This window comes from Arthrobacter sp. CAU 1506, assembly GCF_005047635.1.
GTDB lineage: Bacteria > Actinomycetota > Actinomycetes > Actinomycetales > Micrococcaceae > Crystallibacter.
In genome coordinates, this window is sequence record NZ_SUKC01000008.1 from 1 (window position 1) to 55,714 (window position 55,714).

Annotated in this window: 49 protein-coding genes, 1 pseudogene and 4 riboswitches (1 of these 54 cut by a window edge); of the genes and pseudogenes, 28 read left to right on the top strand and 22 right to left on the bottom strand. The window is 67.5% G+C overall.

What is annotated here, in order from left to right:
- Positions 1-207: 207 nt before the first annotated feature.
- The gene (locus tag E4J89_RS10395; RefSeq protein ID WP_136786077.1) at positions 208-1,599 is read left to right on the top strand and encodes an aminotransferase class V-fold PLP-dependent enzyme; all 1,392 of its coding nucleotides are present in this window, start codon (positions 208-210) and stop codon (positions 1,597-1,599) included.
- 275 nt (positions 1,600-1,874) lie between these two features.
- The gene (locus E4J89_RS10400; RefSeq protein ID WP_136786078.1) at positions 1,875-2,681 is read left to right on the top strand and encodes a carbon-nitrogen hydrolase family protein; all 807 of its coding nucleotides are present in this window, start codon (positions 1,875-1,877) and stop codon (positions 2,679-2,681) included.
- Between the two features lie 287 nt (positions 2,682-2,968).
- On the opposite strand, the gene E4J89_RS10405 is transcribed toward E4J89_RS10400, so the two are convergent.
- From E4J89_RS10405 to E4J89_RS19555, 3 genes are all read right to left on the bottom strand, one after another.
- Positions 2,969-3,466 carry a CoA-binding protein gene (locus E4J89_RS10405; RefSeq protein WP_136786079.1) on the bottom strand — a complete coding sequence of 166 codons (498 nt, stop codon included), beginning with the start codon at positions 3,464-3,466 and terminating at the stop codon, positions 2,969-2,971.
- Positions 3,463-4,920 carry an O-acetylhomoserine aminocarboxypropyltransferase/cysteine synthase family protein gene (locus E4J89_RS10410; protein ID WP_136786080.1) on the bottom strand — a complete coding sequence of 486 codons (1,458 nt, stop codon included), beginning with the start codon at positions 4,918-4,920 and terminating at the stop codon, positions 3,463-3,465. The genes E4J89_RS10405 and E4J89_RS10410 overlap by 4 nt, the downstream gene beginning before the upstream one ends.
- Positions 4,921-5,018: 98 nt before the next feature.
- A riboswitch (SAM riboswitch) is annotated at positions 5,019-5,111 on the bottom strand.
- 121 nt (positions 5,112-5,232) lie between these two features.
- Complete coding sequence (locus tag E4J89_RS19555; RefSeq protein WP_205754465.1) at positions 5,233-5,481, bottom strand: hypothetical protein; 249 nt, start codon at positions 5,479-5,481, stop codon at positions 5,233-5,235.
- Between the two features lie 95 nt (positions 5,482-5,576).
- On the opposite strand from E4J89_RS19555, the gene malQ reads away from it, so the two are divergent.
- Positions 5,577-7,862, top strand: coding sequence for a 4-alpha-glucanotransferase (gene malQ, locus E4J89_RS19730; RefSeq protein ID WP_240691843.1), 2,286 nt, complete (start codon positions 5,577-5,579; stop codon positions 7,860-7,862).
- A 167-nt stretch (positions 7,863-8,029) separates the two neighbouring features.
- Here malQ and E4J89_RS10425 read toward each other — a convergent pair whose 3' ends face one another.
- The gene (locus E4J89_RS10425; protein ID WP_136786081.1) at positions 8,030-9,019 is read right to left on the bottom strand and encodes a helix-turn-helix domain-containing protein; all 990 of its coding nucleotides are present in this window, start codon (positions 9,017-9,019) and stop codon (positions 8,030-8,032) included.
- Between the two features lie 242 nt (positions 9,020-9,261).
- On the opposite strand from E4J89_RS10425, the gene E4J89_RS10430 reads away from it, so the two are divergent.
- Together E4J89_RS10430 and E4J89_RS10435 are read left to right on the top strand one after the other, a co-directional pair.
- On the top strand, positions 9,262-9,684 hold the full coding sequence (locus E4J89_RS10430; RefSeq protein ID WP_136786082.1) for a hypothetical protein: 423 nt from the start codon (positions 9,262-9,264) through the stop codon (positions 9,682-9,684).
- Positions 9,685-10,198: 514 nt separating this feature from the next.
- Positions 10,199-10,585 carry a hypothetical protein gene (locus tag E4J89_RS10435; protein WP_136786083.1) on the top strand — a complete coding sequence of 129 codons (387 nt, stop codon included), beginning with the start codon at positions 10,199-10,201 and terminating at the stop codon, positions 10,583-10,585.
- A 289-nt stretch (positions 10,586-10,874) separates the two neighbouring features.
- On the opposite strand, the gene E4J89_RS10440 is transcribed toward E4J89_RS10435, so the two are convergent.
- The 4 genes from E4J89_RS10440 to E4J89_RS10455 form a co-directional block, all read right to left on the bottom strand.
- Positions 10,875-13,061: an acetate--CoA ligase gene (locus E4J89_RS10440; protein WP_240691844.1), complete on the bottom strand. Its 2,187-nt coding sequence runs from the start codon at positions 13,059-13,061 to the stop codon at positions 10,875-10,877.
- A complete protein-coding gene (locus E4J89_RS10445; protein WP_240691845.1) occupies positions 13,037-13,972 on the bottom strand; it encodes an ABC transporter permease in 936 nt (311 codons plus the stop codon). Before E4J89_RS10445 ends, E4J89_RS10440 begins: the two co-directional genes overlap by 25 nt.
- On the bottom strand, positions 13,972-15,015 hold the full coding sequence (locus tag E4J89_RS10450) for an aliphatic sulfonate ABC transporter substrate-binding protein (protein WP_136786084.1): 1,044 nt from the start codon (positions 15,013-15,015) through the stop codon (positions 13,972-13,974). The genes E4J89_RS10445 and E4J89_RS10450 overlap by 1 nt, the downstream gene beginning before the upstream one ends.
- Before the next feature lie 102 nt (positions 15,016-15,117).
- Positions 15,118-15,954: an ABC transporter ATP-binding protein gene (locus E4J89_RS10455; RefSeq protein WP_136786085.1), complete on the bottom strand. Its 837-nt coding sequence runs from the start codon at positions 15,952-15,954 to the stop codon at positions 15,118-15,120.
- 325 nt (positions 15,955-16,279) lie between these two features.
- Between E4J89_RS10455 and E4J89_RS10460 the strand changes: the two genes are divergently transcribed.
- Positions 16,280-16,648: a VOC family protein gene (locus tag E4J89_RS10460; RefSeq protein WP_136786086.1), complete on the top strand. Its 369-nt coding sequence runs from the start codon at positions 16,280-16,282 to the stop codon at positions 16,646-16,648.
- A 181-nt stretch (positions 16,649-16,829) separates the two neighbouring features.
- On the opposite strand, the gene E4J89_RS10465 is transcribed toward E4J89_RS10460, so the two are convergent.
- Complete coding sequence (locus E4J89_RS10465) at positions 16,830-17,372, bottom strand: helix-turn-helix domain-containing protein (RefSeq protein ID WP_136786087.1); 543 nt, start codon at positions 17,370-17,372, stop codon at positions 16,830-16,832.
- A gap of 119 nt (positions 17,373-17,491) precedes the next feature.
- Here E4J89_RS10465 and E4J89_RS10470 point away from each other — a divergent pair, with 119 nt between their 5' ends.
- Together E4J89_RS10470 and E4J89_RS10475 are read left to right on the top strand one after the other, a co-directional pair.
- Positions 17,492-18,808 (top strand): alpha/beta fold hydrolase, encoded by a 1,317-nt coding sequence (locus E4J89_RS10470; protein ID WP_205754466.1) that lies wholly within the window; start codon positions 17,492-17,494, stop codon positions 18,806-18,808.
- Positions 18,809-19,106: 298 nt separating this feature from the next.
- Entirely contained in the window at positions 19,107-19,523 is a 417-nt protein-coding gene (locus tag E4J89_RS10475) for a CoA-binding protein (protein ID WP_136786088.1), read from the top strand.
- A gap of 63 nt (positions 19,524-19,586) precedes the next feature.
- On the opposite strand, the gene E4J89_RS10480 is transcribed toward E4J89_RS10475, so the two are convergent.
- On the bottom strand, positions 19,587-20,393 hold the full coding sequence (locus E4J89_RS10480; protein WP_136786089.1) for a zinc-binding dehydrogenase: 807 nt from the start codon (positions 20,391-20,393) through the stop codon (positions 19,587-19,589).
- Between the two features lie 207 nt (positions 20,394-20,600).
- Positions 20,601-20,715, top strand: a riboswitch (SAM riboswitch).
- Between the two features lie 76 nt (positions 20,716-20,791).
- On the opposite strand from E4J89_RS10480, the gene E4J89_RS10485 reads away from it, so the two are divergent.
- The 7 genes from E4J89_RS10485 (at position 20,792) to E4J89_RS10515 (ending at position 29,669) form a co-directional block, all read left to right on the top strand.
- Entirely contained in the window at positions 20,792-22,030 is a 1,239-nt protein-coding gene (locus E4J89_RS10485) for an acyl-CoA dehydrogenase family protein (protein WP_136786090.1), read from the top strand.
- Positions 22,031-22,190: 160 nt separating this feature from the next.
- Entirely contained in the window at positions 22,191-23,489 is a 1,299-nt protein-coding gene (locus tag E4J89_RS10490; protein WP_136786091.1) for an acyl-CoA dehydrogenase family protein, read from the top strand.
- 14 nt (positions 23,490-23,503) lie between these two features.
- Positions 23,504-24,985 (top strand): APC family permease, encoded by a 1,482-nt coding sequence (locus tag E4J89_RS10495; protein ID WP_136786092.1) that lies wholly within the window; start codon positions 23,504-23,506, stop codon positions 24,983-24,985.
- Positions 24,986-25,075: 90 nt separating this feature from the next.
- Positions 25,076-25,167, top strand: a riboswitch (SAM riboswitch).
- An 87-nt stretch (positions 25,168-25,254) separates the two neighbouring features.
- Positions 25,255-26,670 carry an LLM class flavin-dependent oxidoreductase gene (locus E4J89_RS10500; RefSeq protein WP_136786093.1) on the top strand — a complete coding sequence of 472 codons (1,416 nt, stop codon included), beginning with the start codon at positions 25,255-25,257 and terminating at the stop codon, positions 26,668-26,670.
- A 76-nt stretch (positions 26,671-26,746) separates the two neighbouring features.
- A riboswitch (SAM riboswitch) is annotated at positions 26,747-26,839 on the top strand.
- 113 nt (positions 26,840-26,952) lie between these two features.
- Complete coding sequence (locus E4J89_RS10505) at positions 26,953-28,032, top strand: ATP-binding cassette domain-containing protein (RefSeq protein ID WP_136786094.1); 1,080 nt, start codon at positions 26,953-26,955, stop codon at positions 28,030-28,032.
- Positions 28,029-28,721 carry a methionine ABC transporter permease gene (locus E4J89_RS10510; RefSeq protein ID WP_136786095.1) on the top strand — a complete coding sequence of 231 codons (693 nt, stop codon included), beginning with the start codon at positions 28,029-28,031 and terminating at the stop codon, positions 28,719-28,721. Before E4J89_RS10505 ends, E4J89_RS10510 begins: the two co-directional genes overlap by 4 nt.
- Before the next feature lie 24 nt (positions 28,722-28,745).
- Positions 28,746-29,669 (top strand): MetQ/NlpA family ABC transporter substrate-binding protein, encoded by a 924-nt coding sequence (locus E4J89_RS10515; RefSeq protein WP_136786096.1) that lies wholly within the window; start codon positions 28,746-28,748, stop codon positions 29,667-29,669.
- 114 nt (positions 29,670-29,783) lie between these two features.
- On the opposite strand, the gene E4J89_RS10520 is transcribed toward E4J89_RS10515, so the two are convergent.
- Positions 29,784-30,623, bottom strand: a complete 840-nt coding sequence (locus E4J89_RS10520) for a DUF1206 domain-containing protein (protein ID WP_136786097.1) — start codon at positions 30,621-30,623, stop codon at positions 29,784-29,786.
- A 348-nt stretch (positions 30,624-30,971) separates the two neighbouring features.
- Here E4J89_RS10520 and E4J89_RS10525 point away from each other — a divergent pair, with 348 nt between their 5' ends.
- The 4 genes from E4J89_RS10525 (at position 30,972) to E4J89_RS10540 (ending at position 32,988) form a co-directional block, all read left to right on the top strand.
- Positions 30,972-31,376 (top strand): MmcQ/YjbR family DNA-binding protein, encoded by a 405-nt coding sequence (locus tag E4J89_RS10525; RefSeq protein WP_136786098.1) that lies wholly within the window; start codon positions 30,972-30,974, stop codon positions 31,374-31,376.
- 3 nt (positions 31,377-31,379) lie between these two features.
- Positions 31,380-31,922, top strand: a complete 543-nt coding sequence (locus tag E4J89_RS10530) for a DUF1990 domain-containing protein (RefSeq protein ID WP_136786099.1) — start codon at positions 31,380-31,382, stop codon at positions 31,920-31,922.
- A 167-nt stretch (positions 31,923-32,089) separates the two neighbouring features.
- On the top strand, positions 32,090-32,410 hold the full coding sequence (locus E4J89_RS10535) for a putative quinol monooxygenase (RefSeq protein ID WP_136786100.1): 321 nt from the start codon (positions 32,090-32,092) through the stop codon (positions 32,408-32,410).
- 92 nt (positions 32,411-32,502) lie between these two features.
- The gene (locus tag E4J89_RS10540) at positions 32,503-32,988 is read left to right on the top strand and encodes a hypothetical protein (protein ID WP_136786101.1); all 486 of its coding nucleotides are present in this window, start codon (positions 32,503-32,505) and stop codon (positions 32,986-32,988) included.
- Here E4J89_RS10540 and E4J89_RS10545 read toward each other — a convergent pair.
- The gene (locus E4J89_RS10545; protein WP_136786226.1) at positions 32,930-33,922 is read right to left on the bottom strand and encodes a LacI family DNA-binding transcriptional regulator; all 993 of its coding nucleotides are present in this window, start codon (positions 33,920-33,922) and stop codon (positions 32,930-32,932) included. The genes E4J89_RS10540 and E4J89_RS10545 overlap by 59 nt on opposite strands.
- A gap of 210 nt (positions 33,923-34,132) precedes the next feature.
- On the opposite strand from E4J89_RS10545, the gene E4J89_RS10550 reads away from it, so the two are divergent.
- The 3 genes from E4J89_RS10550 to E4J89_RS10560 are packed head-to-tail and all read left to right on the top strand — an operon-like array spanning position 34,133 to position 37,607.
- Complete coding sequence (locus tag E4J89_RS10550) at positions 34,133-35,233, top strand: nucleoside hydrolase (protein WP_136786102.1); 1,101 nt, start codon at positions 34,133-34,135, stop codon at positions 35,231-35,233.
- Positions 35,230-36,654, top strand: a complete 1,425-nt coding sequence (locus E4J89_RS10555) for an MFS transporter (RefSeq protein ID WP_136786103.1) — start codon at positions 35,230-35,232, stop codon at positions 36,652-36,654. Before E4J89_RS10550 ends, E4J89_RS10555 begins: the two co-directional genes overlap by 4 nt.
- Positions 36,651-37,607: a ribokinase gene (locus E4J89_RS10560; protein WP_136786104.1), complete on the top strand. Its 957-nt coding sequence runs from the start codon at positions 36,651-36,653 to the stop codon at positions 37,605-37,607. The genes E4J89_RS10555 and E4J89_RS10560 overlap by 4 nt, the downstream gene beginning before the upstream one ends.
- Before the next feature lie 282 nt (positions 37,608-37,889).
- On the opposite strand, the gene E4J89_RS10565 is transcribed toward E4J89_RS10560, so the two are convergent.
- The 3 genes and pseudogenes from E4J89_RS10565 to E4J89_RS10575 all read right to left on the bottom strand — a co-directional run.
- Positions 37,890-39,971, bottom strand: a complete 2,082-nt coding sequence (locus E4J89_RS10565) for a xanthine dehydrogenase family protein molybdopterin-binding subunit (protein WP_136786105.1) — start codon at positions 39,969-39,971, stop codon at positions 37,890-37,892.
- Complete coding sequence (locus E4J89_RS10570; protein WP_136786106.1) at positions 39,968-41,092, bottom strand: xanthine dehydrogenase family protein subunit M; 1,125 nt, start codon at positions 41,090-41,092, stop codon at positions 39,968-39,970. Before E4J89_RS10570 ends, E4J89_RS10565 begins: the two co-directional genes overlap by 4 nt.
- 155 nt (positions 41,093-41,247) lie before the next feature.
- Positions 41,248-41,817 (bottom strand): annotated as a pseudogene (locus E4J89_RS10575) (2Fe-2S iron-sulfur cluster-binding protein); the annotation flags it as partial.
- Between the two features lie 510 nt (positions 41,818-42,327).
- Here E4J89_RS10575 and E4J89_RS10580 point away from each other — a divergent pair.
- Together E4J89_RS10580 and E4J89_RS10585 are read left to right on the top strand one after the other, a co-directional pair.
- Positions 42,328-42,639 (top strand): hypothetical protein, encoded by a 312-nt coding sequence (locus E4J89_RS10580; RefSeq protein WP_136786108.1) that lies wholly within the window; start codon positions 42,328-42,330, stop codon positions 42,637-42,639.
- A 14-nt stretch (positions 42,640-42,653) separates the two neighbouring features.
- Positions 42,654-43,004, top strand: coding sequence for a hypothetical protein (locus tag E4J89_RS10585; RefSeq protein WP_136786109.1), 351 nt, complete (start codon positions 42,654-42,656; stop codon positions 43,002-43,004).
- 92 nt (positions 43,005-43,096) lie between these two features.
- Here the strand turns inward: E4J89_RS10585 and purL are convergent, their stop codons facing one another.
- From purL to purS, 3 genes are read right to left on the bottom strand one after another with little or no spacing between them, the layout of a single operon-like run.
- A complete protein-coding gene (purL, locus tag E4J89_RS10590; protein WP_240691846.1) occupies positions 43,097-45,541 on the bottom strand; it encodes a phosphoribosylformylglycinamidine synthase subunit PurL in 2,445 nt (814 codons plus the stop codon).
- Entirely contained in the window at positions 45,541-46,314 is a 774-nt protein-coding gene (gene purQ, locus E4J89_RS10595; protein WP_136786110.1) for a phosphoribosylformylglycinamidine synthase subunit PurQ, read from the bottom strand. Before purQ ends, purL begins: the two co-directional genes overlap by 1 nt.
- Complete coding sequence (gene purS, locus E4J89_RS10600; protein WP_136786111.1) at positions 46,314-46,586, bottom strand: phosphoribosylformylglycinamidine synthase subunit PurS; 273 nt, start codon at positions 46,584-46,586, stop codon at positions 46,314-46,316. The genes purQ and purS overlap by 1 nt, the downstream gene beginning before the upstream one ends.
- A gap of 223 nt (positions 46,587-46,809) precedes the next feature.
- On the opposite strand from purS, the gene E4J89_RS19385 reads away from it, so the two are divergent.
- Positions 46,810-46,977 carry a hypothetical protein gene (locus E4J89_RS19385; RefSeq protein WP_169303978.1) on the top strand — a complete coding sequence of 56 codons (168 nt, stop codon included), beginning with the start codon at positions 46,810-46,812 and terminating at the stop codon, positions 46,975-46,977.
- A 146-nt stretch (positions 46,978-47,123) separates the two neighbouring features.
- On the opposite strand, the gene E4J89_RS10605 is transcribed toward E4J89_RS19385, so the two are convergent.
- A complete protein-coding gene (locus E4J89_RS10605) occupies positions 47,124-47,639 on the bottom strand; it encodes a DUF3237 domain-containing protein (protein ID WP_136786112.1) in 516 nt (171 codons plus the stop codon).
- Positions 47,640-47,775: 136 nt separating this feature from the next.
- Between E4J89_RS10605 and E4J89_RS10610 the strand changes: the two genes are divergently transcribed.
- A complete protein-coding gene (locus E4J89_RS10610) occupies positions 47,776-49,077 on the top strand; it encodes an MFS transporter (RefSeq protein WP_136786113.1) in 1,302 nt (433 codons plus the stop codon).
- A 34-nt stretch (positions 49,078-49,111) separates the two neighbouring features.
- The gene (locus E4J89_RS10615; RefSeq protein ID WP_136786114.1) at positions 49,112-50,023 is read left to right on the top strand and encodes a LysR substrate-binding domain-containing protein; all 912 of its coding nucleotides are present in this window, start codon (positions 49,112-49,114) and stop codon (positions 50,021-50,023) included.
- On the opposite strand, the gene E4J89_RS10620 is transcribed toward E4J89_RS10615, so the two are convergent.
- Complete coding sequence (locus E4J89_RS10620) at positions 50,024-50,599, bottom strand: SSI family serine proteinase inhibitor (protein ID WP_136786115.1); 576 nt, start codon at positions 50,597-50,599, stop codon at positions 50,024-50,026.
- Between the two features lie 51 nt (positions 50,600-50,650).
- A complete protein-coding gene (locus E4J89_RS10625; protein WP_240691847.1) occupies positions 50,651-51,637 on the bottom strand; it encodes a 3-methyladenine DNA glycosylase in 987 nt (328 codons plus the stop codon).
- 334 nt (positions 51,638-51,971) lie between these two features.
- On the opposite strand from E4J89_RS10625, the gene E4J89_RS10630 reads away from it, so the two are divergent.
- Positions 51,972-55,139 (top strand): S8 family serine peptidase, encoded by a 3,168-nt coding sequence (locus E4J89_RS10630; protein ID WP_136786116.1) that lies wholly within the window; start codon positions 51,972-51,974, stop codon positions 55,137-55,139.
- A gap of 104 nt (positions 55,140-55,243) precedes the next feature.
- Here the strand turns inward: E4J89_RS10630 and E4J89_RS10635 are convergent, their stop codons facing one another.
- Positions 55,244-55,714, bottom strand: the 3' portion of a protein-coding gene (locus E4J89_RS10635; RefSeq protein WP_136786228.1) for a MarR family transcriptional regulator. 33 nt of this gene lie beyond the right edge of the window; 471 of the gene's 504 nt are visible here — the last part of the coding sequence; the start codon falls outside the window, past its right edge; the stop codon is at positions 55,244-55,246.

Sequence of the window (55,714 nt, forward strand, 5' to 3'; positions counted from 1 at the left end):
GGAAGCTAAGGCCCACAGCGCCGATGGTACTGCACTCGGGAGGGTGTGGGAGAGTAGGTCACCGCCGGACATTCTTTACACAGGGAAGGCCCCGCCAACGACGGCGGGGCCTTCCCCCGTTAACACCACCCAACCGCCACGCATTAATTCCACCAAACCACCGCCTGCCCTGTCCCAACCAAGACCCGCGGGCGTAGCATGCACGACATGTGGGACGACGAACTGCTGCGCCGCACGGCCGAGCTTGCTGCCGACTATCTGCGGTCACTGCCCGACCGCCCGGTGAAAACGGGAATGGACGTCACCGGCTTGCGCCGGGAGCTGGTGGGCGAACTGCCGCAGCACGGCGAGGACCCGCGGAAGGTTATCGAGCACCTGGCGGATGTCGGCGGGAGGGCTGCCGTGGCGATGGCCGGCCCGCGCTACTTCGGTTTCGTGATCGGCGGTGCCCAGCCGGCCGCCCTTGCCGCGGACTGGTTGACCTCCACCTGGGACCAGAACGCCGGACTGTATGTGGCCGGCCCGGCCGCCTCGGTGGTGGAGGAGGCCGTGGGTGAGTGGCTGCTGGATTTGTTCGGCCTGCCTCCGGACTGCGGCTACGGACTGGTCACCGGCTGCCAGATGGCCCACTTCACCTGTCTGGCTGCGGCCCGGACGGCTGTCCTGGAACGTGCCGGATGGGACGTCGTCAGCGACGGGCTCTTCGGCGCACCGGAGATCGCCGTCGTTCTCGGAGAAGAAGCCCACAGCACGGTGCTGTCCGCGCTGCAGTACTTGGGGCTGGGGCGCCGCCGCATTCATCTGGTGGACACGGACGAGCAGGGCCGGATCACGCTGGAGTCCCTGGATGCCGTGCTGGAACGGATACCTGAAAGTATGCCGTTGATCGTGAACCTGCAGGCCGGCAACGTGAACACCGGTTCCTTCGATCCCTTCGCCTCGGCGGTGGAACGCGTACGACGGCGGGAGGGCGCCTGGGTGCACGTGGACGGCGCCTTTGGTCTGTGGGCTGCCGCCAACCCCGGGCTCCGGCACCTGTTGGACGGCGTGGAACTGGCGGATTCCTGGGCCACTGACGCGCACAAGTGGCTCAACGTCCCGTACGACTCCGGCATCGCTATCGTCCGCGACTCCGATGTCCATCAGCGCACCATGTCTCCGCCGCACGCGGCCTACCTGGAGTACGGGCAGGAGCGTGACGAGGTGGCCTGGGTGCCGGAGTTCTCCCGGCGCGCCCGCGGGTTCCCGGCCTACGCAGCACTGCGGACGCTGGGCCGGGCGGGCGTCTCTGACCTGGTGGGGCGCTGCTGCACGCTCGCCGCGCGAATGGCCGGACAACTGGCCGGAGCCGCCGGTGTCCAAATCCTCAACGACGTGGTGCTGAACCAGGTACTCGTCCGGTTCACGCCGGAAGACGGCTCCGACCCGGACGAGTTCACCCGTGAAGTAGTCCACCGGGTACAGGAAGACGGGACCCTCTGGCTGTCCGGCACTACATGGCATGGGATGGCAGCGATGCGGATCAGCGTCTGCAACTGGTCCACCACCGAAGAGGACGCCGACCGAAGCGTGGAGGCCATCCTGCGCTGCGCCCGGTGACGCGGACCGGTAAGCGGACCGGTAAGAACGGCCCAGCGCCGTCGTCGCCGCACTCGACCCGACCCGCCGACGTCGTGCCCGAGGGAACCCCTCAGGTGGCCGCTGCACCTGACCCGACCCACCACGGTCGTACCGAGCGCAACCCTGAGATTGCCGCTGCACCCGACCAAGCCCACCGTCGTCGTACCCTGAATGCAACGTTCCCACCTGCGCCGACGGAGTTCACCTTAGGTAGGCTGGAAGGAAACACGCCGCCAGCAAGACGGGAGCGCATCATGAAGATCAGCGTCGGACAGCTCAACCCCAGCGGGGACATGACGGAGAACCTCGCCACGGTGCGCTCGCTTGCGGAAGAGGGCAAAGCCGACGGCGCGGAACTCATCATCTTGCCCGAAGAGTCGATGTTCACCGTGCGGCACGTGCAGGGCGATCTGGCCGCTGCCGTGGACGCCAACTGGACCACGTTCGTGCAGCAGCTGTCCTTTATCGCCGCCGAGGTCGGGATCGCGATCATCGCCGGCGGCTATGAATCCAGCGGCGAGGAGCGGCCCTACAACACGCTGGTGATTGTCGACTCCTCCGGCAAGATCGTGGACACCTACCGCAAGCTACACCTCTATGACGCCTTCTCCTACCAGGAGTCCAAGCGGATCAAGCCTGGCGACGGCGGCCTGAAGATCGTGCAGTTGGGGGAGCTGAACATCGGGGTGCTCACCTGCTACGACCTGCGCTTCCCCGAACTGGCGCGAGCGTTGGCCTCGCAGGGGGCGGACCTACTGAGCGTGCCGGCCGCCTGGTTCAAGGGCGACCACAAGATCGAGCATTGGGAAACTCTGCTGCGTGCCCGCGCCATCGAGAACACCTGCTGGGTGGCTGCGGCCGGAACCTCGAGCACCAACACCGTGGGACATTCGGCGATCCTGGACCCGATGGGGATCCCGGTGGCCTACCTGGACGACGAACCGCGCGGCGTAGTCACCGTAGATGTGACCCGGCGCCGGATCGACGAAGTACGCGAGTTCCTGCCGGTGCTCAAGAACCGCCGGCTCGCCAGCACGGTGGAGATCGTCCCGGCGCACTGACTGTTGCGCGGGCCGCGGAACCTGCCGAAAAAGATTTTCAGCGGAGCCGTAACTTTTCCATAGCCCGCGGCGATTACATATATGAGGAAGCCGCGCCACAGCTTTACCCCCCCCAACAAGTTGTGGCGCGGCTTCTGATTTCCACCTGAATTCCAGCGCCGGTGTCCTTGGTCCGCCCCTAATGCGGCGCAAGGGATGAACAGGCAGTGCCCGGCCCTCCGAAGAGGACCGGGCACTATCGATTTCAGCGGACGCTGGCTGGGATGCGAGGCCCTGCCGAGTCCCTTCTAGGCGGTCAGCTGGCGCTTCGAGGAGATCACGCCGGTGTCGAAACCGGCCAGATGCAGGCCGCCGTGGAAGCGGGCGTGCTCAATCTTCACGCAGCGGTCCATCACCACGTTCAGGCCGGCGGCCTCGGCCTTGGCCGCAACCTCCTCGTGCCAGGAGCCCAGCTGCAGCCAGATGGTCTTGGCGCCGACGGCCAGTGTCTCGTCCAGAACCGTGGGCAGGTCGTCGTGCTTGCGGAACACGTCCACCAGGTCCGGGACCTCGGGCAGGTCGGCCAGCGACTTGTACACCGGCTGGCCGAGGATCTCCTTTGCCACCGGGTTCACAAAGTAGACCTTGTACGGCGAGCTGGACAGCAGGTATGTGGCCACGAAGTAGCTGGCCCGGCTGGGTTTGTCCGAGGCACCGACAATGGCGATCGACTTGGTGTTGCGCAGGATGTTCAGTCGTTCCGGGGCTGACGGTCCCACCCAGCTGCGTTCTGCTGTCGCGGTCATTTGGCGGCTCCTGTCTCAACGGTTTCGCCGGCACCGGGGCGGGCCGACGGAAGGGCGCACGCGGCGCCGTCGTACTCCGGGGCAGCGAACGCGGAGGCGTCGAACTCACCGGTCTCCGCGCTGGTCTCCGCGCTGGCGCTCGCTTGGTCGACCACCGGGCTTGCGGTCGCTTCGGTGGCGAGAGCCAGGGCTTGGTCCAGGTCCCAGAGGATATCGTCCACGTCCTCCAGGCCCACGGAGATGCGGATCAGGTCCTCGGGCACCCCGGCGGCCACCAGCTGGTCGGCGGTGAGCTGCTGGTGCGTAGTCGATCCCGGGTGCAGCACCAGGGTACGGGCGTCGCCGATGTTGGCCAAGTGGCTGGCCAGCTGCAGCGACTCGATGAACTTCTGACCGGCCACGCGGCCGCCCTTGACGCCGAAACTGAAGACGGAACCCACGCCCTTGGGCAGGTACTTCTGGCCGCGCTCATAGTGCGGGTGTGCAGGCAGGCCGGCGTAGCTGACCCACGAGACCCGCTCGTCGGCTTCCAGCCACTCGGCCACCTTGCGGGCGTTGGCCAGGTGCTCGTCCATCCGCTGTGCCAGCGTTTCCACGCCCTGCAGCAACTGGAACGCGGACTGCGCGGACAGCGACGGCCCGATGTCGCGCAGCTGCTCGGAGCGGAGCTTGGTCAGGAAGCCGTACTCGCCGAAGTTGCCCCACCAGGACACGTTGCCGTAGCTGGCCACCGGTTCGGTCATCTGCGGGAACTTGCCGTTGCCCCAGTTGAAGCGGCCGGATTCGACGACTACGCCGCCCAGCGTGGTGCCGTGCCCGCCGAGGAACTTGGTGGCGGAGTGGATCACAATGTCCGCGCCGTACTCGATCGGCCGGATCAGGTAGGGCGTGCTCAAGGTGGCGTCCACCACCAGGGGGATGCCGGCGTCGTGCGCCACCGCGGCCAAACCCGCCAGGTCGGCGATGTCGCCGGAGGGGTTCGCCACGATCTCGGTGTAGACGGCCTTGGTGTTCTCGCCGATGGCCGCGGCGAAGTCTGCCGGGTCGGTGGAGTCGACGAACGTGGTCTCCACGCCGAACCGGCGCAGCGTCACGTCCAACTGAGTGATGGTGCCGCCGTAGAGCTTGGACGAGGCCACGATGTGGTCGCCCGCGCCGGCCAACGCCGCGAAGGTGATGAACTCGGCAGCCATGCCCGAGGACGTGGCCACCGCGCCAATGCCGCCCTCGAGCGAGGCAATGCGCTCCTCGAACGCGGCCACGGTCGGGTTGCCGATGCGCGAGTAGATGTTGCCGTACTTCTGCAGCGCGAAGAGGTTCGCGGCGTCGTCGGTGTCCTTGAACACGAACGACGTGCTCTGGTAGATCGGTACCGCCCGCGCGCCGTGCTCGGCGTCGGGCGTGCCGCCGGCGTGCAGGGCACGGGTGCGGAAACCGAATGTGCGTTCAGCCATCAGGCAGCTCCTTCAAACTTAGGTTCCCGAGGCAATGACGGTCCTGGCGGCGCGGTCCAATACGGCAGCGCCATCCGGATCAAAGATTGCTTGCGCTCTCTCCATCGCTTCTGGCGGTAGCACCTTTCCGGGAGGCCGGATGGTTGCTGCGGTGTCAAAGAGCCAGATCTCTCAACCGCTCGGGATGGTCCCGACCATTCTCGCAACTTCGGCCGCCGCCGCCAAAATTATTGAGCCGCGTTGCGTACAGCCTTGAAATCCCAGTACGACGGCGGTGCTCGTCCTGGGCGCCCCGCGTCAGGTGCTGCTCGGCTAGGGCGTCCGGTGGTCGACCAAGCGCGCGCCAGCGAGCGCGTGGAGACCGTTGAGCCCCAGACGTCCGGTGGTCGACCAAGCGGGCCCCAGCCACCCGGTGGTCGACCAAGCGAGCCCCAGCGAGCGCGTTCCGGTGGTCGACCAAGCGGGCCCCAGCCACCCGGTGGTCGACCAAGCGAGCCCCAGCGAGCGCGTGGAGACCCAAGTGCCATCTGCTGCCCAGCCGTCGATCCGGTGGTCGACCAAGCGAGTTCCAGCGAGCGCGTGGAGACCTCGTGCCAGCTGCTGCCCAACCGCCCACCCGGGGTGCACGCATCCCACGCCACCCGTAGATTGGGTCCATGGCTGAGCTCACGGCGCTGCAGCGCCTCGCACAGGAACACGGCGTCGGCATTACCTTCCGCGGCTGGGACGGCGCAGAGAAAGCGGTCAGCCCGGAAACCCTGGTTGCTGTCCTGACCGCGCTGGATGTCCCCTGCAAGACCGACGACGATGTCACCGTCTCTCTCCGGGCCGCAGAACTCGCGCCGTTGCAGCGAACTTTGCCGCCCGCCGTCGTCGTCCGCCAAGGTGACGCCATTGAGGTCCCAGTCAATGTGAGCCCGGGGGCTCGGCCTCGGGTGCGGATCCTGTTGGAGGACGGGTCGCGGCGCGACGTCGAGGTGGTGGTCGGCGGGCCGCACGAGGCGGCGGGCGTTCCGCGGGACCGGCTGGCCGCGCTGATACCGGCCGACCTCCCGCTGGGTTGGCACAGGCTCGAGGTGACCGAGGCCGGGACCGGAACCGAGGCCGGGACCGGAACCGAAGCCGGTACGGAGGCCGGGACCGGAACCCGAGCCCGCACCGACTCCGGAACCGCGACCGAACCCGGAACCGCCCAGTCCGCGGCGACGTCCGGCAGCCAGGCGGAGTGTGCGCTGGTGGTTACCCCGCAACGGCTGAGCACCGCCGACCGGCTTGACCGCAGCTGGGGCCTGATGGCGCAGCTGTATTCCGTCCGCTCCCGGTCGTCCTGGGGCATTGGTGATCTTGACGACCTGGCCGTGTTGGCCGAAACGGCTGCCGCCAAAGGCGCGGGCTTCGTTCTGATCAACCCGCTGCACGCGGCGCAGCCCAAGCCGCCGGTGGAGCCCTCGCCCTACCTGCCGACAACGCGTCGCTTCGTCAATCCGATTTACCTGCGGGTCGAGGACGTGCCGGAAGCTCGGGATATCCCGCTGGACAACACTTTCCACAGGGCGAACCTGGACGCCGGCATCCTGGACCGCGATTCGGTGTTTGCGGCCAAACTGCAGGCTCTGGAAGCGGTCTTCGCGGTACCCCGGTCCGCGGAACGGCAGCAGCAGTTCGAGGCCTTCGTGGCGCACGAAGGCGAGGGGCTGGAGCGCTTTGCCCTGTGGTGTGCCCTCGCCGAAGCCCTTCCGCCCGGCGCTGTCGAATGGTCTGATCCGGAGTTCATCGAGTCGCAGCGCAGCGCGCTGAAGGACCGGATCGAGTTCCACCAGTGGCTGCAATGGCTGTGCGACCAGCAGCTTGAGGCCGCCCAGCGCCGCGCCCTCGACGCGGGCATGAACATCGGGATCGTGCATGACCTCGCGGTGGGCGTGCACCCGGCCGGGGCCGATGCCTGGGTTTTGCAGGAGGTGCTGGCCGCCGGCATCTCGGTGGGCGCGCCGCCGGACATGTTCAACCAGCAGGGCCAGAACTGGTCGCAGCCTCCGTGGCATCCCGGTCGCCTCGCCGAGTCCGGCTACGCCGCCTACCGGGACATGCTGCGGACCATCCTGCGACATGCCGGCGGCATCCGCGTGGACCACATCCTCGGGCTGTTCCGGCTGTGGTGGATCCCCGTCGGCGGCACCCCCGGAGAAGGCGCCTATGTCTACTACGACCATGAAGCCCTGATCGGCATCCTCGCCCTCGAAGCCGAGCGGGCGGGCGTTGTGGTGATCGGCGAGGACCTCGGGGTCTTCGAGCCGGGGGTGCAGGACTACCTGGCGGAGCGCGGCGTCCTCGGCACCTCCATCTTGTGGTTTGAGTACGACGGCGCGAGCCCCCGCCCGCCGGAGAGTTACCGCCGCTCCTGCCTCACCAGCGTCACTACCCACGACCTGCCGCCCACCGCCGGCTACCTTGCCGGCGAGCACGTGGACCTGCGCGAGTCGCTGGGCCTGCTCAACCGGCCAGTGGAGGAGGAACGGGCCTTGGACAGGGTGGCCCAGGAGTCCGTGCTGGCCCTGGTGCGCTCGCGGGTTCCGGCTGCTGCACAGCACGACGACGGCGCGGGCACCTCCGGTGGGGCAGGCACCACGGACGACGCCGACGCATTCGGCGACGCGGACACCTCGGGCGGCGGCGGCTCTTCGGGCGGCGCGGGTGCCTCCGGCGAGCAGCGCACCATCGAGGCGCTGCACGCGTTCATCGCGCAGACCCCCTCGGTGTTGCTGGGGGTTGCCCTGACCGACGTGGTGGGGGAGCGGCGGACCCAGAACCAGCCGGGCACCGCGGACGAGTACCCCAACTGGCGGATCCCGCTGGCCGGCCCGGACGGGGAAGCAGTCCTGCTCGAGGATCTGGCCGGCAACGAAAGGTTGGACTCGCTGGTCCGCGCGCTGCGGGACGGCTAGACGTTCGCCCCAACCACGCGCGGACCCGGGGTTCGGTTCCGTTGCCGGAACCCGGGGTTTCCTGTTCCGCCCCGCCGGACCCGGGCAAGCCCAGCGGTGCCGCGCTTATTGCTACGCCGTGGCCCGCTGCTCCCGAAGCTCCGCGGTCCCAGAGCCGGCGTGCGTCTTTACAGCCGCGCCAGGAGAGCCTCGCCGGTTTCGGCCCGCCGGTAGAACACCTCGCGGCCGGAGCGCATCGTGGCAGCCAGGCCGCTCTCGGACATCACCTTCAGATGCTCGTTGACCGTCCCGGCGGCGAGGTCCAAGCAGCGGGCGAGCTGCGTCGTCGTCATTGGTACGTCGAGTTGCGCAAGGATTTGCGCCCGGGTCTTGCCGAGTAGCCGAGCCACCGGGCTGTGCGTGGCCTCTCGGCTGGCCTCCCATAGCCGGCCGACCCCGCGCGGTGCATAGGTCAGCGTGGGCACGAACGGCCTGACGTTGAGCACCAACGTGTTGGGCCAGACGAACGCGTTGGGCACCAGCAGCAGTCCGCCGCCGGGTTCGGGCATGTCGTCGGCCTCGCAGCCGCGCATGATCTCCAGGCCGGTGGGCGTGGGGCGCACGCTGGGGTGCAGTGACTTGAACACCTCAAGGATGCCGTCGCGGGCGAGCTGCGCCAAGCGGCTGTCGATGTCGGCCAGCAACAGGGAGCGCAGACGTGGCCACACGGGTTCGATGGCGGTGCTCCAGTACCATTCGAGGGCGGCGGTGATGCGCGGGATTCCGGTTTCGATGTCCTCCGCGAGCCGCTGCAGTTCCTCACGGGCATAGTCGGCAGGGTTCTGGCTCAGTAGGTGGGTGACGTCGCGCTGCCACACCTCCGGAGGTACATCGGCGACGGCGGCAAGGCCCTCAGCGAACGTGCCTTGGTACTTCGGGGTAGGCGTGATGGAGTCTGCCAGGAAGCCCTTCGGCGGAACCAGCGCGGTGAGTAGGCGAAGGTGATCGCGGGCGTGCGGATCGGGCGATTCGGCGATGCGCCGTTTGGTGACCTCGATCCATGGACGGTGGATGGGCGTGCCGACCTGGAGCGCGCGCAGGCTGGCGACTGTTTCGCCCAGCGGCGCCGCCTCGAACCGGACCTTCGTCAGGTCCTCGCTGCTGAGCGTGATGTGCATGGGAACAGCGTAAGGTCGCCGGGTGCGCCGGTCGAGGATTCGGGGTGGACCGAATCGTGGCCGTGTTGGCGGCACTTTCACCGCTGTCCACGCTAGGGGCGCTCGGGCTTTCGCTGACCCGATGGGCCTACCGTCTAGCGCTTCGAGTTAGCGCTACGGAATCCGTGACTGTCCTGAATTATTCCCGATTCGGGTTCCGCCGAATCGTGGCCCTTTCCCGAGACTTCGCGGAATCTGAACCTATGACTACTACAACTCGTACCCCGCACCGCAGCGTTGACGCCGATCACCGTGCAGCTGTCGCTGATGACCGCGCATACCGCTCCGAGTCCCTAGCCGGAGCGTCATTCAGCCCGGCCCCGGTAAACGAATCTTCGGCCTTCGCCGGTGTCCCGCCGGTCCTGGTAAGCGCACGCCCGGCCACTGCCAGCGTCTCGCCGGTCCCCGTTGGCATGCGCGCGCCCCTGTCGCCGGAACAGGCGCCTGCCAATGCCGGGGGCGTCAACGGGAATTGGCCCGCAGCCGCCTCAACCTTCGATCGTCTAGCGGCAGCGGCGCGTTGGCTCCGTTCGTCCTGGCACGCCGGGGCCGTGAAAGACGCCCTGATCGAGGAACACAGGGACAAAGTCCGGACGCAGATCCACCTCTTCGGCGGCCGCTACTAACTACTGGGTGCAGATATCCACAATTCAGCGCCAACAGTGGTGACGGGTGCAGGGCGCAGGCATCCTCGGTGTCATGCAGACTCCAGAAATGATCGCCGACTATGTGGCGCATAAAGGAGGTACGGCCTCCGTCAAGGATCTGCGGAGGGCAGGCATCGGACCAGACGCGCTCAAGGCGGCTATCTCCTCCGGTACCGTAACGTCCCTTCAGCGGGGGCTGGTAGGCACAGCCGATGCGGATCCAAATCTCCGCATCGCAATGACAGCGGGAGGGCTCATTACATGTGTCTCGGCGGCTCGAGAACTCGGGCTTTGGACCATGCAGGCCCCTAACCAACTGCATCTGTGGACGGCTCACGGCCGGCAGCTTGACGCCGTCAAGCACCGGGGCCCTCTGGTGACCACAGGCAGGTGGGGTTACGTCGGGATTTTGGATTGTGTGCTGCACGCCATCCGTTGCCGTCCACGACTGGAAGCCCTGGTCATCGCCGAGTCGGCCGTACGCTTCGGACGAGTGTCGAAAGCACAGCTTGTGGAGCACCTGCCGGGAACACGAAATAGCTTGCGGCGGCAGGTTGTCCACAGCGTAGGACATGACTCAGACTCGCCCCTGGAGGTCATTGCCCGGGCCCTCTTCCGCGCTGCCGGACTCCACGTGGAAACCCAGGTGCAGATCCGGGGAGTCGGACGCGTGGACATGGTTGTGGAAGGCCGCCTCATTATTGAGCTGGATGGATTCGACTTCCACTGGGATCGGGCAACGTTCCTCAAGGACCGGAGGCGGAACAACGCCGGCATGCTGAGCGGACTGCCCACGTTGAGATACGTTTACGAAGACTTGGTTTTCACGCCGGAACGCGTTGTCGCTGAGGTTCAGACCATGTTGCGTCGGTCGGCCTGAGCAGGGTTCAAATGGTTCGCTCCCATGTATAGGAGTAACTGCCCACGTTTTAAAACGTTTACACAGCTTTGACTAGGGGAAACGCTTTGAGCCTCCGCTAAGACATGGGAGCGAATGGAGGGTGGCTGGCGGCGAGGGCCGGGGGCGCGGGCGCAAGCGGGCCGGCCAGAACGTCGAAGTTTTGGCCGGCCGCGATGGAGCGGATGGTGGCTGGAGCCGGGGCGGGGGCGCGGGCGCAAGCGGGGCCTGCCGCTCGGTACTCCGGCTCCCCAGGCCCCGGAACCCGGCGTTAGCGTGCCTGGCAGATGGCCTGGATCTCCGCGATGCACGGCTCGTTCTGCAGCGATGTGGTGTCGCCCAGCGTCGTCCCCTCGAACAACTGGGTGAGCAGCCGACGCATGATCTTGCCGGACCGGGTCTTGGGAACGTCGGGCACAAAGACCACGTCGCGCGGCTTGGCGATCGGGCCGATCTGCGTGGCCACGTGGTCGCGCAAAGCCTTGATGGCGGCGGCCTGCTCAGGGGTGGGGGCCCCTGCGGCCTCACCAGCGGCCCCGCCGGCCCCATCAGCCGCCCCGCCGGCCCCACCAGCCGCCCCGCCGGCCCCACCAGCGCCCCCGCCGGCTTCTCCAGCCCCGTAAACCCTCACCGAACTCCCGATCAGCGACTTGTCCAGCGGCACCACAAAGGCGGTCGCCGCGTGGCCGGTTTTGGCGTCGTGGGTCGGGCAGACGCCGGCTTCCACCACGGCCGGGTGCGAGACCAGCGCGGACTCGATCTCGATGGTGGACAGCCGGTGCCCCGAGATGTTGATGACGTCGTCGGTCCGGCCCAGGATCCAGATGTCGCCGTCGGCGTCGAACCGGGCGCCGTCGCCGGCCAGGAACCAGCCCTGCGCCGCGTACTTCTCCCAGTAGGACGTGAAGTAGCGCTCCGGGTTGCCCCACACGGTCCGCGCCATCGACGGGCCGGTCTTGGTGACCACAATGTTGCCCTGCTGGTCGGCACCCACCCGGGCACCGCCGTCGTCCACAATGTCCGTGGCCAGCCCCGGCAGCGCGCGGGTGGCGCAGCCGGGCTTAAAGGACTCGTCCGTCTGCCGCGGCGAGAGCACGGTGGCGCCGGTCTCGGACTGCCACCAGGTGTCCACCATGGGAATGCCCGACGCCGGGTCCCCGGCTACCAGCGAATCGCGGCCCACCTGGCTGCGCAGCCAGCGCCACGCCTCCGGGTTCACCGCCTCGCCCACGGTGCCGGCCAGCCGGATGGAGCCCAGGTTGTACTCGGCGGGAATGCCGTCCGGGAACCAGCCCATCAACGACCGAACCAGCGTGGGCGCGGTGTAGTAGCTGGTCACACCGTAGCGCTGGATGACCTCGAAGTGCCGGCCGGGGTGCGGGGCGTTCGGCACGCCCTCGTAGATCACCTGCGTGACCCCGTTGCTCAGCGGCCCGTAGATCTCGTAGGTGTGCGCGGTGACCCAGGCCAGGTCCGCAGTGCACCAGTGCACATCGTCGGCACGCGCATCCAAGTCCGGGTTGCTGAACAGGTACGAGTGGCTGAACGAGGCCTGCGTCAGGTACCCACCGGTGGTGTGGACCAAGCCCTTGGGCTGGCCGGTGGTGCCGGAGGTGTACATGATGAACAGCGGCGTCTCGGCGTCGAACGCCTGCGCCTCGTGCACCCGCGGCTGGGTGTCCACGACGTCGTGCCACCACACGTCGCGGCCTTCCACCCAGTTGATGTCCGTGTGGCCGGTCCGGTTGATCACCAGCACGTGCTCGATCGCGTTCTCGCCGGAGACGGCCTCATCCGCGTTGGCCTTGACCGGAACCGCGGTGCCGCGCCGGTACTGACCGTCGGTGGTGACCAGCAGCTTGGCCCGGGTGTCCTCCACCCGGAATTTCAGCGCTTCCGCGGAGAAGCCGCCGAACACCAGCGAATGCACCGCGCCAATCCGGGCACACGCCAGCGTGATGACGATCGTCTCCACCAGCACCGGCAGGTAGATGACCACCCGGTCGCCCTTGCCAATACCCAGGGCCAACAGCGCGTTGGCGGCCTGCGAGACCAGTTCCTGCAGCTCGCGGTAGGTGACAGTGCGGCGGTCGCCGGGCTCGCCCTCGAAGTGCAGCGCCACCTTGTCGCCCAGGCCGGCGGCCACGTGCCGGTCGGCGCAGTTGACCGCGGCGTTCAGCGTGCCGCCGTCGAACCAGCGCAGCTCCGGACCGCGGCGGGCCTCGGTGTCCACCGGGGTGGCCGAGTGCGCGGTGTGCCACGGCTCGGCCCACTGCAGCCGGCTGGCGGCACGCTCCCAGAAAGCAATCCGCTCGGCCTCGGTCTGCGGCTCCGGCCAGGCGGTCACCTGGTCGCGGTACGGCGCCACACCCTCTTCAAGCACGACGGCGGTGCCTCCGGCCGTGGTCCGGCCGGCGGCGGTTTCGGCTACTTCTATGCCCATCTCTTTACTGCCCATTTCTCCGCAACTCCCAGGAGCGCGTCGGTGATTTTGCCGATGATGGCCAACAGGACGATGGCCAGCAGCAGCCTGTCGGTGCGGCCGTTGTTCTGCGAGTCGGTGAGCAGGAAGCCCAGACCCATGGAGGAGGCGATCAGTTCCGCCGCCACCAGGAACAGCCATGCCTGTGCCAGCGCCAGCCGCAGGCCGGAGAACACGGCGGGCACCACGGCCGGCAGTTGCACGGTGGTCAGCAGCTTCACGCCCTTCAGCCCGAACGCGCGGCCGGCTTCCACCAGGTTCTTGTCCACATGGCGCAGCGCCAGCGAGACAGTGGTGAACACCGGGAAGAACGCGCCGATCAGGATCAGCGTGACCTTGGAGTCCTCGCCGATCTTCATCCACAGGATCAGCAGCGGCACCCACGCCAGCGACGGCACGGCACGCAGCGCGCCGATGGTGGGGGAGAGCAGCACGTCGGCCACCTTGGACAGGCCGATCAGTGCGCCGAAGACCAGGCCCAGGGCGGCGCCGAAGGCGAACCCGAGCAGCACCCGCTGGGTGGAGATGGCCATGTGCTGGGCCAACTCACCGCGCTGGACCAGGTCAACCGCGGCCTCGATGACCGCGCCGGGTGCCGGCAGCTGGACCGAACTGAACAACCCGGTCGAGGTGCACCACTGCCACGCCGCCAGCACGGCCGCCGGCAGCAGCAGGCCCAGCAGCAGGCGGGCCCAGCCGTTGCCCAGCACGCCGGCCGCGGACCGGCCATTGGCGGGCCGCTGTTCCGGCGCCCCGCCAACGGCCGGTCCGCCCTGGCCCGGTCCGTCTGCCGTTGCGGTCTTGAGGACGCCGGAGGCTTTGAGACCTTCCATGCTGGTGGCGTAAGCGCTGTTGCCGGAGGCGCCGGGGTTGCCGAGGTGAGTCATTAGGATTCCTTGATGGCCGACGCATCGGCCTTCTTCACCAGCGAGTCATCCAGCAGGGTGGCCAGGGCTTCGTCGATGTCGGCCTGGCTCTTCACATCGCCGGTCTCGACGAACGCCGGGCCGACCTTCTCCAGTACGGCGCGCTGCTTTTCGCCCGGAGCCGCTTCCACGTCCAGGTTGCTGCGCTCGGTTATCACCTTGGTGGCAACCTCAAGGTCCAGGCCGGCGACGTCAGCGAGGATCTGGGCGGTTTCCTCCGGGTTTTCGGCGGCCCAGACACGGGCCTTCTCGTACGCGTTCACCACGGCCTGCGCGAGCTCCGGCTCTTCCTGCAGGAACGACTCGGTGGCGTTCAGGAAGCCGTAGGTGTTGAAGTCCAGGTTCCGGTAGAACAGCTCGGCACCGTCCTTTTCGGCACCGGCCATGATCGGGTCCAGTCCGGACCAGGCATCGACCGAGCCCTGCTTCAGCGCGGTCAATCCATCTGCGTGCTGCAGGTTCTCCACCGTGACGTCGTCGGCGGAGAGTCCGGCCTCTTCCAGCGACTGCAGCAGGAAGAAGTAGGGGTCGGTGCCCTTGGTGGCAGCCACCGACTTGCCCTTGAGGTCCTCTACCGAGTCGATATCGGAATCGGGCAGCGTGACCAGCGCGGCCCATTCCGGCTGCGAGTAGAGGCTGATGGTCTTGATCGGCGAACCGTTGGCACGGGCCAGCAGCGCCGCGGAACCGGCGGTGGATCCGACATCGACGGCGCCGGAGCGCAGCGCCTCGTTGGCCTTGTTGGAACCGGCCGACTGCAGCCAGTTCACCTCGACGCCGTCATCGGCCAAGGTGGCCTCCAGCCAGCCCTTTTCCTTGATGATCAGGCTCAGCGGGTTGTAGGTGGCGAAGTCGATGTTGAGCACACCGTCGCCGGTGCCCTCGGCGGCGGTGGCTTCGGAATCTTCACCGGCAACGCAGCCGGTCAGCGCCAGCGAGGCGGTGGCGGCGACGGCGGCCGCGCCCAGGATCGAGCGGCGGGAGAAACGGCGGGCAATAGACATGGTGGTCCCTTCGAACGGTGCGCGAAGCAGGAGAAGCATCGCGGTTACGGGTGGTTTTGGGCGCAGGCGGCCCGGGAAATGCTTGAGGGTGGAGAGGTCGGCCTAATGGCCGTCGACGCCGAGGCTTTCGAGCAGAGAGCGGCGCATTCGGGCCAGCTCCACAGAACCGCGGTCCCGCGGGCGGCTGCCGGGAACGTCAACAGTGCGCACAATCGTGGCGCCGTCGTGCTCGCGCCCTTCTTCCTTGCCGAGCAGGATGATCCGGTCCGCCAACTGCAGGGCTTCGTCCACATCGTGGGTTACCAGCAGCACGGTGGTGGGTTCCGCCGCGTGGATGTCCAGCAGCAGATCCTGCATCTTGATCCGGGTCAGCGCGTCCAGTGCGCCGAACGGTTCGTCCAGCAGCAGTACCCCCGGGTTGCGGGCCAGGGCGCGTGCCAGCGAGGCTCGCTGCGCCATGCCGCCGGAGACTTCGCGCGGGCGGTGCTTGGCGAACTTGTCCAGCCCCACGAGTTCCAGCAGCCGGGCCACCTTGGATTTGCCCTGCTTGGCGCTGGAGGTCTTGGGCAGGCCGATGGCCACGTTGGCCTGCAGGGTGTGCCACGGCAGCAGCCGCGGTTCCTGGAACGCGACGGCGCAGCGGGAATCGATGCCCTGGACCGGAGTGCCGTCGATGTCCACGCTGCCGGCGCTGGGTGCGTCGAGGCCGGCGGTGGCACGCAGCAAGGTGGACTTGCCGCAGCCGGACGGGCCCAGGATGGCCAGCACCTCGCCGGGACGGACCTCGAAATTCACGTCGCGCAGCACGGTGTGGGCGTTCGCGCCCGCGCCGAAGGTGCGGTTCAGGCCGCGGAAAGATACTGCCAGTGCCGAACCGGAAGCTGCAGACGGTTCAGCGGAAGCGGGAGCCGCGTGGCGGGACGACAGGACTGCAGTCATGGGATCACTCCATCGATCCTGGCAGTAGCACCCTACGGTTCAAGCCGTGCGGCCCGGCTTCCGCCGGCCGTACCCGTGGCTTGTCACCTCGTTATCACCGGCAGTCTGGGATGGCTTCCGGTGACCAGGGTTGCTGCGGCGTCGTCGATCCAGGTCTCTCGGCCGCTCGGGATGGTCACCACTAACTAAACGGCACTCCCGGCACCCGCGGCAAGCGGCCCGTAATAATGCGGCGTAACAAACCGAGGCACAAAGATCGATGTTCGGGGCTGCCGGTGGGCGCGATTCCGTAGACGCCGGTCTGACCCGATGGCAGGATGGCCGCATGAAAATCAACCGTCACATTATTGTGTTCGACGCCGCCGACCTGGACGCGGAGAGCAGCTTCTGGGCAGGCCTGCTGGACGGGACAGTCAAGGCGGACGACGACTGGCATACCGTGTTCGTGGACGGCGAGCCCAAGCTGGCCTTCCAGTTGGCTCCCGGCCATACCCCGCCGGAATGGCCCGACGGCGCGCCGCAGCAGATCCATCTGGACCTCTACATTGACGACCTGGCCGAAGCCCATGAGCAGGCAACGTCGCTCGGGGCCAAGCTGCTCAAACCCTCGGACGACGCCACGGCGGATTCCGGATTCCAGGTCTACGCCGACCCCGCCGGCCACCCATTCTGCTTCTGCTGGGGCGCCGGCTAAGCACGACGTCGGCGCGGAGCCATCGGTCACACGGCGTGGCCTCGGGTACGGGAGGACGCCGGCCAAGCACGACGGCGGTGCGGAGCCCCCGTCACGCGGCGCAAGACTTAGCGCGCGAGCAGTGCCGGCGCGGCGCAGAGCCTCGGGTGCGGGAGGGTGCAGCGGCGTCGTGCTGTGGCTGTCAGGCGGGCGGATCCGCGGGGATCAGGACCGTGGAGAACAGCCGACGATGCCGGCCTTCGCCGGGGCCGTTGGGCGCTGCCTTCTGCGCGGCCGCCCGGATGGCAGCCGTGAACTCCGCCAGCTCCTCGTCCGTCATCCAGAGCGCGGTCTGCCGGTAGCCGGCGCCGTCGCGGACCAGATCCGGAGTGTCCCGCGCGGTGTACTGGTCGAAGGCGTCCAGTAGCCCGGCCGCGAATGCCATGAAGCCTCGCCGGTGGTCCTCGGCCGTCATGGACGCCAAATCATCACCCTCCACCGAACTCTTGGTGGCATCCAACCGGTAGGTGCGTTCCGTGGTGCCGCGGACCGGTCGTTCCTGGGCCACCGCCAGCACCCCGGCCTTGGCCAGCGTGCCAATGTGCCGGTAGAGCGTCGCGGTAGGGACGTCCGGCAGCTCCGCGGAGATCTCCGCTGTAGTCAATTCGCGCTCTCCCAGCAGCGACTGCACAATGCGCAGCCGTACCGGGTGCAGGATCAGGTCAGCGCTAGGTGAAGGGGACATGACCCAATGTTCTCACAGTTGACATTGTTCGCACAACTGATAATAATGATTCTTGTCCGGCGCAGAGGCCGGGCTGAATCGACTTACTGACAAGCAATAACAATCCGAAGGGAGGCGCAATGGCGGCGATACGGGTAGGGAACAACGAGGTTCTGCTGGAGCTGGATCGGATGGAGAAGGTAGCTGGGCTGATCGGGAATCAGACGTTTCCGCTGTCGGCCGTGACCTCGGTGGACGTGCTGGCGGATGCCTTCGACGGCGTGCGCGGACTGCGTTCTCCCGGTCTGGCGATCCCGGGCAAGACCAGGATCGGTACGTGGCGCGGCCGCGGCAAGACCCTTGCCGTCGCCCGCCAAGGCACCCCGGCCGTCCAGCTCGACCTGTCTGGACAGAAGTACGCCCGGGTTGTCGTTTCGCTGCCGGACGCCGAGGACGTTGCTGCGCGGATCCGTGCTGCTGCGGGACTGCCTGCCGGGCAGCAGCTTACGGAGGAAGAGGTCCGCTTCACCTCCGGGATGGTGCAGTTGGCCGGGACCTGGGCCAAGCCGGCGGGGACGGTCCGCGGGGCTGCCCTGATCCTGCCCGGTTCCGGCCCCGTTGACCGGGACGCCGACCACAAGAGGATGCCGCTGGGCATCAGCCGCGACCTGGCGGGCGCGCTCGCCGACCACGGCATCGCCTCGCTGCGCTACGACAAGCGCGGCACCGGCGCCTCGGACGGAACCTTCCTGGCGGCCGGCTTCCGGCAGAACACCGAGGACGCCGCTGCCGCCCTCCGCTGGATGGTCGCCCAGAAGGCCGGCGACCTGCCGGTGTTCTTGGTGGGCCACAGCGAAGGCGGCTACCACGCAGCTGCCGTGGCGGCCGAGCCCGACACTCGGCTGGACGGAACAGTGCTGCTCTCCACCTCGGCGCACACCGGCTTCGAGACGGGGCGGTGGCAGACGGCGCAGATCGGCGACTCGCTGCCGGTGTTCGTGCGCCTCCTGCTGAAAGTCCTGCGGAAGGACCTGGTCACCATCCAAGCCAAGTCGGTGGAGAAGATCCGGACCACCACCGAAGACGTGGTGCGGATGCAGGGGCGCAAGATCAACGCGCTCTGGCAGCGGGAGTTCATCGACTTCGACCCGATTCCGTACTTGGAGCGCTTGCAAATGCCCGTGCTGGCCATCACCGGTGCGAAGGACGTCCAGGTTGACCCGGAGGACCTGGACATCATTGCGGCCACCGTGCCGGGCCCGGTGACGACGCGGAAGATCGAGGACCTCTCGCACCTGCTGCGCAGGGACCCGAAGGCACCGACCCTCTCCGACTACAAGCGGCAGATCCGCGAGCCGGTGGATGCCGAACTGCTGGAATTGGTGGGGAGCTGGGTGGCGGAGCAGGCCAATGCCGGGGCTTCCGGGTCATCCGGAACCCAGCAGTTGGCCCACTAGCCACGACGAGTCGCAGGCCGAGGCAGCCCGTGGTGGGAGCTGGCAACGCACCCGCAGGTCGATAGGCCTCAGGCCTAGGAGCACCCCGCCCGCTGAGGTCTGGCCCACCGCTCCGTCCGGGCCCGGCAGTCACCCAGCCGCAGGCCCAGCAGGCTCACGGCCCACAAGGCCATCGACTGTACCGATAACGCCCACGGCCCCTGCGGACATGGGCGTTACCGGTACAGTCCTTTTAGGCGGAGGGCCTTCGGCAGTGGCTGAGGTACCGGTGGAGGGAACTGATGGGTAGGGTGGCGCCATGGCACACCAGAATGATCCCGAAGTCGTCAGTCGCCTGCTGGGCACGCCCGCGCGCTGGGCCGTCGTCGGCCTGTCCACGAACCCGCACCGGGTCGCCATGCGCATCTCGCGCTACCTGATGGACCAGCTGGACATGGAGGTGGTCCCGGTCAACCTGCAGGGCGACGATGTCCACGGCCTGACCGGCTACCGAAAGCTTGCGGACATTCCGGGCCAGATCGACGTGGTGGACTGCTTCGTCAACTCGCAGAAGGTCGGCCCGGTGGTGGACCAGGCCATCGAAATCGGCGCGAAGGCGGTTTGGCTCCAATTGGGCGTCGTCGACGAAGCCGCCGCGGAACGGGCCAAGGCCGCCGGACTCGAAGTCGTGATGGATACCTGCCCGGCTATCGAAGCCCCGCGCTTTGGCCTATAGCCAGTCAGCCAGCCCGTCAGCGGTCTGCTGCCCACGGCGGGCTGCCTGAGGGCCGGTATGGCATCACTCGTACATCGCGATGAAGCGGCCCACGACTCCGCCCGCCCGGAGCTTGTCGATGGCGCCCGGGATGTCGGCTTGCGAGATGTGGTTCATCGGCGGGTTCAGCTGGCCGGTCTTCATCAGTTCGTAGATGCCCGCCAAGTCCTCCTTGGTGCCGGATTTTGAGCCCCTGATGGTGAGCTGGTTGATGATGATCGGGTAGGTGTTGATGGTGGATTCGAGCCGCCCCATTCCCACTTGGACCAGGGTGCCGAATTCGCCGAGGGTCTCGATGGCGGCGGAGGTGGTGGTGCCGAAACCGGCGTAATCGACGATCAGTTCCAGGTTCTTGTCCTTGAATTCCTCTATTGAGGAGGCGACGCCGGCCAGACCGATCTCGTCGGCCAGCTTTTGCGTCTCCGGGTTGACCTCGGCTCCGTAAACTTCTGCACCGGACAGCGCCGCTGAGCGCGCGCCGATGTAGCCCAGCCCGCCCAGGCCAATGACGCCGACTTTCATTCCTTTCCGTGCCCCGCCGACTGCCATGATCGCGTGGTAGGCGGTCCGGCCGGCGTCGGTCGCCATCGCGCCGAGGTCGAAGGGCACCTCGTCGGGCAGGGCCACCAAGTTGTCATCGGTCGCGCGAAGTTTGGCGGCGAAGCCACCGTCCCACTTGCCATAGCCGAGGGCGTCCCCGTCCGACATCACCGGGGAGAGGCCCACCCGGTCGCCCACCTTCCAGTGGCCCATGCCGTCGCCGACCTCACTGATCACCCCGGCGGACTCATGCCCCATGGTGCGGGGCAGCCCGTGCTGGAACAGCGCCATCCACCCTGGATCGTCGAGCGTCGTGACGTCTGGAATTCATGCAAGCGGGCGCCGGGTGCCGGATCCGCCGGGCGCAGCGGCGGCCGATCCGGCGGAAGGTGGGACACCGCCGTCGTCATAAACGGCCTGCGTAACACTCGGCAGCGGTACGTCATGGCCCGTCACATGCTTCACAGGGCCGGAGCGGGCCCGGCAGACTTTCCCCAAGATCAAGAGTCCCAACGACAAGCTCTGGCTGGTTGGGCGGCAACCCTCTTCCGTAGTGGGGTGCCCCAGATGAGGATCCGGCCGCGCACAGATCAGTGCACGGCAAGTACGGCCCCCTCCAGGCTGCGTCGTCCACCGTAATGGTTGCTGCGCGCCGCAGGCAGGCGGGAGCCCCAGCCCGAGGAGGCGCCATGACCGCCGTCGTCATTGAAGAAAACCAGCAGACCGGCCGTTCCCCGTGGACCGGACACGCCAGCCGCGAAGAACTTGCCCACTGGCAGCAGATCGCCGAGGGCGTGGCCGCCGTGCTGAGCGCGGACGTGCTGGAGCGGGACCGCCGCAACGCCGACCCGCAGGCCGAAGTGGAGTTGCTCCGCAGTTCCGGCCTGATCAACCTGATCATCCCGAGCGAGTGGGGCGGCGAGGGCGGCCACTGGGAGAGCGCGCTGCATGCCGTGCGCATCCTGGCCCGCACCGACGCGTCGATTGCGCAGATTCTGGCCTACCACTACGCCAACCTTGGCGCCGTGGTTTTCTACGGCGACGCGCAGGTCCAGGAACGCCTGCTCCGCCGCTCCGCGCAGGGCCGCTGGTCCTGGGGCGATTCGGTCAACCCGGTGGACCCGAACCTGGAACTCGTTCCCGACGGCGACGGCTACCGGCTGGACGGCGTCAAGCACTTCTCCACCGGCGCGTCCGTGGGCGACGCCATCCTGGTCAATGCCGCGATCACGGCCGGCCCCGACCAGGGCACGTTCCTGGCCCTGGCGCTGGAACATGACCGCGCCGGGATCTCCTTCCTCGGGGACTGGGACGCGCTGGGCCAGCGCCTCTCCGCGAGTGGCTCCGTGAAGTACGACGGCGTGCTGGTCACCTCCGCGGACATCATCGGCGAGGTGGGGGAGGAGCCATTCTCCAGCCTGGTCACGCCGTACATCCAGCTGGCGTTCGGCAACCTCTACCTGGGCATCGCCCAGGGTGCGTTGGAGCGCGCACGCCAGATCACCGTGGCGCGGAAGAACTCTTGGTTCCTCAGCAGCGCCGAAACGTATGCCCAGGATCCGCTGACCCAGCGGGTCTACGGCGAACTGGTGTCCCGGGTGGCAGCAGTGGAAGCGCTCGCGGACCGGACCAACGAACGCTTCGACGCAGCCATCGCCGTCGGCGGGGAACTGACCGCCGAAGCACGCGCTGCCATCGAGATCGAGATCGCCCGGCTCAAGGTGGTCTCCACCGAGGTGGGCGTGGACGTGGCAAACCGCATTTTCGAAGTCACAGGTTCCTCCTCCGCGAAAACCGAGGTGGGGCTGGACGTCTTCTGGCGCAATGTCCGTACCCACACGCTGCACGACCCGGTGGATTACAAGAAGGTCGAGGTCGGCGCCAACTTCCTGCTGGGCGAAGTCCAGCCGATCTCGCTCTACACCTGATCCGCGCCCGGCGCCCGACCGCGGTGCCCCGCAGCACTCCGCCGCGCCCGCCGCATAGACCTCTTCGGTACAGACCCCTTCCGCGCAGAATCTGATCCGCGCAACAGCCCCACCCATCCCGACCTTGGCCCTGCACGGCCGAGCCTCCAGGAGCACCACCATGACTGAAACCCTTGACCGCGCCACCACTTCCGCCCGCCCTGCCGCCCACTCTTCCGGCCGCGCAACTGCCGCCTTCGAAGCGGCGGCCGCCAAGTACCGCCCGATCTTCCAGCGCATCGCGGCAGGGGCGCTGGACCGGGAACTGGCCCGCGAGCTGCCGTTTGAGCAGATCGGCTGGCTTAGGGACGCCGGCTTTGGCGCCGCCCGGATCCCGGCCGAGCTCGGCGGCGACGGGCTGGACTGGGAAGGGTTCACCGAACTGCTGATTGAGCTGGCCGCGGCGGACAGCAACATCCCGCAGGCGCTGCGCTCGCACATCGCGCTGGTGGAGGAGAACCTGTACCACCACGGCCGCAGCGGTGACCGCAGCATCTGGCTGCAGCGCTTCGCTTCCGGCCAGTTGGCCGGCAACGCCTGGACCGAACCGGGCGCCGGCGGAACCGCCACGGTGCTGTCCGAATCCGCCGGCAAGCTGGTGCTGAACGGGCGCAAGTTCTACACCACCGGCACCATCTTCGCCGACTGGATCGACGTCACCGCCAAGCGGCCCGACGGCTCGGACGTCTCGGTGATCATCTCCACCAAGACACCCGGCGTGGAAACCTACGACGACTGGGACGGCTTCGGCCAGAAGCTGACCGGCAGCGGCACCACGGTGTTTACCGACGCCGAAGTGGACGCCGCCAACGTGTCCGCATTCGCCGACCGCTTTCCGTACCAGACGGCGCTCTACCAGCACATCCTGCTGGTGGCGTTGGCCGGCATCGCGCAGGCGGTCACCACCGACGCCGCCGCGAACGTGCGGGAGCGCAAGCGGGTGTTCGGCCACGGCAACGCGCCGCTGGTCCGGCACGACGCACAGATCCTGCAAGTGGTCGGCGACATCAGCGCCAAGGCCTACGCCGCCAGGGCAACTACCCTGAGCGTGGCCCGCGCCCTGGACCGGGTCTTCGACTCCCGGCTCCAGCCCGCCGACGCCGAGAAGGCCGCCAACATCGCCGTCGAACTGGAATCCGGGCAGGCCCAGATTGTGCTCAGCACGCTGGTGCCGGAGGCGGCCGGCGAGCTGTTCAACACGCTCGGCGCCTCCTCTACCAGCGCCGGCAAGGCGCTGGACCGGCACTGGCGCAATGCCCGCACAGTCGCCACGCACAACCCGTTCATTTACAAGTCCCGGATCGTGGGCGATTGGGAAGTCAACGCCACCGAACCTCCGTTCATCTGGACCATCGGCGAGGCCAATGCCGACGCCGCCCGCCAGCCACACAGCCCCGCCGCCCGTTCCGCGGCCGTCTAAAAAGAAGGCAAGCCATGTCAGTTTCCAACCCCAAGACCTTTGCCGCTCCGCCAGCCGCCCCAACAGCCGCCCCGCCGGCCGAAACCGAAGCCGGAGCCGCGCCGCGGCTGTCCGGCCGGCTGGGCGTCGCCAGCATCGTGCTGATCGTGGTGGCCGCTGCGTCGCCGCTGGGCGTCATCGGCGGAACGGTCCCGCTGGCCATCGCCAGCGGCAACGGTGCCGGCCTGCCGTTCATCTACCTGCTGGCCACCGCCATCCTGCTGCTGTTTGCCGTCGGCTTCACCACCATGACGCCGCACGTGCCGTCGGCCGGCGCGTTCTTCAGCTATGTGGAGAAGGGCCTGGGCCGGCGGGCCGGACTGGGTGCGGCCTTCGTGGCCCTGCTCTCCTATCTGGCGCTGGAAGCCGGCGTCTACGGGCTCTTTGCCCCGGCAGTCGATGAAGTGGTCCGCGCGTACGGCGGCCCCGGCCTGCCCTGGTGGGTATGGGCGGCAGCCGCGCTGGTGGCCGTGGCCTGGCTGGGCCACCGCAACATCGAGCTGTCCGGCAAGGTACTGGCCGTGTTGCTGGTGGCCGAAGTGCTGATTGTGCTGGTCCTGGACGCCGCCATCGTCTTTGGCGGCGGCGGGGCCGAGGGCCTCTCCGCCGGGTTCCTCACCCCGTCCACCGTGCTGTCCGGGGCGCCCGGGATCGCGCTGCTGTTCGCCATCCTGAGCTTCATCGGCTTCGAAGCCACGGCAGTGTTCCGGGACGAGGCCCGCGACCCGGACAAGACCATCCCGCGTGCCACCTACCTGGCCCTGCTGGTGGTGGGCGGTTTCTACGCCCTCTCCAGCTGGCTGCTGATCAGCGTCTGGGGCGACACCGGGATTGTGCAGAAGGCCACCGACGCGCCCGGCACGCTGCTCTCCGAGACCACCGCGCTCTACCTGGGAACGGCCGGCAGCCACATTGTCCAGGTCCTGCTCGCCACCAGCCTGTTCGCCTGCATCCTGTCCTTCCACAACATCAGCTCGCGCTATTTCTTCCAGCTGTCGGGGCAGGGTATCTTCCCCGCCAAGCTGGCCGGCACGCACGTCCGGCACCGCTCTCCGCACCGGGCCTCAGCGGCGGCCACGGCCGTGGTGGCGTTGTTCCTGATGGTCGCCGTGGTGGCCGGATGGGACCCGATCGTGCAGTTCTATACCTGGTTCGCCGGATTCTCCTCGCTGGGCGTGGTGGTGTTGATGACGCTCACCAGCGTTGCCGTGCTGGTGTTCTTCCGCCGGCAGGGAGCGCCAGCCGGCAGCTGGAAACGTTCCGTCGCCCCGGCGCTTGGACTCCTCGGCCTGCTGGGAATCCTGGGCCTGATCCTGCAGAACCTCCCCACCTTGGTCGGTAACAGCGTGCCGCTGGCCATCGCCGTCGTGGTGCTGATCCTGGCCAGCTTCGGCGCCGGAGCAGTGGTGGCCGCGAGGCGGCCGCAGGCCAAAGTCGGCGCCGCCCCGGCGTCGTAATTCTTGTTCCGGACGTGACGCGCAACATTTTTACCCCGCGTGACGCGCACCATTTCCCTCCGCGGCGCCTGTGGGTGTCCAATGGAGGGGTACCCATCCAGAGCGGCCGAGAGACCTGGCTTGTTGACGCCGCAGCAACCCCCTCCTTGTGAGGAAGGTGCTACCGCCAGGACCGATGGAGAAGCTCGATCTCTCGTTGGTTCCTCAGGGCCACTGCATGCCCGCCGGGGGACCGGCGCGGGCTCTTCTCATCAGTAAAGGAGCCTGACATGACGGTCAACAGCGCACAGAACAATTCCCAGCGGCACATCCGCTTCAACGCTTTCGACATGAACTGCGTGGGCCACCAGTCGCCCGGACTCTGGCGCCACCCGCAGGACAAGTCCGCCAGCTACAACACCATCGGCTACTGGACGCATCTGGCCAAGGTGCTGGAGAAGGGCCTGTTCGACGGCCTGTTCATTGCCGATGTGCTCGGTACTTACGACGTGTTCGGCTCGTCCAACGAGACGACGCTGCGGGCCGGCACGCAGGTCCCGGTGAACGATCCGTTCATGCTGGTCTCGGCCATGGCCGCGGTCACCGAGAACCTGGGCTTCGGCGTCACCGCCGGCACAGCCTACGAGCACCCGTACCCGTTCGCCCGCCGGCTGGCCACGCTGGACCACCTGACCAACGGCCGCGTCGGCTGGAACGTGGTGACCGGCTACCTGCCTTCGGCCGCGCGCAACATGGGCCAGGAAGACCAACTGGAGCACGACGAGCGCTACAACCACGCCGATGAATACCTCGAAGTCATCTACAAGCTGCTTGAGGGCTCGTGGGAGGACGACGCCGTGGTCAAGGACGTGGAGACCGGCGTTTTCACCGACCCGGCAAAGGTGCACGAGATCCGGCACGAGGGCAAGTACTTCAAGGTGCCCGGGATCGCCATCACCGAGCCGAGCCCGCAGCGCACCCCGGTGATCTTCCAGGCCGGGGCCTCCAAGCGCGGCACCGAGTTCGCCGCCGAGAACGCCGAGGCGGTGTTCGTCACCTGCCCCACCAAGGAAATGCTGGCCGCGGCGGTGAAGAAAATCCGCGACGCGGCCGAGGCCGCCGGCCGCGGCCGTTACGACGTGCGCATCTACGCCATGCAGACCGTGGTGACCGGACCGGACAGCGCCACCGCCCAAGCCAAGTTCGAAGACTACAAGTCCTACGCGGACGTCAACGGCGCGCTGGCCCTGATCTCGGGCTGGATGGGCGTGGACCTGTCCACCTACGGTCCGGATGACGTGATCGGCGAGAACGTGAAGTCCAATGCCATCCAGTCCTCGGTGGAGACCTTCCAGAAGGCCTCCGGCGACAGCGGCAAGCCCTGGACCATCCGCCAGTTGGCCGAATGGGTCGGCGTCGGCGGCTTCGGTCCGATTACGGTGGGCTCTGGCGAGGAGGTCGCCGCCAAGCTGGTGGACTGGGTCGAGGAAACCGACGTGGACGGTTTCAACCTGGCCTACGCCATCACCCCGGGCACGTTCGAGGACGTCGTGGAATACGTGGTGCCGGAACTGCAGAAACTCGGCTCCTACCCCACCGAATACGCGCCGGGCACACTGCGCAACAAGCTCTTCGGCCGCGGCGACAAGCTGCCGGAGAACCACCGCGCGGCCGGCTTCCGGCTGCAGAACGCCCTGGTCGACTGATCCGGGACAACAGCAACACCCTTTAGACAACGACGGCGGTGCGCGGCTCCTGACGGGCGGCGCACCGCCGTCAGAAGAACCATCCAGAGCGGCTGAGAGATCTGGCTCGATGACGCCGCAGCAACCCCGGCCTTTTGCCGCACGGTGCTAACGCCAGGACCGATGGAGAACCCGGACAGGACCGGACCCGGCTGCGCCATGCCTGCGCGGCGTCATGGCCTGTGCCCGGGGCTCCCTGAACTTCAGGAGCAGCATGACACGATACGCCGCAGGCGGTACGCAATGATTGAAATCCGCAATCTGCACAAGAGCTACAGCACCGGCCAGGGGACGGTCGAGGTGCTCAAGGGCATCGACCTGACCATCGAACAAGGGGCGATTACCGCCGTCGTCGGCCCGTCCGGGGCCGGCAAGACCACCCTCTCCCACTGCATTTCCCTGTTGGAGAAACCGACCTCCGGCCAGGTGCTGGTGGACGGCCGGAACCTGTCCGCCCTGTCCGGCCAGGCGCTGCGCAGCGAACGCCGCGCGATCGGCACCATCTTCCAGCATTCGGCGCTGCTGCGCCGGATGACGGTGGCCGAAAACGTGGCGCTCCCGCTGCGCAACCTCGGCGTGGTGCATCGCGAGATGGAGGACCGGGTGGCCGAACTGCTGGACCGGGTGGGCCTGCTGCACAAGGCCAACGCCTACCCGGGTCAGCTCTCCGGCGGCCAGAAGCAGCGGGTGGGCATCGCCCGGGCGCTGGCGCTGCGGCCGCGGATCCTGCTCTCCGACGAATCCACGTCCGGTCTGGACCCGGAGTCCACGCAGCAGATCCTGGACCTGCTGGATGACGTGCGCACCGAGCTGGGACTGTCCGTCATCCTGATCACGCACGAAATGGACGTGGTGCGCCACGTCGCCGACCAAGTGGCCGTGCTGGCCAACGGGCGGGTTTCCGAGTACGGGCCGATCGGCGCACTGGTGGCGGATCCTCAGTCTGGCGCGGGCCGCCAACTGCTGCCCGTGCGGGCCCTGCCGTTACCGGCCGGCTTCGACTACGCACTGTCCGTCTCCTACCGGCACGGGCCGGTGGACCCGGAGTGGCTCACCCGCCTGTCCACAGGCCTCGGCGTCCGCGTGGCGCTGCTGGGCGGTTCGGTGGAAGCACACGGTGAGGCGGTGCTCGGCCGTGCTGAAATCGGCGTGGCCGGCCGCCCGGAGGCGGAGGTACGCAGCTATCTGGAGCAGCTGGGCCTGGTCGCGGATCCGCGCGATCCAGTCTCCACCGCGGCCGCCGCCTCCACCCGGACCGCGACTGCACCGCCGTCGGAGGGTGCCGAACGTGAAGCCAACGAGAAGATCGGGGTGCGCGCATGAGGCCCACCGAAACCGCCGCCGTCGGGCTGGACACGCCCTGGGCCGACCTGCCCGCGCTGCTGCTGCCCGCCTACGGCGAGACCTGGGCGATGGTCGGCATGGTGATGGCACTGGTGATTCTGGTCGGCGGAGCCACCGGTGTGCTGCTGTACAACACTGACAGCCGCGGACTGTTTCCACGGCCGCGCCTGCACGGTGTGGTCAGCTGGCTGGTCAACATGGGGCGCTCCTTGCCGTTCCTGGTGCTGATGGCCGCGATCATCCCGCTGACCAAGTGGGTCACCGGAACCACCATTGGCATCGCAGCCGCCGTGGTCCCGATGACGCTGGCCGGCATTCCGTTCTTCGCCCGGCTGGTGCAGAACGCGCTGAACGACCTGCCGCGCGAAAACATGGCCGTGGGCCTGGTCACCGGCAGTTCCACCGGGCAGATCATCCGGCAGACCCAGCTGCGCGAGGCGCTGCCCGGCCTGACCTCGGCGATCACGCTGAACACCATCTCGATGATCGAATACTCGGCCATCGCGGGAACCATTGGCGCCGGCGGCATCGGCTATCTGGCCGTCACGTACGGCTACCAGCGGTTCGACACTCACGTGATGGCCGCAACCATCGTTGTCCTCATCATCACGGTCCAGCTGGTGCAGTTCGCCGGCGACCGCATTTCCCGCGCACTGCTGCGCCCCTAGCCGAAGAAACCAGGAGCACGACACATGAGCACACCGTCCACCGGGTCTGGTCACGACCACGGTTTCACCCTGCGCAAGCAGTCCACCTCCCTGCCGTGGAGTATCGCGGCGATCGCCGCCGTCGTCGCCTTGGTCCTGGGATTGTTGCTGGTGCAGCAGCAGTCCCGGCCGGCCACGGCCGCTGCCGACGGGGGCGAGGTCACGTCCCCATTGAAGGTCCACTTCGAACCGGCGATGGCCGGCGAGGAGAAAATCCTGGAGTTCGTCGCCGAGGAGATCGCACCGGACTACGGTGTGGAGATCGAGGCAGTGGGCCTGCAGGATCCTGTCCAGGCCAACCGCGCCGTGGCCGAGGGCCAATTCCACGGCACCATCTTCGAGCACCAGTGGTACATGCAGCAGTCGGCCGAAGCCAGCGGCGTGGAACTGACGCCCACCGTGGAGCTGTTCCAGTGGGGCTTCGGGCTGTATTCCACGCGCTACGAGTCGGTGGAGAGCCTGCCGCGCGGCGCCGTCCTGCTGCTGCCGAACGACGCGGCCAACCAGGGCCAGGCGCTGTGGCTGCTGCAGCGCGAGGGGCTGCTGGAACTGGATCCCGCGGTCGAGCCACGTACCGCGAAGATCCGCGACGTCACCGGCAACCCGCGGGGCTTCACACTGAAGGAAGCCGACCTGCTGGCGATGCCGCGCATGCTCGATTCGGTTGACGCGGCCATCGGGTACGTCTCCCAGTTCGACGCCGGAAAGATCGGCCGCGACAAGGGCATCCTGTTCCCGGCGGCACCCAAGACGTTCGCCTCCCGCCTGGTGATCGGGACCCAGTTCAAGGACACTGCCGAGAGCAAGAAGCTGATCGAGATCTTCTCCGATTCGCGGCTCAAGGAATACCTCAGCACCACAGAGGATCCACTGGTCAAGGACGTGCTGACTCCGGTGTCGGCGGAGTAACCGGCGGCTGGTGGGCGCGCCGCGGTGCGCGTCGGGCCTAGACCGCGCGGGACGGCCCTGCGGCGGCCGTCGGCTCGGTGACCGCCCGCCCGCCGCGGGGCCGCTCCGGGCGCGCTACATCTTCGCGTAGCGCGCCCGGGCACCCAGATAGAGCCCGTAACAGATCAGCCCGACGGCCACCACGGCCAAAGCCGCCGGCCCCAACGGCTGCTCGCGCAGCGCCTTGAGCGCGCCGTCCAGACCCTTCACGTCCTGCGGGTCGTTCTGCAGGGCGGCGACCGCCAGCAACAGTCCGAGCACGAACAAGGCCAGACCCTTGCCGACAAAACCGACGATGCCCACCCAGGTCACGGCGGTGCGGACTGCGCCGCGGGGGAGCGGTTTGAGGTCTTTGAAGAAGTTCCGGAACAGGCCTTTGACCACGTAGTAGATGCCGGCTCCGATGATCACCGCGCCGATCAGGAACAGCACCACGGCGCCGCCCGGCCACTGCATCAGCTTGATACTGGCATCCTGCGATTTCTCGCTGCTGTCGCTGCCGGAGCCCAGGGCAAAGCTGCCGAAGGTCACCGCGATGGCTCCGTACACGATGGCCAGGCCCACGGCCTTCGCCCGGTAGCCCCACTTTTTCTTCGGCTCCAGGTTGCGGCCGCCGAACACCGCGTCGCTGACCTGCCACAGCGCCAGCGCCCCAGCGCCCAGCATGCCCGCCCAGAGCAGGAAGAGTCCGCCCGGGTTCTGCGCCAGGCTGGAGGCTGCTCCGGACTGGTCCGCCTCGCCACCTCCGCCAAAGGCCAGCCGCAGCGCGATGGCGCCGATCAGCAGGTGCAGCAGCCCGCTGGCCGCATATCCGGTGCGCGCCACCCACTCGAAGGTCTTCGAATCGGCGGCCTTCTCGGTCTTGTCCACGGCCTTGCCGGCCGCCCGCTTGGCTTCCCTGCCGGTGTCTGCCATGGTTCTCCTCTCCTGGGCCGGCCCTGCCCGGCGCCTTGTGCCGCCCCTGAGGACCTGGCACCGGCGCGCAGGAACCGCCGTTGTTCCCCGTGAAACATCCGTGAAACCATCCTGCCACCGAAGTCATCGCTGCGCACCGGGGCGTGGACAGGCTGGGGCGGGTCCGGCCGGAGCGTTGCCGCCGCTCCCGCCCGGCGGATCCCTGACCACCAGCCCAAGCCCGGCGTCCTCAGCGGGAATAGCGCGGGCGGATTCCTGACCACCGACTCAAACCCAGGGCAGGCCCTCGGCGAATCAAGATCTGCACCGCCCGTGACCCGATCGGCGGGTAGCAGTAGGCTCGTGGCTATGGACGCGACCGCGCTGCGTGAATTCTGCCTCTCCCTGCCCGGGGCGTTCGAAGACTTTCCGTTCGGCCCGGAGGCATCGGTGTTCAAGGTCCGTGCGCCAGGGCGGGCCGCCAAAATGTTCGCGTTGTCGGACCTTCAGGCGCCGCGGCTGAGCATCAGCCTCAAGTGCGAACCGGCGCTCGCCCAGCAGTTGCGCACGGCGCACCCGGAGATCACCGGCGCGTATCACATGAACAAAACGCACTGGAATGGTGTGCGCTGCGACGGCGCGTTGCCCGACGAGATGCTGCGCGACATGATCGAGGACTCGTACGACCTGGTAGTGGCGTCGCTGCCGCGGCGGGACCGCGAGTCGCTCGGCTGGATGGGGCTCGCCCGCGGCGACGACGTGCGGCAGGGCTGAGCGGTGAAAGCCAAGGATCTGAGTGCAGCCTCGCTGACGTACGACGACGTGGGGCTGAGCCGGGAGCGCAGCACCCCGCCGGGGTTTCGGACCACCGAAGTGCGTACCGCCGTGGGCGTTGGGGAGGACGCCTTCCGTCGGCTGGCCGAGGGACTGATGGGTTGGGAGCTGCACCGGCTGGCTGGTTTGCGGATCGATGCTGCCAAGCCTGCGGCCTCCGAAGGAGTGGACGTGGTGTCCGGATTCGGTGTCGGGCCGCTGCGGCTGTCCGCACCCTGCCGGGTGGTGTGGACGGAGCGGACCTCCACCCGGACAGGTTTTGGCTATGGCACGCTGCCGGGGCATCCAGAGTCAGGCGAGGAGGGCTTTGTGGCGTCGCTGCAGGAGAACGGGCTGGTGGTCTTCGATTTGTTTGCCTTCAGCCGGCACTCCAACTGGTTTTACCGGGCAGGCGGCCCGGTGGCAGAAGCGGCCCAGCGGCTGGTGACCCGGCGCTACATTGCCGCTGCCAAAGCACTGGCCGGCGGTCTGGCCGGCTGCACTTGACACCGGGAACGACTGTACCGATATGGCCCCTTCCTCGCCGCTGAGTGGGCCCGATCGGTACAGTCGTTGTCGTGGAAGGTGCCACCGGCGGGGGCGACGTCCTGCCGCGCTCACCCCGCCGGCGCATGACAGGATTGAAGGACACCCAAGAGAAAGGCTGAATCCGCGTGATTTTCATTGTGGTCAAGTTCAAGGTCAAGGACGAGCACGCCGAAAACTTCCCCGAGCTGGTGCGGGAGTTCACCGAAGCTACCCGCGCCGAGCCGGGCAACTTGTGGTTCGACTGGTCGCGCAGCGTGGAGGACCCGAACGAGTACGTCCTGGTGGAAGCCTTCAAGGATGACGCCGCCGAAGCGCATGTGAAGAGCGATCACTTCAAGAAGGCCATGCAGGAGCAGCCGCAGTATCTGCAGGAGACTCCGCGTATCATCAGCCGCCAGATTGACGGCGAGGGCTGGGACCAGATGGGCGAAATGACCGTCGCCTAGCAGTCTTGCCGTGGATGGGGCAGGCGCCATCTGCCCCATCCTGGTCTAGGCAGGCGGCTCCTGCCGCCGCGGGCCGCGGTAGGGTATGGCCCATGAACGACGGCGAGGTCCTGGCCGGCGGTGTCGCCAACGCCGGAGCGATCATCAGGATTGGCGATGAGGTTCGTCGACCTGCCTCGGCCCAGACGGAACTGGTTTTCAGCCTGCTCGAACATGCCAGGTCCAACGGCTTCACCGGTGTTCCGGAACCACTGGGGATTGATGAGCAGGGCAGGGAGCGGCTGCGCTATATTCCCGGAGACGTGGCCATTCCGCCGTTTCCGAAGTGGTCGCTTTCGCCCGGGCTGCTGGCGTCGGTGTCCCGTCTGCTGCGGGCATTCCACGACGCCGTGGCTGACTTCGTCCCGCCTGCCAACGCCGTCTGGAACACCGAGTTGGCACACCCCGACGGCGGGAGAATCGTCGGTCACAACGATGTGTGCCGACGGCCGCCGACAAGGCCACTGTCGCCGTCGTTGGTTAGCCGGCGGCGGTCCGCTCCGTGGAGCCGCGCACAATCAGCGAGCTTTCCAAGGTGAGCTGGGGCTGCTCGAGGTCGCGGCCTTCGATCAGGCCGCGCAGTTGTTCTCCCGCCTTGAGGCCCAGGCGGGTGGCGGGAAGGTGGACGCTGGTGAGGCCGGGGTTGCTGGACGCGGAGTAGGGCAGGTCGTCGAAACCGGCGACGGCGAGCTCGGCTGGGATCCGCAGGCCAGCCACGCGGGCTTCCTGCAGCACTCCGTAGGCATGCGTGTCGGTGGCGCAGACGACGGCGCTGACACCTGCCTGCCGCCACTGCGGCCAGGCCGCGGCAAACGCCTCGGCCGCGGTGCCGACGTCGATGGTGGTGCTGATCCGGTGCTCCGGTTCGACGGACATCCCGAGCGCCGCCGCCGCCTGCAGGAACACCGTGCGGCGGAGGGTGAAGGTGGCCGTTCCAGTCACGCTGTCCAGATAGGCCACGCGCCGGTGGCCGGCGCCCGCCAGATGCGCCGCGAGTTCGCGGGCGCCGCTGGCGACGTCGAGGTTCACCGACGGCGCATAGGCCTCCACCCCGGGCGCGTCGAGCAGCACCATGGGGACCGTGGTGGAGAGATTCTCGAGGAACGCGGCATCGGGGGCATCGACCAGCAGGCCTGCAGGGCGCAGGGCCGACAGCCGCCGGATGTCGTCGGCGCGGGGAAATTCGCCGGCCTCGGTGACCGACAGCAGCAGTTGGAAATCCGAGCCGAGAGACTCGCGCACGCCCTCGATCACCTTGGCGAAGAACGGGTTGGAGATATCCGGTGCGACCAGAACCACAATGGAGCTGACACCCTTGGCCAGCGAACTGCCGACGCTGTCCACCACATAGCCGAGGTCGGCGATGGCCTGGCGGACGCGGGAGATGTTGTCTTCCGAGACCCGGCCATGCGTCTTGCCGTTGGCGACCAGGGAGACGGTTGCAGTGGAGACGCCGGCCCGCGCAGCGACCATCGCGGCGGTCACCCGCCGTCCGGGACGCTGCTGTAGCTCAAGATCTGATGCCGATGCCATAGCCCCATGTTAGACATCTCACCGTGGCGCAAGGCATCAAACGCTTGACGTCACCGACGTCAAGCGTTTGACGTGACCGATCGGAGGGTGTCACACTTCCCTGTGATTGAAATGCCGCCGCGGCGGCCCCCAATGACGTGGAGAGAAAATATGGACGCCACCTCCGTGACCCCTGGACCGAAGAAAATCATCCTCGACTGCGACCCAGGGCACGACGACGCCGTGGCGCTGCTGCTGGCCCACGGCAACCCGGACATCGAACTGGTCGCCGTGACCACCGTCGTTGGCAACCAGACCCTCGCCAAGGTCACCAAGAACGCTCTGGCCGTGGGGACCATCGCCGGCATCACCGGTGTCCCGTTCGCCGCCGGCTGCGACCGCCCGCTGGTGCGCACCATCGAAACCGCGCCGGACATCCATGGCGAGTCCGGCATGGACGGCCCCGCGCAGCCGGAGTCCGCCATTGAACTGGACCCGCGCCACGCCGTTGATCTCATCATCGACACGATCATGGCGCATGAACCGGGCACCGTGACCCTGGTCCCGACCGGCGGCCTGACCAACATCGCGATGGCCGCCCGCAAGGAACCGCGCATCGTCGAACGGGTCAAGGAAGTCGTGCTGATGGGCGGCGGCTACCACGTGGGCAACTGGTCCGCCGTGGCCGAATTCAACATCATGATCGACCCCGAGGCCGCCCACATCGTCTTCAACGAGAAGTGGCCCCTGGTCATGGTGGGACTGGACCTCACACACCAGGCGCTGGCTACCCCCGACGTTGTCGAGCAGATCGAAGCCGTCGGCACCGGTCCGGCCCGCTTTGTCCGCGAACTGATGGACTTCTTCGCCCAAACCTACAAGGACGCACAGGGCTTCGACTACCCGCCGGTCCACGATCCGTGCGCCGTCGCCTACGTCATCGACCCCACCGTCATGACAACCCGCAAGGTCCCGGTCGACATCGAACTGCAGGGCAAGCTGACCCTCGGCATGACCGTCGCCGACTTCCGCGCCCCCGCCCCGGCCGACTGCCACACCTCCGTGGCCGTGGACCTTGACCGGACCAAGTTCTGGAACCTCGTGACCGATGCCCTGGTCCGGATCGGCGAGGTAGACCTCGGAACCGCCGCCCCCAGCACGACGACGGCGGCGCCCGCCTCCACAACTACGGCGGCGCCCGCCTCCGCGGCCCCGGCCTCCGCGGCCCCCGACGCCAACGGCGCCGTGGAGAACGGCGCGGCAGCGAAATGAGCACCGTTCTCCAGGAAGCCAAGGTAACCCGCGGCGGCAGCGCCGCCCTGATGGTCGCCCTGCTGACGGCCTGCGTGGCCTTCCAGCTCAATGCGTCCATGCTCAGCCCCGCCCTGGTCACCATGGGGGAGGAGCTTCAGACCGACCAGGCCGCGATCGGCCTGTCCCAGACCTGGTTCTTCACCACCGCCGCGCTGTTCTCCCTGTTCCTGCCCCGGCTGAGCGACATTGTCGGCCGCAAGCGGATCCTCGTCGGGATGATGCTGCTGACGGCCGTCGGCTCCGTGATCGCCGCGCTGGCCCCGGACGTTACCTGGCTCTTCGTCGGCCGGATCATCCAGGGCGTGAGCGGCCCCACCGTGCCGCTGTGCCTGATCATGCTGCGCACCGCCGTGCCCAACCTGCGCACCTACGGCACGCTGATGGGCGTTATCCTCGCGGTCAACGGCGGCGTCGCCGGCGTCGATTCCTTCCTCGGCGGCTACATGGCCGAGCACTACGGCTTCCGCAGCATCTTCTGGATCATGGTGGTCCTCGGGGTGATCGCCGCGCTTCTGGTCGCTGTCCTGACACCCGAGAGCAAACCGCAGGCCGGAACGCGGATGGACTGGACCGGCGTCGTCTTTATTGTTGTCGCGGTCGGTGCCCTGCTCACCGCGCTGAACGAGGCGGCCAAGCTGGTGGGCGGGTTCTCCGGGGAGACCCTGCTCCTCTCGCTGGTGCTGATCGCCGTGGCCGCCGCCGCGTTCGCCGGCTTCTGGGCCACCGAGAAACGCGCGAAGCAGCCGATGGTCGAGATTGTCCATCTGCGCCAGCGCTCGACGTGGGCGCCGTTGCTGACTACGGTCCTGACCATGACCGGAATCTTCGCCGTCATCAACGGGATTGTTCCCGCCTACGTACAGGCCGCCGCACCCGGCTTCGGCATCGGCCCGACCGAAACGGCACTGCTCATCCTGACTCCCTACGCGCTGCTGGGCTGGGTCTTCGGCCCGATCAGCGGACGGCTCGCCCCGGTCCTGGGCTACACCAATGTGCTGCGCATCGGCATGATCGGCAGCGTCGTCTCCTTGGTGATCATTGCGCTGTTCGGTCTGAACAGCCTGCCGCTGATGGTCGCCGGCACTGCGCTGCTCGGCATCATGTACGCCGGAACCGCGAACATCATGCTCAATGGGCTCGGCGTGGTGCTCTCGCCCCCGGGCAACCCCGGCTTCCTGCCCGGCATGAACGCCGGGGCCTTCAACCTCGGCGCCGGGCTGAGCTTCCTGGTGCTGCCGGCGGTACTTGTGGGCACCTCGACGCTGGGCGATCACGCCTCTTACCTCACGGTGGTGGTCGTCGGTCTGGTCATCACGGTCGCGGCCTTCGCCGCCTCGCTCCTGATCCCCAAGCCCGTCGACGCCGAGGTGGAAAAGTGAGTCCGCAGGCCGGACGCATCGTCGTCGTTGGTTCGCTGAACGCTGACCTGACCATCTACACCGAGCGGCTACCCAACCCTGGCGAAACCCTCCACGGCGAAGGCTTCGCCGTGAACCCGGGCGGCAAGAGCGCCAACCAGGCCGTGGCCGCTGGCCGACTGGGCGGCAACGTCGCCCTGATCGGCGCCGTGGGCGAGGACTCGAACGGGGACATGCTGCTGGCCTCCGTCGCAGGGGCCGGCGTGGACGTTTCCCGCGTGCGCCGCACCGCCGGGGTCGAGACCGGCGTCGCCGTCATTACCGTTGACGCCGCGGGGGAGAACAGCATCGTCATTTCCCCTGGCGCTAACGGCACGGTAGGTCCGGAAGACGTCGTCGCAGCCAGCGAGGTTTTCGATGACGCCGCCGTGGTTTGCCTCTGCCTCGAGGTCGGACTGGACGCCGTGGAGGCGGCGGCAAGGTCAGGGCACGACGCCGGAGCAACAGTGTTGCTCAACCTCTCGCCTTACGCGCCGGTGCCGCACAGCCTGGCCGAACTCAGCGACGTCCTGCTAGTCAATGCGCACGAGGCTTCGCAGTTCCTCGGCGCCGAGATGCCTGGTGCCGATGCCGCCGTTGCCGACTGGGAACAGGTGCGCTTGAAGTTTGCGGCGCAGGGGCTGGACCGCGCCGTGGTCACCCTGGGGGCCAACGGCTCCATCGTGCTGGATTCGCAGGCCAAGGACGGGCAGCGGATCACCCGGATCGCCCCCACCAAGGTTGACGCCGTGGACACCACCGGCGCCGGCGACGCCTTCACCGGGGCCCTCGCGGCACAGCTTGCCGCAGGGGAGAGCTTGGTCGAGGCGGCGGCGTTCGCGTCGACCGCTGCCGCGCTAGCTGCCACGAAGAAGGGAACCCAGGCCGCGTATCCGCGACGGGCAGAGGTGGAGCGCCTGCGGCCTGGCGCCTGACGACCAGAGGCCGAACGCGACGTACAGAACGGACGGCGCGGTGCACCGCAAGGTGCGCCGCGTCGTCGTCGTTGGTGGCCGCCTGTTGGCGCGACGGGGAGGGCCCGGACAGGGCCTTGCGCTTGGGACGTCCCCGTTGAGACGACGTGACCGCGGGGCCTGGGTCTCCACGCGGCCGCGGGCGGCCTTGGTCGACCACCGGGAACGTGAGCCTGGGTCTCCACGCGGCCGCGGGCGGCCTTGGTCGACCACCGGGGCGGCGGGCGGCTTGGTCGACTGCCGTTAGGCCAGGAACTTATCGGCGGTCAGCGGCAGGTCCCGGACGCGGATGCCGGTGGCGTTGTAGGCCGCGTTGGCCACTGCCGCGGCCGCTCCGACGATGCCGATCTCGCCGATCCCGCGTGCCCCGAGCGGGCCGGCGTGCTCGTCGACTTCCTCCAGCCAGAAGGCCTCCAGTTGCCGGATGTCCGCGTTGGCCGGCACGTGGTACTCGGCCAAGTCGTGATTCACGATCATCCCGAACCGCTCGTCCATCACGCTTTGCTCGTGCAGCGCCATGCCGATGCCCATGGTCATGCCGCCCAGGAACTGGGACCGGGCGGTACGCGGATTGATGATCCGGCCGGCGGAATAGACCCCCAGCATCCGCGACACCCGGATCTCGCCGGTGTCCGCATGCACCTGGACCTCGGCGAACTGGGCGCCGAAGGAATGCAGCGCGTAGTTCTTGCTGGCCGGGTTCTTTTCGCCGTCGCCCTCCGACGTGTCCCCGGCGGCGGGAAATCCGCCGTGCTCCTTGCGGAACATTTGGGCCGCGCCGATGATCGCCGAGCCCCAGCTGGCTGTTCCGGTCGAGCCGCCGGCAACGGTTGCCGCCGGCAGGTCCGTGTCGCCGATCTGTAGCCGGACCTGTTCCGGACCGCATTCCAGTGCCTCGGCGGCAATCTGGGTTAGCGCAGTCCAGGCACCGGTGCCCAGATCCACGGCGCCGATTTGCACCTCGTAGAACCCGTCGGCCGTGAACCGGATCCGAGCGGTGTTCGCCGGCTGCCGCCGCGCCGGATAAGTGGACGCGGCCACGCCGATCCCGGTCCGCCAGCCGTCCACCAGCCTGGTCCCCGGTTGCGGATTGCGCCGCTCCCAACCGAACCGGCGGGCACCCTCGCGCAGGCAGGCCAACAGGTGCCTGCTGGCAAACGGCTTGCCGGTCTCCGGATCGATGGTGGGTTCGTTCCGCACCCGCAGCTCGATCGGGTCGATCCCACAGGCCTCCGCCAACTCGTCCATCGCCACCTCCAGGCCGAACGAGCCCGGGCACTCACCCGGCGCGCGCATCCAGGACGGGATCGGAACATCCAGCGACGCCAGCCGGTGGGTGGTGCGCCGGTGGTCGGCGGCGTACATCATCCGCGATATGGTCGCGGTCTGCTCGGCGAACTCCTTGATCGCCGACGTCTGCTCCACCACGTCGTGCGTCAGCACGGAGATCCTTCCGTCCGGGCTGGCGCCCAACTGCAGCCGCTGGATGGTCGGCGTGCGGTAGCCGGCCAGGAAGAACATCTGCTGCCGGGTCAGCGCGTACTTTACCGGACGGCCCCCGGTGACTTTCGCGGCCAGCGCGGTCAGCACCACGTGCGCATGCGGCAGCCCCTTGGAGCCGAAGCCGCCGCCCACGTGCGGCGCCACCACGCGGATCTGCTCCACCTCCACGTCGAAGAGCGGTGCCAGGGTCTTGCGTGCGTTGTGCACCGCCTGGGTGGAGTCGAACACCAGTAGCCGTTCGCCGTCCCACTGCGCCACGGTGGTGTGCGGTTCCATCGGATTGTTGTGCTCGGCCGGGGTTGTGTAGGTCCGGTCAACAACGACGGCGGCGCTCGCCAGTGCCGCGTCCGGATCCCCGGTGCTGGTGTCGGTGTCGAATCCGGCGTTGACCGTCTCCGGCTTGTAAAGGTCCTCGTGGTCTGCGCGCAGCGCCGCGTGGTGCGGCTCGCGGTGGTACTGCACGTGCACGTGGGCTGCGGCCTCGCGCGCGGTCTCTGGCGAATCGGCCACCACAGCCGCGACGAACTGCCCGCGGAAACCCACTGCGTCGGACTGCAGCACGGCCAGTTCGTTGTCCTCCGTGTTGGCCAGCCGCGGAGCGTTCAGGTGGGTGAGGACCGCGACCACGCCGTCCATCGTTTCGGCCGCGGCGGTGTCAATGGCGGTGATCCGGCCGCGGGCAATGGTGGATTGAACGGCGTGCAGGTAGGTCGGGTGCTCGGCCGGGTGTTCGTAGGCGTAGGGGGCCAGGCCGAGGACCTTGGCCCGTCCGTCGACCCGTTCAAGGTCCAGTCCGGTGGCCGCGGGCAGCTGCACGCTCATGGCCGGTCCTCTCCGCCGGAAGCCGGAGTCCCCGTCCGGCCGCCGCGCTGCTCGCCGTTCCCGTCGCTGGCTTGGCTGCCGCCCTGGTCCAGGCCGCCCTCCAGACCGCACAGTTCCCGCAGCACGGACACCACCGTGTTGCGGACCATTGGCACCTTGAACGCATTGTCCGCCAGAGGAACCGCGTGCTGCAGTTCGGCGTCGATGGCCCGGCGGAACTTCCCCTCGGTGGCAGGCTGCCCGCGCAACGCCTCCTCGGCGAATGTGGCGCGCCAGGGCTTGTGCGCGACGCCGCCCAAGGCGAGCCGCACTTCGGCGATCCTCGGCGGTGAAGCCGAGTCACCGCCGTCGTCCGCGTCAGTCGGTTCTTCCAGCCGCACCACGGCCGCCACCGACACCAGGGCGAAGGCGTAGGACGCCCGGTCGCGCACCTTGCGGTAGGCCGAGCGGGTCCCCTCCGGCAGCGGCGGCAGCACCACCGCCGTGATCAGCTCACCGTGATCCAGCACCGTGTCGCGCTGCGGTTGATCTCCGGGGAGCCGGTGGAACGAGTGCAGGCCCACGCTGCGCTCGCCGGACGGTCCCAGGATCTCCACCCGGGCATTCAACGCGGCCATCGCCACCGCCATATCCGAGGGATGCACGGCCACGCAGTCCATCGAGGCCCCGAGGATCGCGTGGTAGCGGGTGTAGCCCTCCAGCGCCGAACAGCCGGAGCCAGGGCTGCGCTTGTTGCATGGAGTGGTGACGTCCTGGAAGTAGACGCACCGGGTGCGCTGAAGCAGGTTGCCGCCCGTGGTGGCCGCATTACGCAACTGGCCGGAGGCACCAGAGAGCAGGGCCTGCGAAAGCACCGGGTAGCGCTGCCGGACCAGCGGGTGGGCGGCGAGGTCGCTGTTCGGCACGGTCGCGCCCAGCCGCAGGCCGCCGTTGTCGGTCGTGTCGATGGTGTTGAGCGGCAGCTGCGAAATGTCCACCAGTTGCTCGGGCGCGGCGATGCCCAGCTTCATGTGGTCCACCAGATTGGTGCCGCCGGCCAGGAAGGCGGCGGCCGGGTTGCCGGCGACCGCGGCGACCGCCTCGGGCGGACTGGCGGAGCTGGCGTAGTCGAAGGGCTTCATCCGCGCTGCCCCGTTCCGGGAGTCTTCATTCCGGACCGGCTGCTGCTTCCAGGGGTCTGGCTGGTTGACGGCCTTGGCTGGTCCATCCCGTTGGAGGGCTGCGGTATGGCCGATTCGGTGGCCGGTCGGCCGGGCGTGCCGCCGACTTGGTCGCCTGCGAGGGACTGGCGGATGGCGGCGACGATGTTCACGTAGGCCCCGCAGCGACACAGGTTCCCGCTCATCCGCTCGCGGATCTCGTCGTCGGGCAGTTCCGGCGCCTGGGTGGGCGGGGAGTCGTTCATCTGCCCGTCTGCGCTTGCCTCCGGCGTCCTCGGCGGTGCGCTTCCCTCGGAGCGGCTGGCGGTGACGTAGCTGGGATGGCCGCGGGCGGCTTCGTCCAGCATGCCGACGGCGGAACAGATCTGTCCGGGGGTGCAGTAGCCGCACTGGAAGCCGTCCTGGTCCAGGAACGCCTGCTGGACCGGATGCAGTTCGCCGTCCGAGGCCAGCCCGGCCGCGGTAACGACGCTCGCCCCGTTCTGGGCCACTGCGAAGACCAGGCAGGAGTTGATCCGCCGGCCGTTCAGCAAGACCGTGCAGGCCCCGCACTGGCCGTGATCGCAGCCCTTCTTCGGCGAGTAGTTGCCCAACCGGTCGCGCAGGGCATCGAGCAACGTGGTGCGCGTGTCCAGCGTGAGCGTGGTGGCGCGGCCGTCCACCTGCAGTGAGATTTCGGCGTCCATAGGCTACCTCCGGCGTCCGAGTCCTGCATCAGAAGCCCGCTCCTCATCAGGATCGACTATTCCGCAGACGGCGTTTCCAGCTGCGAGAAGGCCGCCTGTTGAATAGTCGTTGAGAAGCAGGCCTTGCTTTGCTGGCAACTTATAAGAGTCCATCCCGTGCCACAACCCCTCGCCCGTCCGCGAGGCCAGTCCTCTGAAGATCAGGACAAGCCTCCGGTTGTGGATAACGCAAGCGGCTTGTGCAAGATGCGCCAAGAATGAGGGGATGCGCTACCCGAAGGAATTGCCCAGGACATTATCCGGGTCCTCGTTTGTGTGGCGGGAGGGAATTGCGTCCGGACTCAGTGAGAAGCAATTAAGGAACGCAACCGTGCTGCGGCCCAGCCGCGGAATCAGGATTCCGAACCGCCATGACCTCAGCCTGATGGATCAGGTTCGGGCGGTCTCGCGGGCTCAGTCTTGTCACATCTCACCGCGGCCAGGCTGTGGAACTTTCCCCTTCCGCCCTGGGTGGACAGCGACGACTCGACGCATGTGACGCGCCCCAGACACCTCAATGCGCCCCGCCGCAGGGGCGTTATGGGACACCGGGCCAATCTTGCACCAGACGAGATCGACGAACTGGACGGCGTCGCGTTGACTTCCCGACTCAAGACGTGGCTTGATCTCGCTTATTTGCTGCCGGTGATTGATCTGGTAGTTATCGGCGACCATTTGGTTCGTTTCCCGCGCGCAGTCTTCGAGGGGAGGGACGGGCCGTTCGCGACAACCGCGGAACTGACGGAGATCATCAAGTCGCATAGAGGTAAGCGCGGCGAGTAACGGCGGCTGAGGCCGTGGAGCTCGTTCGCGTCGGCGCGGATTCTGCGCCTGAGACGCGGTTGCGGCTGGCATTGGTCGACGCAGGGCTGCCGGAACCCAGCCTGAACGAACCAATCGTGGACGACTGGGGAAGGATCTGGCACTCTCCGGACATGCAGTACAAGGATTACAAGCTGACCATTGAGTATGAAGGCGCCCACCATCGGACGTCCGAGCAGTTGGCTCGGGATATTCAACGTGCGGAGCAGACTGCCGCGATAGGTTGGCTGGAACGGCGGGTCTCCAAAGAAGACATGCACGGGGACGCACGGTCAGCCGTTTCCAAGATCCGGACGGCGCTGCGGTCCCAGGGCTGGCGACCCTGAGAAGTCAAGACGGAAACGAAAAGTCGGCAGGCGCCCTTTTCACGGCTGAAAAGGGCGCCTGCTGAATAGTCGACGCGGAGGTCGTACAGGAACTACGCGAAGTACTTCGGCAGCGTTCCCTCGTGCGCTTCCTTCAGCTCGGCCAGCGGCACGGAGAATTCGCTCTGGAAGTCCAGTGCGCCGTTCTCGGTGTCCACCACGCCGATGCGCATGAACGGGAAGCCCCGCGCGCCGCACATGTCCTTGAAGCGGACTTCTTCGCTGCGGGCCACGGAGACAACGGCGCGTGCCTGGGACTCGCTGAACAGCAGGGTGAACAGGTCAACGCCGTCGCGCTCACAGACCTCGCCCAGGCCGATCCGGGCACCGACGCCGAAGCGCAGGGCCATTTCGGACAGTGCGGCGGCCAGTCCGCCTTCGGAGATGTCATGCGCCGCGTCGATCATGCCGTCGCGGGAGGCGTTGATCAGCAGCTCGCCCAACAGCTTCTCGACGGCCAGGTCGACTGCCGGCGGCTTGCCGCCCAAGTGTCCGCGCAGGTTGGCCCATTCGGAGCCGTCCAGCTCGTCATGGGTGGTGCCCATCAGGTAGATCGCCTGTCCGTCCTCGCGCCAGCCCGACGGCGTGCGGCGGGCGACGTCGTCGAACTTGCCCAGCATGGCCACGACCGGCGTCGGGTGGATCGGGGTGGAGCCGGTCTGGTTGTAGAGGGACACGTTGCCGCCGGTGACCGGGACGCCCAGTTCCATGCAGCCGTCGGAGAGGCCGCGGATCGCTTCGGCCAGCTGCCACATGACATCAGAGTCTTCGGGCGAGCCGAAGTTCAGGCAGTCGGACACGGCCATCGGCACGGCACCGGTGGTGGCGACGTTCCGGTAGGCCTCCGCCAGGGCCAACTGCGCTCCCTGGTAGGGGTCCAGGAAGGTGTAGCGGCCGTTCGCGTCGGTGGCCAGCGCGACCCCGAGGCCGGTCTCCTCATCCACGCGGACCACGCCGGCGTCGTCGGGCATGGCCAGTGCGGTGTTGCCGCCCACGTAGCGGTCGTACTGGTTGGTCACCCAGTCCTTCGAGCACATGTTCGGCGAAGCCATCAGTTCCAGCACGGCTGCCTTCAGGTCCTCGGCGCTGGCCGGGACCTCAGCGCCGGCGGCGGAGCCCCGGAAGCTGTCTGCCTGAAGCTTGTCCTGCCATTCCGGGCGGGCGTAGGGGCGGTTGTAGACCGGACCCTCGTGGGCGACGGTGCGCGGGTCGACGTCGACAATGGTCTCGCCGTCCCACTTGATCACCAGGCGGCCGGTGTCGGTGACCTCACCGAGCCAGGAGTACTCCACGGCCCACTTGGCCATGACGGCCTCGAAGGCTTCGACGTTCTCCGGGGAGACCACGGCCATCATGCGTTCCTGCGACTCGGACATCAGGATTTCGCCCGGGGTCAGGGTCGGATCGCGCAGCAGCACCGAGGTCAGCTCAACGTCCATGCCGCCGTCGCCGTTGGACGCCAGTTCCGAGGTGGCGCAGGAAATGCCTGCCGCGCCCAGGTCCTGAATGCCCTCGACCAGGGAACCCTTGAACAGTTCCAGGCAGCACTCGATCAGCACCTTCTCCGCGAACGGGTCGCCGACCTGGACCGCGGGGCGCTTGGAGGGCTTGGTGTCGTCGAAGGACTCCGAGGACAGGATGGAGGCGCCGCCGATGCCGTCGCCGCCGGTACGGGCGCCGAACAGCACCACCTTGTTGCCCTTGCCGGAGGCGTTGGCCAGCCGGATGTCCTCGTGGCGCATGACGCCCACGGCCAGCGCGTTCACCAGCGGGTTGCCCTGGTAGACGGAGTCGAAGACGACCTCGCCGCCGATGTTCGGCAGCCCCAGCGAGTTGCCGTAGCCGCCGATGCCGGCGACCGCACCGTGGACCACGCGGGCGGTATCCGGGTGGCCGATCGCGCCGAAGCGCAGCGGGTCCATCACGGCCACCGGGCGGGCGCCCATGGAAATAATGTCGCGCACGATGCCGCCGATGCCGGTGGCGGCACCCTGATAGGGCTCCACCATGGTGGGGGAGTTGTGCGACTCGATCTTGAAGGTCACGGCCCAGCCGTCACCCAGGTCGGTCACGCCGGCATTCTCGCCGATGCCCACCAGCATGTGCTTCTTCATGTCCTCGGTGACCTTGTCGCCGAACTGGCGCAGGTGGACCTTCGACGACTTGTAGGAGCAGTGCTCGGACCACATCACCGAGTACATGGCCAGCTCGGCGGCGGTGGGCCGGCGGCCCAGCACCTTGACGACCTCGTCGAACTCGTTCTGCTTCAGGCCCAGCTCGGCCCAGGGCATCTCCGTGTCAGGGGTTTGCGCAGCATGCTCTACCGTGTCGATGTTGAACTGGCGCCCCTCGACGCGTTCCACGGCGTCGGCGGCCTGACCGAAGCTCTGGACGTGTTCATTGCGGACCTCGTCGGGAGTCTCCAGCCGGGTGGAGGCGCTGGTCTCCATTCGCTCGCTGGCGCTCGCTTGGTCGACCACAGGGTTGTTGTTAGTCATTACTTGGCACCTGCAACAATCTTCGTCAAAACTGAGGTGAAAATCCCCAGGCCGTCGGTGCCGCCGCGCAGGGCAACGTCGCCGAAAGCGGAGGAATCGGGGCCGAAGCCGGCTTCAACGGCGTGCTCGGGGTGCGGCATCAAGCCCACCACGTTGCCGGCCGCATTGCTGATGCCGGCAATGTCGCGCCGCGAGCCGTTCGGGTTCCCATCCACGTAGCGGAACACCACGCGGTTCTCCGCTTCCAGTTCGTCCAACGTCTTCTCGTCCGCGACGTACTGGCCGTCCTGGTTCTTCAGCGGCACCACAATCTCGGCGCCGGCCTCGTACTGGCTGGTCCAGGCGGTGGCGTTGTTCTCCACCCGCAACCGCTGGTCGCGGCAGAGGAAGTGCAGGTGGTTGTTCTTGATCATCGAACCCGGCAGCAGGTGCGCCTCGGTCAGCACCTGGAAGCCGTTGCAGATACCCAGCACCGGCAGGCCGCCCCCGGCGCCGTCGACAATCTGGTCCATCAGCGGCGCGAACCGGGAGATGGCGCCGGCGCGCAGGTAGTCGCCGTAGGAGAAGCCGCCAGGGATGATCACGCCGTCCACGCCCTGCAGGTCATGGTCGCCGTGCCACAGGCTGACCGCGGTGCCGCCGGCAATCCGGACCGCGCGGGCCGCGTCGCGGTCGTCCAGCGTGCCGGGGAAGGTGACGACGCCGATGCGCGCACCGGAGAGGCCGGCGTCGGGCGCCGGGGAAAAATCGCCGATCAGGGGGGTCTCCGTCATTATTCGCCGGCCCCGATGGTCGCCTCGGTGATGACCTCCACCCGCGTGACGTCTTCGATCACGGGGTTGGAAAGCAGGGTGGTGGCGGCGTGGCGGGCCTGGTCCAGGATTTCCTGGGTGACCTCACCGTCGACCACCAGTTCGAAGCGCTTGCCCTGACGGACCTCGCTGAACCCGGTCTGGCCCAGGCGGTTCAGTGCGCCGAGAATGGCTTTGCCCTGCGGATCAAGGATTTCGGGCTTGGGCATGACATCAACAACGATCCGGGGCATCCGGTCACTCCTGTGCTTGGATTGTGCTCTTCAAACGAAGCGAGGCGCGCGGAATCCAGTGCAGAATCAGTCCAACAATCGGTGCCGTCTCACGCTGACCAGCGCTCCGCGAGCTTGCGGGATCCATTCTACCGGCATCCGGAGGTGCGAATTTTACGGGACGACGGCGGTGAAAGCGGCCAACACCGTGCCGTTGTTCCGCTGGGCTCGTAGCATGAATGCCATGAAGGAGAAGCCGCAGTCCATGCTGTTGCCCATCCTGGCCGCCGTGGTGCTGGCCGGTCTCGGGCGGATGGTGATCCAGAGGATCCGGGAAGACCGGCGGGCGGCGGGGGCCGCACGTGAGGACCTCGGCCAAAAGGTGAGCGAAGTCATGCGCGGTCGCCGCTGACAACGGCACCCTGAACTTGGTCTGCACCAACCCAGAGGCCCAGACGGTCGCTCGGGAACGCCTGGCGGTCTAGCCGAACGCCCGGCGGTCTGGCCGACGCCATGCGGTCTGGCTGAGGCCCGGCGGTCTGGCCGACGCTCGGGGGTCTAATCGACCACCCAGATGTCCAGCCGGACCTGGGCGGGGAGCCTGGTGCCGCTGCCCACCAAAATCCGTGACGAGAGCCAGCTCCATTCCGGTCCCCCGGCCAGAGCACGGGGAGAACAGCGGAAGTAGATCCGCTCCGGGGGAACGGGTTCGTTGCGGACCAGTGCGGCGATGTCTTCGGGCGAACCGCTGCGGATGCCGAAGTTGTTGATGTAGATGCGTTCGCCGGAGTCGGTCTCGATGGCGTATTTGGCTTCGAGCTCGGTCGTGGTGGATGACCGCAGCAGCTGGAAGTCGGCGCCGCCGGCCAGCACTCGGCCGTTGAGCTTGGGCCCGGAAACGGTGCCGCCGGTGATCGGGATAATGCGGCGGATGCCTTCGGCGGTTTCGCCGACTTCGATCGGTTCGGCTACTTCTACCGCGATGCTGGCCAGGAAGGTCAGGCCAGGGGCAGTGGGCTCTTGCTGTAGGCTGCCTGGTTGTTCAATGGCGCCTTCGGCTGATTGCAAAGTCATGTATCGAGGTTATCCATGTCCGCTTCAGCTGCCCATGGATGTTTTTCCGCCATGTGATGTCGGAAAAAAGTCGTTGAACTATTCAACTATTCGGGCTCAGATGAATGGAGTGACCACGACCACACAAGGAGTCAGCATGACCGAGACCACTGCCGTTCCGGCGAGAGCCCCGCAGCGCCACCGGCGCAAAGACTTGCTGGCAGTTAACATCGGCAACGCCCTTGAATGGTTTGACTGGAACATCTACGCGATTTTCGCGCCCTTTTTTGCAGCGCAGTTCTTTGTCTCCGGTGATCCGGTCTCCAGCCTGCTTTCTACCCTCGCGGTCTTTGCCGTTGGATTCCTCATGCGTCCGGTGGGGGGATGGGTGTTCGGACGTATCGCAGACGAGAAGGGGCGCCGCTTCAGCCTGACTCTTGCCATCCTGCTGGCAGCGGCCGGCAGCCTGATGATTGCCATTGCGCCCACGTTCGAATCGGTAGGCGCCTTTGCCGGCGTTGTGCTTCTGCTGGCCCGCCTGCTGCAGGGGCTCTCCCACGGCGGCGAAACGGGTTCAGCGTTCACATATCTGGCGGAGATGGCCCCGCCGGCCAAGCGTGGACTCTGGTCGAGCACGCCCTGGCTGGGTGTGGGACTGGGCACCATGCTTGCCACCGGGCTGGGTGTCTTGCTGACTGCCGTGCTGACGGACGCGCAGATGACCGAGTTCGGCTGGCGCATTCCGTTCGCTGTCGGCGCGCTGTTGGGGCTGTACGCCATCTATATCCGCAGGACCATGACCGAATCCGAGGTCCACACGCAGGCCAAGGCGCAGGACGGCGGCCGCAAGCCAAGCTTCACTGACGTGATGCGGGAGCTGCGTCGCGAACGTCGAGGGCTGTTGCAGATCATTGGCCTGACCATCAGCGGGGTCGTGGCGTTCTACACCTGGTTCATCTTCGCTCCCGGTTATGCTGTCCGGTCCTACGGGATGGACCCGAACGCTTCGCTGGTTGCCGGGCTGCTGGGGCAGGCAGTGTTCCTGGCCGCGATTCCGGTCATGGGGTGGTTGTCCGACAAATGGGGCCGTCGGCGCGTACTGATGATCTTTGCGGCAGGTTTCGTGGTCTGTGCATTTCCGCTGGAATGGCTGCTCAATGGCCACCCGCTGTCTCTTTTCGCCACCATGGCCATCGGATCGGTGCTGTTGGCCGCGAACTGCGCACCGCTGGGGGCTGTCTTTGCGGAACTGGTGCCTACGCGTCTGCGGGCCACCATTATTGGCGTAGGCTACGCGACCTCCGGTGCAGTCTTCGGTGGCACCGCGCCGTATTTGAACACCTGGCTGTCCAGCATCAACATGCATTGGATGTTTGTCATCTACATGGTTATCTTGTGCCTGATCAGCGTCTTCGTTATCGTCCGCATGCCGGAGACCAAGGGCGTGCAGTTGCGCTAACAACCCGGCCCTGTCCGGAGAAGGATCCCGGACAATGCATAAGTTCACCCTGCGCCAACTCGAATACTTCCGGGCTGTCGCCTTGCACGGCTCTATCTCCGCCGCGGCGGAGATAGAGATGGTGTCTAGATCGTCAATCTCCGCCGCGCTGGACGACTTGGAACGCGCCATGGGAAGCACCTTGGCCATCAGGACCAAGGCGCAGGGAGTCGTGCTGACAGCCAATGGCCACGACGTGCTGCGCCGAGTTCAGGCCATCTTGCGGGAGACCAACGAACTGGCCCAGCTCGGCAATGAAACCGAACTGCAGGGCACCCTGACCATCGGGTGCTTTCCCTCGCTGGCGCCCACGGTGATTCCGCGGTTGTGGCAAGAGTTCGCCCAACTGCATCCCAACGTCACGCTCGACGTCGTCACGGCAGGGCGCGCGGAACTGGTGCGCCTGGCGGAGCAAGGCATGATCGATCTGGCCATCGCCTACAACCTGCACTCGTTCGATCAACTGGAGACGGCGGCCCTCTACGACACGGTCATGCATGCCATTGTCGCCGCCGGCCACTCATTGGCAGCCGATGGCATGGTCCGTGCGGAGGATCTGGCAGGTGAACCGCTGCTGCTGATGGACCTATCACCCAGCTCCGAGGACATCCTCGGCTACTTCTCGGCGCTTGGCCTAACGCCGAAAATCGGTTTGCGCACTTCACAGTTCGAATTCATCCGATCCTTGGTTGCTCGGAGAATCGGTTACTCGATGTTCATCCAGCGGCCCAAGGCGGATACCAGTTATGAGGGATTGCCTATTCAAGCCGTGAGGATCCTCCCAGAACCTCCGCTTGAGCGGGCGTGCATTGGCTGGCTCAGCGGCCAGCGGCCCACCCGCCGTGCGGCGGCATTCGTTGACCTTGCCGTGAGCAGGGCGGAAGAGTTGAAGCCCTTAGCCCTCTGATCAGGCCTCGCCGGCGCGGCTGCCGAGCAGGGCTTGCATGCTGTTCCATTCCGAGATCTTGCAGCCGTCGGTCAAGGAGAATTGCTTATCCACTTCGCGGCCGCTGATCGTTCCGGTGACCCTGGCCTGCTGGGGTCCGCCGTATTGCTGGGTGCAAATGCGGTTCCGATCGGGCAGTTCGAAGAAGACCTTTTCCCCGTGCTTGGTCAGCGCAGCGCACGCGGCGTCGGCGTCGCGGACGGTGGAGCCGTCGGCGGGCTGGCTGTCTTTGCAGACCAGTTTCCGCTCGACCCGGGCATCGCTGCCGGCCGAGGTCAGCACGATGGTCAGATCAGCATCCATGGCGGTTCCTTCCTCGGTGGTCGGTGGCGTTGACTCGGAGGGTGCCCCGGGTGAACCCGACCCGGGTGAGGCTGTCCCGGGGGAGGCCGGAGTGGTGATCCCGGGCGAGGGAGCCGGCTGGTTGCCCTGGCCACAGGCCGCGAGCGACGGCGCGGCGAGCAGGCCGATGATGAGCGCGGCGGCTGGTAGCCCTCGGGTCCGCCGCGGGGCCGAACGTCGTGATCTCAACGCCATGATCATTCCTCCGCTCTCATGTTCCCAGTGTTGCCGGCCCCATCAAAGGTGCTACGCGAAATTCACGTCCGCCCCGCCGTCGAGGTGCTCCGCGAAACGAGCGTCCGCCCCGCCGTCGAGCAGGTCCAGCGCGTCCAGCAGCCGTCCGCGCAGCACCTGCGCCTCGGCGGCGAAGGCCCGCTGGGCCGCCACGTACTGTGCCCGACCTTCGGTGGTCTCGATCCGCACCGGTTCGTAGCCCCAACCGGACAGGTCGTACGGGGAGGCCTTCATGTCCAGTTCGCGGATCCGCCAGGACAGCTCGAAGCAGTCCATCACCAGTTCGCTGGGCAGCGCGGGCGCCAGCTTGTACGCCCACTTGTACAGGTCCATGTTGGCGTGCAGGCAGCCGGGCTGTTCCAGCTGCCGCTGGTTCTCGCGGGTGGGCCGCAGCGTGTTCAGCGGAACGGCCTGCGGCGTATAGAACCGGAAGGCGTCAAAGTGCGAGCAGTTGATCCGGCTGCCTTCCACCACCCGGTCCGTGCCCTCGGCGCCGAGCCGCAGCTCCAGATAATCGTGCCGGACGCCGTTGAGCTGCGATTTGTACGCCATGGCCCACTCGTGCAGACCGAAGCAGCCGAACCGCGCCGGCCGCGCTGCGGCACCGGCCAGGATGTCCCGCGAGAACGCCACGGCGGTTCCCCGCGCCGCCAGGAAAGCCTCCGCATCAAAGGTGACGGCACCGCCGTCATGCTCCAGACCTGCCGAGCGGCACTCCGCGGCAGTCAGTTCACGGTAGAACTTCCAGCCGAGGCGCTCGCGGGCGGCCGCACCCGTCAACACCACGCCCGCGCCCGGATGCCAGCGCAGCAGTTGGCCCGGCTTGAGGCTGTAGTAGGTGAAGAGGAAGTCTTCCACCGGGTGCTTCAGCCCGGCGGAGCGGCGCTGCAGGTACGGCTCGGTGAATCGCGCGGCGCGGTCGTGGTGGGCCTGGGCGCGCGGCAGCCACAACTCCGGTTCAAGAACCCGGGGCCGGTCGAGGAGGGCCTGCTGCGCCATGGCTCCATTGTCCCAGCAGCAGCGGCAGATTGGCACCGGCTAAATGGCCAGCGCTTATAGCACCGCAGGCCGCTGCCGGAAAGACCCGGCGTGACTATCGGAAAAGACGCACCCAAAAAAGGTGAAACAGTTCTTTCAGATCGGCCGTTACGGTACTTTTAGTTTCACAGGTGCACCAATGTGGCTGTTGTCACAGTTGGGGGAGGGGGCCGGCCTCGCACGCCGGAACGTCCAATACCCTGCGCGGCCGTTCACCGCGCGGGGTACAGCATTCGGTTGCGCCTGGGGCCGGACCAAAGCGGTCGGGCTCACCGGATGAAAGGCGTCACCGCTTATGACCAAGCAAAGCAGCAGCTTTGTGCGCCGGCAGGGAATGCGATCTGCCGCAGCACTCGCACTGGGGATCCCGCTGATCCTCTCCGGGCTGGCCGGCCCGGCCGCGGCCGCACCCGCCAACCTCCCGCGCACCATCACGTCCAACCCGGATGGACAGCAGGCCATCTACGAGGACGGCCGCTACATCGTGATGCTGGATTCCGATCCGCTGGCAACCTATGAAGGCGGTGTGGCCGGCATCGAGGCCACCAAGCCAGCCAAAGGCGAGAAGCTGAACGCCAGCACCGCTCACGCCAAGAAGTACCGCGCGCACCTGGCCAGCAAGCAGGACGACGTCGCTGCCTCCGAAGGCGTGAAAATCCAGAAGAGCTTCACGACGGCGGTGAACGGCTTCGTGGCCGAGCTGACCGGACTACAGGCGGCGGAGCTGGCCAAGAAGCCCGGCGTCGTGGCGGTGGCTCCGGACGAGCAGCACCAGCCCGACTACGCCAGCACCGACTACCTGAACCTGCCCGGCCGCGACGGCGCCTGGGCCGAGCAGTACGGCGGCGCGAAGAACGCCGGCAAGGGCACCGTGGTCGGCGTCATCGACACCGGCTACTACCCGGAGAGCGAGTTCCTGGCCGGCGAAGAGGTCAAGCCGCTGCGCGGCAAGGCCAAGGTCGGCGAGCCGTACCTGACCGCCGAGGGCAAGATCGCCATGCTCAAGGCTGACGGCACTATGTTCATGGGCGAGTGCCAGCCGGGCCAGGCAGGCTCCGGCTTCGACGGCACCGAATGCAACTCCAAGGTGCTCAGCGCCCGCTACTACGCCGACGACTTCCTGCGGACCGTCCCGGTGCAAGACCGGCACCCGAAGGAGTCCATCTCCCCGCTGGACATCGCCAGCCACGGCACCCACACGGCCACCACCGCCGCCGGCAACAGCGAGGTGGCGCAGACGGTGGACGGCCGCGACTTCGGCACCGGCCACGGCGTGGCGCCCGCCGCCAAGGTTGCCGTCTACAAGATCTGCTGGGGGGACAACGACGAAGCCACCGGCGGCTGCTACACCTCCGCCTCCGTGAGTGCGATCGAACAGGCCATCCTGGACGGCGTGGACGTGCTCAACTACTCCATCTCCGGCAACAACGACTCGGTGCTGGACCCGGTGTCGGTGGCGTTCCTGAGCGCCGCCGAGGTGGGCATCTTCGTTTCCGCCTCCGCCGGCAACGCCGGCCCGGCCCCCACCACCGTCAACCACAGCGCACCGTGGGTGACCACGGTTGCCGCCAGCACGTTCTCCAACGAACTGCAGGGCACGGTGGAACTGTCCGACGGCACCAAGTACCGCGGCACGTCCATCATGAACCGCGAGGTTCCGCAGTCCAGCCTGATCCTGTCCGCCGAGGCCGGCGCGGCAGGCGCCACCGCCGACGAGGCAAGGCTCTGCTACCCGGGCAAACTCGACCCGGCCAAGGTTGACGGCAAGATCGTGGTCTGCGACCGCGGCGTGAATGCCCGTGCGGACAAGTCCGTGGCGGTGAAGGAGGCCGGCGGCGTCGGCATGGTGCTGGTGAACGTGGTGCCCGGATCGCTGGATCTGGACCTGCACGCTGTGCCCACCGTCCACATCGACGACCCGTCCATCAAGGACAAGGTGGCCGCCGATCCGGCGTTGACCGCTGCGCTGCGCAACAAGGACACCACCGGCCTGGCCGGTAGCCCGGTCCCGCAGGTCGCCGCCTTCTCCTCGCGCGGTCCGTCCACCGCGGTGGACTCCAACCTGCTCAAGCCTGACGTTGCCGCCCCGGGCGTGAACGTGCTGGCCGGCGTTTCCCCGGTCCTTGGCGGCGAGACCAACGGCTTCATGTCCGGCACCTCGATGGCCGCCCCCCATGTTGCCGGCCTGGGTGCGCTGCTGCTGGCCGAGAACCCCCAGTGGTCGCCGGCCACGGTGAAGTCGGCCATGATGACCACCGCCGGTGAGCTGGTGAACGAGGACGGCACGGTGAACGAAGACCGCTTCGCCACCGGCGCCGGCCACGTGGATACCGCGCGGATGGGCGACCCGGGCCTGGCCTACGACGCCAACGTCAATGACTGGCTGGGCTTCATCCAGGGCACCGGCCTGGACCTGGGACTGAAGAAGAAGGAAACCATCCAGTCCAAGGACCTCAACGTCCCGTCCTTCGCCCTCGGACAGCTGGCCGGCACGGTCACGGTGGAGCGCACGCTCACGGCCCTGGAAGCCGGTACCTACACGGTGGACGTGGACCTGCCCGGCGTGGCCGTCAAGGTCTCCCCGAAGAAGCTGAGCTTCGCGAAGCCCGGCCAGGAGCGCAAGTTCAAGGTCACCTTCGAAAACGTCAACGCCCCGCTGGACAAGTTCGCCATGGGCTCGCTGGTCTGGACGGAAGAGGGCAAGCGCGGCAAGGGCAGCAACCAGCGCACGGTGGCTTCACCCATCGCCGTCCGGCCGGTCACGGCCGTGGCTCCGGCCAGTATCGCCTTCACGTCCGACGCCGGCGACGGCACCGGCTCGTTCAAGGTCACCTCGGGCACCAACTCGCCCATCGATCTGGCGGTCGAGGGCCTGGCCAAGTCCAATGCCACCGACGTGGAGAAGGTTCCCGGCCAGCCGGCCGTGATCGGTTCCAACGGCAGCACCGGCTTCGCCCCGCAGGCCGTGCCGGCAGGTGCCACGTTGGCGCAGTTCGCCATCAACGCGGCGGATGCCGGAGCGGATTGGGATCTGCACGTGCTCACTCCCGCCGGCACGGTGATCTCCGCCGCCACGGCATCGGCCAGCGAGTCACTGGTGATCAACAATCCAGCGCCGGGCACGTACTACGCGATCGCGCACCTGTACTCCAGCCCGGACGGCAAGGCCAGCAAGGGCACCATCAACACGGTGGCGCTCAGCGGTGATTCCGAGAACCTGACCCTCAGCCCGGATCCGCTGAAGCTGCGCAACGGCAAGACCGGCACGGTGCAGGCCGCCTGGTCCGGCTTGAAGCCCGGCAACTGGGTGGGCCTGGTGAAGTTCAGCGACGGCGCCTCCACGGCAGTGACCGTCAATGTCACTGGCGACGGCAGCGTGGCGCAGGAGCCGGCAGCTGAAGGCGGCGCGGTGATTGTCGACGGCGGTGCCTCCCAGCAGCCGGAGCAACGCTCCGGCCGGTAACGGCGGCGGTTCCTCGCAACCTCGCGAGGACATGAAGAAGGCGGCCGGTGGGTTGGACCACCGGCCGCCTTCGCTGTCTCCGCGGGCTTCCGCCGACCTGCCCTTCAGGCCCGGTCGTGGCCTCCGGCTTCCTGCGCTGCCCCGGCATGCCCAGCACCCCCGGCGTCCTGCGCGGCCGCGATCAGGGCATGCATCGTGGCGTTCAGGTCCCGCAACTGCTCCCGTTCCAGGCCCAGCCGCGAGAGCATAGTTCCCGGCACGGCCAGGGCCTGCTCGCGCAGCGCAACGCCGGCATCCGTCAAGCCCACGGCCAGCGCCCGCTCGTTGCCTTCCATCCGCTCCCGGGTCACCAGCCCGGCCTGCTCCAGCCGTTTGAGCATGGGGGAGAGTGTGGCCGGTTCCTGCTGAAGTGCCTCGGATAGGTCCTTGACCATCCGCGGGCTCTGCTCCCAGAGAGCCAGCATCACCAGGTACTGCGGGTGGGTGATGCCCAGCTTCTCGAGCACGGGTTTGTACGAAGCCACCACACTCCGAGAGGCCACCGACAGCGCGAAACACAGCTGGTGCTCCAGCAG

Bases quoted from the DNA above. Each gene is read 5' to 3' on its own strand.
- E4J89_RS10620 (WP_136786115.1), bottom strand. From the start codon at position 50,599: ATGGCGTTGAGATCACGACGTTCGGCCCCGCGGCGGACCCGAGGGCTA.
- E4J89_RS10605 (WP_136786112.1), bottom strand. From the start codon at position 47,639: ATGACTTTGCAATCAGCCGAAGGCGCCATTGAACAACCAGGCAGCCTA.
- E4J89_RS10625 (WP_240691847.1), bottom strand. From the start codon at position 51,637: ATGGCGCAGCAGGCCCTCCTCGACCGGCCCCGGGTTCTTGAACCGGAG.
- E4J89_RS10470 (WP_205754466.1), top strand. From the start codon at position 17,492: ATGGCGGCGATACGGGTAGGGAACAACGAGGTTCTGCTGGAGCTGGAT.
- E4J89_RS10525 (WP_136786098.1), top strand. From the start codon at position 30,972: ATGGACGCGACCGCGCTGCGTGAATTCTGCCTCTCCCTGCCCGGGGCG.
- E4J89_RS10615 (WP_136786114.1), top strand. From the start codon at position 49,112: ATGCATAAGTTCACCCTGCGCCAACTCGAATACTTCCGGGCTGTCGCC.
- E4J89_RS10565 (WP_136786105.1), bottom strand. From the start codon at position 39,971: ATGAGCGTGCAGCTGCCCGCGGCCACCGGACTGGACCTTGAACGGGTC.
- E4J89_RS10490 (WP_136786091.1), top strand. From the start codon at position 22,191: ATGACTGAAACCCTTGACCGCGCCACCACTTCCGCCCGCCCTGCCGCC.
- E4J89_RS10425 (WP_136786081.1), bottom strand. From the start codon at position 9,019: ATGCACATCACGCTCAGCAGCGAGGACCTGACGAAGGTCCGGTTCGAG.
- E4J89_RS10450 (WP_136786084.1), bottom strand. From the start codon at position 15,015: ATGTCTATTGCCCGCCGTTTCTCCCGCCGCTCGATCCTGGGCGCGGCC.
- E4J89_RS10610 (WP_136786113.1), top strand. From the start codon at position 47,776: ATGACCGAGACCACTGCCGTTCCGGCGAGAGCCCCGCAGCGCCACCGG.
- E4J89_RS10495 (WP_136786092.1), top strand. From the start codon at position 23,504: ATGTCAGTTTCCAACCCCAAGACCTTTGCCGCTCCGCCAGCCGCCCCA.
- E4J89_RS10500 (WP_136786093.1), top strand. From the start codon at position 25,255: ATGACGGTCAACAGCGCACAGAACAATTCCCAGCGGCACATCCGCTTC.
- E4J89_RS10445 (WP_240691845.1), bottom strand. From the start codon at position 13,972: ATGACTCACCTCGGCAACCCCGGCGCCTCCGGCAACAGCGCTTACGCC.
- E4J89_RS10460 (WP_136786086.1), top strand. From the start codon at position 16,280: ATGAAAATCAACCGTCACATTATTGTGTTCGACGCCGCCGACCTGGAC.
- E4J89_RS10455 (WP_136786085.1), bottom strand. From the start codon at position 15,954: ATGACTGCAGTCCTGTCGTCCCGCCACGCGGCTCCCGCTTCCGCTGAA.
- E4J89_RS10475 (WP_136786088.1), top strand. From the start codon at position 19,107: ATGGCACACCAGAATGATCCCGAAGTCGTCAGTCGCCTGCTGGGCACG.
- E4J89_RS10480 (WP_136786089.1), bottom strand. From the start codon at position 20,393: ATGGCGCTGTTCCAGCACGGGCTGCCCCGCACCATGGGGCATGAGTCC.
- E4J89_RS10515 (WP_136786096.1), top strand. From the start codon at position 28,746: ATGAGCACACCGTCCACCGGGTCTGGTCACGACCACGGTTTCACCCTG.
- E4J89_RS10410 (WP_136786080.1), bottom strand. From the start codon at position 4,920: ATGGCTGAACGCACATTCGGTTTCCGCACCCGTGCCCTGCACGCCGGC.
- E4J89_RS10630 (WP_136786116.1), top strand. From the start codon at position 51,972: ATGACCAAGCAAAGCAGCAGCTTTGTGCGCCGGCAGGGAATGCGATCT.
- E4J89_RS10555 (WP_136786103.1), top strand. From the start codon at position 35,230: ATGAGCACCGTTCTCCAGGAAGCCAAGGTAACCCGCGGCGGCAGCGCC.
- E4J89_RS10520 (WP_136786097.1), bottom strand. From the start codon at position 30,623: ATGGCAGACACCGGCAGGGAAGCCAAGCGGGCGGCCGGCAAGGCCGTG.
- E4J89_RS10430 (WP_136786082.1), top strand. From the start codon at position 9,262: ATGACTACTACAACTCGTACCCCGCACCGCAGCGTTGACGCCGATCAC.
- purS (WP_136786111.1), bottom strand. From the start codon at position 46,586: ATGCCCCGGATCGTTGTTGATGTCATGCCCAAGCCCGAAATCCTTGAT.
- E4J89_RS10440 (WP_240691844.1), bottom strand. From the start codon at position 13,061: ATGGGCAGTAAAGAGATGGGCATAGAAGTAGCCGAAACCGCCGCCGGC.
- E4J89_RS19385 (WP_169303978.1), top strand. From the start codon at position 46,810: ATGAAGGAGAAGCCGCAGTCCATGCTGTTGCCCATCCTGGCCGCCGTG.
- E4J89_RS10465 (WP_136786087.1), bottom strand. From the start codon at position 17,372: ATGTCCCCTTCACCTAGCGCTGACCTGATCCTGCACCCGGTACGGCTG.
- E4J89_RS10510 (WP_136786095.1), top strand. From the start codon at position 28,029: ATGAGGCCCACCGAAACCGCCGCCGTCGGGCTGGACACGCCCTGGGCC.
- E4J89_RS10400 (WP_136786078.1), top strand. From the start codon at position 1,875: ATGAAGATCAGCGTCGGACAGCTCAACCCCAGCGGGGACATGACGGAG.
- E4J89_RS10505 (WP_136786094.1), top strand. From the start codon at position 26,953: ATGATTGAAATCCGCAATCTGCACAAGAGCTACAGCACCGGCCAGGGG.
- E4J89_RS10405 (WP_136786079.1), bottom strand. From the start codon at position 3,466: ATGACCGCGACAGCAGAACGCAGCTGGGTGGGACCGTCAGCCCCGGAA.
- E4J89_RS10550 (WP_136786102.1), top strand. From the start codon at position 34,133: ATGGACGCCACCTCCGTGACCCCTGGACCGAAGAAAATCATCCTCGAC.
- malQ (WP_240691843.1), top strand. From the start codon at position 5,577: ATGGCTGAGCTCACGGCGCTGCAGCGCCTCGCACAGGAACACGGCGTC.
- E4J89_RS10540 (WP_136786101.1), top strand. From the start codon at position 32,503: ATGAACGACGGCGAGGTCCTGGCCGGCGGTGTCGCCAACGCCGGAGCG.
- E4J89_RS10545 (WP_136786226.1), bottom strand. From the start codon at position 33,922: ATGGTCGCTGCGCGGGCCGGCGTCTCCACTGCAACCGTCTCCCTGGTC.
- E4J89_RS10570 (WP_136786106.1), bottom strand. From the start codon at position 41,092: ATGAAGCCCTTCGACTACGCCAGCTCCGCCAGTCCGCCCGAGGCGGTC.
- E4J89_RS10395 (WP_136786077.1), top strand. From the start codon at position 208: ATGTGGGACGACGAACTGCTGCGCCGCACGGCCGAGCTTGCTGCCGAC.
- purQ (WP_136786110.1), bottom strand. From the start codon at position 46,314: ATGACGGAGACCCCCCTGATCGGCGATTTTTCCCCGGCGCCCGACGCC.
- E4J89_RS10485 (WP_136786090.1), top strand. From the start codon at position 20,792: ATGACCGCCGTCGTCATTGAAGAAAACCAGCAGACCGGCCGTTCCCCG.
- purL (WP_240691846.1), bottom strand. From the start codon at position 45,541: ATGACTAACAACAACCCTGTGGTCGACCAAGCGAGCGCCAGCGAGCGA.